Here is a 56823-nt window from a genome sequence, read left to right as displayed (position 1 = left end):
CAAGCCGTGGCGGGAACTTATAAAGTTTTCTCCCTGTTTTGCTGAGTATAAAAACCACCGGGGAATGGAAAACATCCATGTCGGGTGTGGTGGCCAAAGTCGATCCCGTAAAAACCCGTATTGACTGAGAAATACCCCTGGCCGACCATATCGGGCTCCCCGCACCAGCCCAAGGTGAGCTATTCAAGATGCACGAAAGCATAATGGAGCAGTTATGGCAGACTTCCCACCTCCAGGGTGGAAATCTCGCCTATGTTGAACAGCTTTTTGAAACCTACCTGACAGACCCCAACGCCGTTCCTGAAGAGTGGCGCAGCTATTTCGACAAGCTTCCCAGTGTCGATGGCTACAAGGGCCGTGACATTGTCCACTCTTCCATCCGCGAACAGTTTGAACACATTTCCCGCAATCAGCGCTTTCTTGCCAGCGGCGGCGTTCCCGCAAGCGCCACGTCTGATGCGGACAAAAAGCAGATTCGTGTTCTCCAGCTGATTAACGCCTATCGCTTCCGCGGTCATCAGGAAGCGAAGCTGGACCCGCTCGGTGTATGGCAGCGTCCCCGGGTCGAAGACCTCGATCCCGAATTTCATGAGCTATCCGACTCTGACAGGGATCTCGAATTCCAGACCGGCTCCCTGAACCTTGGCTCCGAGACCATGAAGCTCGGAGACATTGTCGATGGCCTGCGCCAGACCTATTGCGAAAGCATCGGTGCCGAATACATGCACGTGGTGGATACCCGCATCAAGCGTTGGTTCCAGCAGCGCATGGAGCCGGTTCGTTCACGCCCGGCCTACGAAGATAACACCCGTAAGCATATCCTTGAGCGCCTGACGGCCGCCGAAGGCCTCGAGAAGTACCTGGGGTCCCGCTACCCCGGCGTAAAACGGTTCGGTCTGGAGGGTGGCGAGAGTCTGATCCCCTGTCTGGACGAGCTGATTCAGCGTGCCGGCTCCTATGGTGCCAAGGAAATCGTCCTGGGTATGGCTCACCGTGGCCGCCTCAACGTTCTGGTAAACACCCTGGGCAAAAATCCGCGGGAGCTTTTCGACGAATTCGAGGGCAAGAAGCTCGCAGATTCTGGCTCCGGTGATGTGAAGTACCACCAGGGCTTCTCATCCAACGTGATGACGCCGGGTGGCGAAGTTCACCTGGCAATGGCGTTTAACCCGTCACACCTTGAAATCGTTTCTCCGGTTGTTGAGGGCTCTGTCCGGGCTCGTCAAACCCGCCGTAACGACAATGAGGGCACCAAGGTCGTTCCGATTATCATGCACGGCGACGCAGCATTCGCCGGTCAGGGCGTGGTGATGGAAACTTTCCAGATGTCCCAGACCCGCGGCTTCGGCGTTGGTGGCACCATTCATATCGTGATCAACAACCAGGTTGGTTTCACCACCAGCAAGCAGGAAGATGCGCGATCCACGGAATACTGTACCGACGTTGCCAAGATGATCCAGGCGCCGATTCTGCATGTGAATGCGGATGACCCTGAAGCGGTCATGTTCGTGACACAGATGGCCATGGATTATCGCAATGAATTCAAGAACGACGTTGTGATCGACCTGGTCTGCTATCGTCGTCGCGGTCACAACGAAGCGGACGAGCCGGCAGCAACCCAGCCGGTCATGTACGAGAAAATCCGCAAGCTCAAGACCACCCGCAACCTGTACGTGGATCAATTGGTGGAAGCCGGTGTTATCACCGAGGAAGAAGCCAAGCAGATGGAGAACGACTACCGTGACGCCCTGGATAATGGCGAGCACGTGGTCAAGTCCCTGGTCAAAGAGCCCAACAAAGAGCTCTACGTTGACTGGACTCCTTACCTCGGCCACGAGTGGACAGCCAAGTGCAAGTCCAGCGTTGCGCTGAAGACGATCCAGAAGCTGGGCAAGAAACTGACCTCGGTCCCTGAAGGTTTCAGTATCCAGCGTCAGGTCTCCAAGATTGTTTCCGACCGCGAAAAAATGACCGCCGGCGCCCTGCCTATCAACTGGGGCTACGGTGAAGTCATGGCGTACGCGACGCTGTTGGACGAAGGTCACCCAATCCGTCTTACGGGGCAGGATATTGGCCGTGGCACGTTCTCTCACCGCCATGCCGTCCTTCACAACCAGAAAGATGGATCGACCCATATTGCTCTGGCGGAATTGTCGGAAGATCAGCCCAAGTTCGAAATTTACGACTCGCTGCTGTCGGAAGAAGCCGTAATGGCGTTCGAGTACGGCTACGCCACTACCGCGCCTGATGGCCTTGTGGTCTGGGAAGCGCAGTTCGGCGATTTTGCCAATGGTGCCCAGGTTGTAATCGATCAGTTCCTGACCAGCGGTGAGCACAAGTGGGGACGCCTTTGTGGTCTGACCCTGTTGCTGCCCCATGGTTACGAAGGGCAAGGGCCGGAGCACAGCTCGGCGCGCCTTGAGCGTTTCCTGCAACTGAGTGCAGAGCATAATATCCAGGTTTGCGTGCCCACCACGCCTTCCCAGGTATTCCACATGCTGCGGCGCCAGGTAAAACGCCCGTTACGCAAGCCGTTGGTAGCCATTACGCCCAAGAGCCTGCTGCGGCACAAGGAAGCGACGTCTGATCTTGATGATCTGACCAGCGGTACTTTCAAGACGGTGCTGCCCGAGAAAGAACCGTCCGATCCGAAGAAGGTCACCCGTCTGATCCTGTGCTCAGGCAAGGTGTATTTCGATCTGCTTGAAAAGAAGAAGTCGGACGAGCGTGATGACGTGGCCATTGTCCGGATCGAACAGCTGTATCCTTTCCCCGGAGACGATCTTGACGAGCTCTTGAGCGAGTACTCCAAGCTCAAGCACGTCGTCTGGTGTCAGGAAGAGCCGATGAACCAGGGTGCCTGGTACTGCAGCCAGCATCACATGCGTAATGCGCTGCACCGCCTGAACCCCAAGCTGTACCTTCAGTATGCCGGTCGTGACGCTTCGGCTGCTCCTGCCTGTGGCCATATGTCGGTCCACATTGAAGAGCAGAAGAAACTGGTTAACGACGCGTTTGAAATTTGACGAGCTACCGAACTAAGGATCTGTAATGTCAACTGAGATTAAAGCCCCCGTTTTCCCGGAGTCGGTCGCGGAAGGTACTGTCGCGACCTGGCACAAACAGCCGGGTGAAGCCTGCTCCCGTGACGAGCTGATTGTCGATATCGAGACCGACAAGGTTGTTCTTGAGGTTGTTGCGCCTGCTGACGGCGTGATTGAAGAAATCATCAAGAACGAAGGCGATACCGTTGAAAGTGGTGAGGTAGTCGGCAAGTTCAAGGAAGGCGCCAAGGGCGAATCCAAGCCTGCCGAGGGTAAGAAAGAAGAAAGCAAGGAAGAGGCTCCGAAGGAAGAAGCCAAGAGTGAGGCATCTTCCGGCGAAGCCATCCTGAGCCCGGCGGCCCGAAAGCTGGCTGAGGAAAATAACGTCGATCCGAACAGCATCAAGGGTACCGGTAAAGATGGCCGCGTAACCAAGGAAGACGTTCAGAACCACGTAGACAGCGCCAAGTCCTCCGGCGGTGCTGCCGCACCCCAGCCTGCGGCTGGTATGCCGGAAGTCAACGTCAGCCAGGGCGAACGTCCCGAGAAGCGCGTACCGATGACCCGCCTGCGTGCGAGCATCGCCAAGCGTCTGGTTAATGCCCAGCAGAGCGCAGCCATGCTTACCACCTTTAACGAGGTGAACATGGGCCCGATCATGGAGATGCGCAAGCAGTACCAGGACAGCTTTGTGAAGCGTCACGGTATCAAGCTTGGCTTCATGTCGTTCTTTACCAAGGCTGCCACCGAAGCCCTGAAGCGCTTCCCGGCGGTGAACGCGTCCATCGATGGTAACGACATGGTGTATCACGGTTACCAGGACATCGGCGTGGCGGTTTCCACCGATCGCGGCCTGGTGGTTCCTGTTCTGCGTGATTCCGACGCCATGGGTCTGGCCGACATCGAGAAGAAGATCGTCGAGTACGGCACCAAGGCGAAAGAAGGCAAACTGGCCATTGAAGATATGACCGGCGGTACCTTCACAATTACCAACGGCGGTATCTTCGGTTCGCTGATTTCCACACCGATCCTGAACCCGCCTCAGACAGCCATCCTGGGCATGCACAAGATCCAGGAGCGTCCGATGGCCGTGAACGGCAAGGTGGAAATTCAGCCGATGATGTACCTGGCGCTTTCTTACGACCACAGAATGATTGATGGTAAGGAAGCGGTGCAGTTCCTCGTTGCCATCAAGGAAATGCTTGAAGACCCGGCACGTATTCTGCTGGACGTCTGAGCCGACATTTAACGAATCGGAAACGGGATAAAAGTATGTCTGATAAGTACGACGTCATTGTCATTGGTGCAGGCCCCGGGGGCTACGTAGCTGCCATCAAAGCGGCACAGCTTGGTCTCAAGACCGCGTGTGTCGAATCCTGGACTTCAGAAGACGGTAAGGCACAGGTGCTCGGTGGTACCTGCCTGAACGTTGGTTGCATCCCCTCCAAGGCGCTGCTGGAGATTTCCCACAAGTTTGAGGAATCCAGCCACGATTTCGAGATGCAGGGCATCATCGCCAAGGATGTCAAAATGGACATCGGCAAGATGATGGAGCGCAAGAGCGGCATCGTTAAGCAGCTGACCGGCGGTATCGCAGGCCTGTTCAAGTCCAACGGCGTGACTTCCATCCATGGCCACGGCAAATTGCTGGCCAACCGTAAGGTGGAAGTAACCGACAAGGACGGCAAGTCGAAGACCTACGAAGCCGAAAACATCATTCTGGCCACCGGTTCCAAGCCGATCCAGATTCCGCCCGCGCCTTTCGACGGCGAATACATCGTGGATTCCGAGGGTGCCCTCGAGTTCACCGAGGTGCCGAAGCGCCTAGGTGTGATTGGTGCCGGCGTTATCGGCCTGGAACTCGGCAGTGTCTGGGCCCGCCTGGGCGCCGAAGTCACCGTTCTGGAAGCCCAGGACACCTTCCTGCCGGCCGTTGACCAGCAGGTAGCAAAAGATGCCCTGAAACAGTTCCAGAAGCAGGGACTGAACATCGTCATGGGTGCGCGTATGACTGGCGCGGAAGTAAAGCGCAAGCTGGTGAACGTGAACTACGAGGATTCCAAGGGCAAGCACGAAGCCAAGTTCGACAAGCTGATCGTGGCTGTTGGTCGTCGACCCTACACCGACAACCTGTTGTCGGAAGATTCCGGCGTCCAGATGGATGAGCGCGGCTTCATCTTTGTTGATGACAACTGTAAAACCGAAGCCCCGGGTGTCTGGGCGATCGGTGACGTGGTTCGTGGACCCATGCTGGCCCACAAGGCGTCTGAAGAAGGCATCATGGTTGCGGAGCGTATTGCCGGGCACAAGCCTCAGGTGAACTACGACTGCATCCCGAACGTTGTCTACACCTTCCCGGAAGTTGCCTGGGTTGGCAAAACCGAAGAGCAGATGAAGGCAGAAGGTGAAGAGTACAACGTAGGTACCTTCCCGTTTGCGGCCAACGGTCGTGCAATGGCTGCAAACTCGGCGTCCGGTCTGGTCAAGATCATTGCTGACGCAAAAACTGACCGCATTGTCGGTTTCCATGTAGTTGGTCCCCAGGCCTCTGAAATCGTTGCCCAGGGCGTAATCGCCATGGAATTCGGTTCCAGCGCCGAAGATCTGGCCCTGACCTGTTTTGCACATCCGACTCTGTCCGAGTCCGTGCATGAAGCAGCTCTGGCCGTCGGTGGTGGCGCGATCCACATCGCCAACCGCCGCAAGAAGAAGTAACGCAAACCAGGAATTTTTTAATTCGGGACATTAACTATGAATTTGCATGAATATCAGGGCAAACAGCTTTTCGCTGAATATGGCCTGCCAGTATCCAAGGGCATTGCCTGTGATACTCCGAAGGAAGCTGTAGACGCAGCTGGTGAAATCGGCGGTGATGCATGGGTTGTGAAAGCCCAGGTTCACGCAGGTGGCCGTGGTAAGGCTGGCGGTGTAAAGCTGGTCAAGAGCAAAGAAGAGATCCGTGAGTTTGCCGAGAAGTGGCTGGGCCAGAACCTGGTAACCTACCAGACAGATGAAAACGGCCAGCCGGTGAGCAAGATCCTGGTTGAATCCCTCACCGACATCGACCAGGAGCTTTACCTGGGCGCGGTTGTTGACCGTGGCACTCGCCGCATCGTGTTCATGGCCTCCACCGAAGGTGGTGTTGAGATCGAGAAGGTTGCCGAGGAAACGCCCGAGAAGATCCTGAAAGCCGAAATCGACCCGCTGGTTGGCGCTCAGCCGTACCAGGGCCGCGAGCTCGCGTTCAAACTGGGCCTGGAAGGCAAGCAGATCGGTCAGTTCACCAAGATCTTCGTTGGTCTGGCCAAGCTGTTCGAAGAGTGCGATCTGGCACTGGTAGAAATCAACCCGCTGGTTATTACCCCGGCTGGTGATCTGCACTGCCTGGACGCCAAAGTCGGCGTCGACGGCAACGCACTATACCGCCAGAAAAAGATCCACGAGATGCACGATCCCTCCCAGGAAGATTCCCGGGAAGCGGAAGCGGCCAAGTGGGAGCTCAACTACGTGGCCCTGGAAGGCAACATCGGCTGCATGGTCAACGGTGCCGGCCTGGCCATGGGTACCATGGACATCATCAAGCTGTCCGGCGGCCAGCCTGCCAACTTCCTGGACGTTGGCGGCGGTGCAACCAAGGAGCGTGTTTCCGAGGCATTCAAGATCATCCTGTCTGACTCCAATGTGAAGGCGGTTCTGGTCAACATCTTCGGTGGTATCGTTCGCTGCGACATGATTGCAGAGGGCATCATCGGTGCCGTGAAGGAAGTCGGCGTCAAGGTTCCTGTTGTGGTTCGCCTTGAAGGCAACAACGCGGAGAAGGGTACTCAGGTACTCGCCGAGAGCGGTCTGAACATCATTGCCGCTACCAGTCTGTCGAATGCGGCAGAGCAAGTTGTTAAAGCCGCAGGGGGTAAATAATGAGCATCCTGATTAACAAAGACACCAAGGTTATCTGTCAGGGCTTTACCGGCGCACAGGGCACCTTCCACTCAGAGCAGGCGATCGCCTACGGCACCAAGATGGTTGGTGGCGTCAGCCCCGGCAAGGGCGGTACCGAGCATCTGGGTCTGCCGGTGTTCAACACCGTGCGTGACGCCGTTGAAGCAACCGGCGCTGAAGCGACCGTTATCTACGTACCTGCGCCGTTCTGTAAGGACGCCATCATCGAAGCGGCGGATGCCGGCATTCAGCTGATCGTATGTATCACTGAAGGTATCCCGACTATCGATATGCTGTACGCCAAAGAATACGTGGATCGCAAAGGCGTTCGCATGATTGGTCCGAACTGCCCGGGTGTTATCACTCCGGACGAGTGCAAGATCGGCATCATGCCTGGCCACATCCACAAGAAGGGCAAGGTTGGCATCGTGTCCCGTTCAGGCACCCTGACTTACGAAGCGGTCAAGCAGACCACTGACTTCGGCTACGGTCAGTCCACCTGTATCGGTATCGGTGGTGACCCGATCCCGGGCTCCAACTTCATCGACATTCTGGCCCTGCTCGAGAAAGATCCCGAGACAGAAGCCATTGTGATGATTGGCGAGATCGGCGGTACCGCCGAGGAAGAAGCTGCGGCCTACATCAAGCAGAACGTCTCCAAGCCGGTGGTTTCCTACATCGCTGGTGTTACTGCGCCTCCGGGCAAGCGCATGGGCCATGCGGGCGCCATCATCTCCGGTGGCAAGGGTACAGCGGACGATAAGTTTGCCGCCCTGGAAGACGCTGGTGTTCGCACCGTACGCAGTCTGGCCGAGATCGGTCAGGCCCTGAAGGAAGTCACTGGCTGGTAAGCTGGCCTTCTTTCAGTAAAAACCCCCGTTTCTGCCCTGCAGAGCGGGGGTTTTTTATTTATAATGCCGGGTCGCCTGAACTATGATGGCGGTTCCAATACCAAATAAGGAGTTCGTGCTTTGAGTTCTGTAGATTCCCAGCAAAGGGTTTTGTCCGGCATGCGTCCGACCGGCAAGCTTCACCTTGGCCACTACCACGGTGTGCTGAAAAACTGGGTTAAACTCCAGCATGAATTCGAATGTTTTTTCTTTGTGGCGGACTGGCACGCGCTCACCACCAACTACGATGACCCCTCCGGCATTGAACAAAGCGTCTGGGATATGGTCATTGATTGGCTGGCGGCCGGTGTGAACCCGGGCTCGTCCACGATGTTTATCCAGTCGCAGGTGCCCGAGCACGCCGAACTGCATCTGCTGCTCTCGATGATCACGCCACTCGGGTGGCTGGAACGCGTGCCGACGTTCAAGGATCAGCAGGAGAAGCTGCGGGAGAAGGATCTGGCGACTTACGGGTTCCTGGGTTACCCGCTGCTTCAGAGTGCAGATATTCTGGTTTACCGGGCAGGAAAAGTGCCTGTTGGTGCAGATCAGGTTTCCCACGTTGAAATCACCCGGGAAATCGCGCGCCGGTTCAACCACATCTATGGTCGCGAGCCAGGGTTTGAAGAGCAGGCGGAAGGTGCCATCGTGAAGATGGGCAAGAAAAACGCCAAGCTCTATCGCAATCTCAAGAGGCGTTACCAGGAAGAGGGCGACATGGACGCCCTGGAAACGGCCCGTGCTCTGTTGAAAGAACAACAGAATATCTCCCTGGGCGATCGTGAGCGTCTTTACGGCTACATTGAAGGTGGCGGCAAGGTGATTCTGCCGGAGCCCCAACCGCTGCTGACGCCGGAATCCAAGTTGCCGGGGCTGGATGGGCAGAAAATGTCCAAGTCCTACAACAACTATATCGGTCTGCGGGAAGAGCCGGACAGCGTAGCCCAGAAGGTTCGCACCATGCAGACCGACCCCCAACGGGTCCGGCGCACCGATGCGGGTGAGCCCGAAAAGTGCCCGGTGTGGGGAATGCACAAGATCTATTCTGACGCCGACACTCAGGAGTGGGTGCAGACCGGTTGTCGCAGTGCCGGCATCGGTTGCCTGGACTGCAAGAAGCCGTTGATTGACGCGATTGTCGAGGAGCAGCGTCCGCTCCACGAACGCGCGCGGGAGTATGAGGGCAATCCGGATCTGGTTCATTCCATTCTCCAGGAAGGTCGCGAGCACGCCCGCGACGCCGCCCGCGACACCCTGGAGGAAGTCCGGGCCGCCATGGGGCTTCATTACCGTTGAATCCGCAGGAGTCGGTGCCACGTGCATACAGCCAGTGCGCCGACCCGGAGTGAAAGGTTATGACTGAAGAATCCACCGATCAGGCCACGCCCGAAGCCCAGGACGCTGCACCGGAGCAGTCGCCCCTGGCGCGGGTGTCCGGCAAGCCGGTGGTGGATCTTCCCAAGGATTTGTACATTCCGCCGGACGCCCTTGCCGTCTTCCTTGAGGCGTTCGAAGGGCCGCTGGATCTTCTGCTGTATCTCATCCGTCGCCAGAACATGAACATTCTGGACATCGACGTCAGCGAAATTACCCGGCAATACATGGATTACATCGGTGCCGTGGAGGCCATGCGGTTCGAGCTGGCTGCGGAGTACCTGGTGATGGCCGCCACATTGGCGGAGATCAAATCGAGGATGCTGTTGCCTCGACAGGAAAGCGACGATGAGGAAGAGGTTGATCCCCGGGCAGAACTGATTCGCCGGCTTCAGCAATACGAGCGGTTCAAGCAGGCAGCCGAGGACATTGATGAATTACCACGCCTGGAACGCGATACCTTTGCCGCCTCCGCCGCGCTGCCGAAGATGCCCTCCAGTCAGCCCCATCCGGATGTAGACTTGCGGGAAATGCTGCTGGCTCTGCAAGGCGTGCTTCAGCGGGCAGACCTGTTTACCAGTCACCATGTTGAACGGGAAAGGCTTTCGACCCGGGAGCGCATGTCCGCAATCCTGTCGGTGCTTCAGGACGATCATTTTGTGACATTCGAAAGCCTGTTTACGATTGAAGAGGGCCGGCTCGGCGTCGTGGTGACCTTCCTGGCCACGCTTGAGCTGGTCAAAGAGCAGCTGATCGAGGTTGTCCAGGCCGAGGTCCTGGGCCCGATTCATGTTCGAGCCAGGGCAGCCAGCTAGGGCCTCCCGACGTTCAAAGCACGGAGATACGGATCAGACACCATGAACGAAGAACACCTGCTGAGAATACAGGCGATTGCCGAAGCGGCCCTGCTGGCGGCGGGCAAACCCTTGTCTCTCGACCAGCTCCGGGACCTGTTCAGTGAAGAGGAGCGCCCCGCACGCCAGGTAATGGAACATGTCATGGTACTTCTGGAAGCGGCCTGCGAAGGGCGCGGTTTTGAATTGAAGAAGGTTGCCAGCGGCTACCGTATTCAGGTACGCGAAGAATTCGCGCCCTGGGTAGGGCGTTTGTTTGAGGAAAAGCCCCAGCGATATTCCCGGGCGTTGCTTGAAACCCTGGCATTGATCGCCTACCGGCAGCCCATCACCCGGGGTGAAATCGAGGATATTCGGGGTGTTACGGTAAGCAGCAATATCATTCGCACTCTGCTTGAGCGAGAGTGGGTTCGCGTCGTTGGGCATCGGGATGTTCCCGGCCGTCCGGCCATGTATGCGACTACGAAACAGTTTCTGGACTACTTTAACCTCACGGGCCTGGATCAGATGCCGCCCCTGAATGAAGTCCGCGATCTTGAAGAGATCGGCCGGGAAATTGAAAAGAACATGCAGGCGGAGATCGAGTTCGAATCAACGACTGCCGAGAACGACGACGAATCTTCGAGCCAGACACTTCACTGACGCCATTCGGGTGTCAGTCAGATACTAAGGATTGATTTCATGGCGGCAGAACGCCCCAACAAACCAGCCAGACCAGCCAAGGACAACGCGAGCCAGGGTGGGCCAGAGCGTATTCAGAAATTGCTCGCCCGCGCGGGCATCGGTTCGCGCCGGGAAATTGAAGGCTGGATGGAAGCCGGCCGCCTGCTGGTCAACGGGCAACCTGTGGCGCCCGGGCAAAAAGCGACTGTTGAGGATCGCTTCGAACTCGACGGCAAGCGACTTGAAGTGTCCGGTGCGGCGGAAGTGATGCGCCGGGTACTGATTTATAACAAGCCGGAGGGTGAGGTTACCACTCGAAAGGATCCTGAGGGGCGGCCGACGGTGTTTGATCGTTTGCCACGTCTCAAGGAGCACCGGTGGATTTCCATCGGACGGCTGGATATCAATACCACGGGTCTGGTGCTATTCACCACAGACGGCGAGTTGGCGAATCGCCTGATGCACCCGTCCAACCAGATTGATCGGGAATACGCGGTACGGATCTTCGGGGAAGTGGACGATGCGATGATCGAGCGCCTGCTTCAGGGCGTTCTCCTGGAAGATGGCATGGCCAAGTTCACCGATATCTCTCCGGCCGGCGGTAGCGGTATAAATCGCTGGTTCCACGTGACCTTGCTGGAAGGGCGCAATCGGGAAGTTCGTCGTCTTTGGGAATCCCAGGGTGTTCGCGTCAGTCGGCTGAAGCGCGTGCGCTACGGGCCGATCTTCCTGCCGAGCAGGCTGACTGTAGGAAAATGGGAAGAGCTGGATCAGCGGGCAGTAGACACCCTGAGTCGCACGGTTGGTCTCGAATCGGTTGAAATTCCTCAGAAAACACCAAATGAGAAAGCGGCCCACGACCGCCAGAGGCGGAAAAGCCCTGGCCGGTCCGGTAAGAAAACCCCCGGCAACAAATGGGCTGTCAGCGACACCAAACCTGCCAAACCAGCCGGGCGTGCTCCCCGGCCAGAGAGAGCCCGAAGCAAGACGCCCCGGGGCTGATCGTTACGAAATGGTGGCAAACACCCGGGTGCAGTTACGGCCCTGGTGTTTGGCACGATAGAGTGCCTCGTCCGCCCTTGCCAGCCAGGCCTGGGGCGCCTCCTTGGGCAGGAAAGTGGCAACACCACAACTCGTTGTGACCTTCAGCTCCTTCTCTCCGCCATCAACCCGGATAGCGGCAATCGCTTCGCGAACGCGCTCTGCTACATCCCTCGCATCCTGCTCCGAGGTATGCGGGAGCAGGATAGCAAACTCCTCGCCGCCAAAGCGGTAGACTGAATCCGAGGTTCGGATCGACTTCTCGATCTCGCACGCGGCCAATTGCAGAAGATGGTCGCCAACCACATGGCCGTGAGTGTCGTTCACCGTCTTGAAGTGGTCCAGATCGCAGAGGACGAGCGAGTAGGGCTCGCCATGACGCTCTGATAACAGGCTGGAGCGCTGCAGAGCATCGTCCAGGGCGCGTTTGTTGGGTATGCCGGTCAGGGAATCTGTCAGGGATGCCTGCTCAATGGCCACGTACTGGCAGGCGTTGCGAATCGGGCAGATCGCCGCACTCAGAACCATCTCTACGCCTTCCAGCTCCTGTTCCGAGAACCTCTGCCGACGTTGCAGTACCAGGGTCCCATAATTGACACCTTCAAGGCTCAGCCGGTACTCGCAGCGGTGTGGGCCCCCCATGCCTGTGGCATAGACGAAATCCTGTTTACCGATCCGGTGGCGGTAGTTGAGCGCACTGAAAGGAACAATGGCGACCAGCTCTTCGGCCAGGATCGCCAGCTGCTGTTCCAGCGACAGGGTGGTGGACAGCCGGCGCGTCAGCCTGGTGAGTACATCCGGCGTGTTGTTCCAGTCCTTGTGTGCCTGACGCAGCGCAGCCAGTTTCTGGGGCTGGGAAGGAGACTGATGGATCGACGGTATGTTTTTCACTACGGTTCACTCTGTCGCAGAAGTTTACAGTGCTTTGCGTGTGCAAAGCAGAAACCGTGCCCAGTCATCAAAAACGAACAAAAACAGCGAGTAACGAGGCTAACATCACTTGGTTTCTGATTTTTCGGCTGTCGTTCCTGATTCGCCGTCAAAAAACCGGCAGTGATTTGCCGCGATGTTCCTGAGCTGTGCAAAATGTCAGACAAGGGGTGGGGCTATAGATTCCCTGTGGTAAACTTCTGCGTTTGAAATCGTGCCGTCTTCAGGAATGAGTGACCAACTTTATGAGGTTTCAGGCCCCGGAAAGTCTGTCTGAACAAATTGCCCAGCATCTGGGGCAACGAATCATCACGCGAGATCTCAAGCCCGGCGAACGCATTCAGGAATTGAAGGTGTCGGGAGAACTGAATGTCAGCCGTGGCTCCGTTCGGGAAGCACTGCTCATTCTGGAGCGCCGCCATCTGATTGAGATTTTCCCCCGGCGGGGTGCGGTGGTCTCCAGCCTGACGCCAGAAAGCGTCAACAGCCTCTACGACATCTATATCGACCTCCTCTGCATGCTGGGGCGCAAGGTACTTGAGCGCTGGTCCGGCAGGGAGCTTGGCGGTGTCATGGGTCAGGTCCGTGAATTGCAGGCAGTCATTGATGCCCTGAACGCCACCAGTGCCGACGCCGCCGAGCAGGTTATTGATGCGGGTTTCGGGGTTATGCGTTACGCCTACGGCCTGGTTGAGAACCCGTTTCTGGAGGAAACCCTCGAGAATTTTCGGCCGGCCATCAGCCGCACCTATTTTGTGGCGCTGGAACACTTCCGGGAAGAAATCGGTGAAACCGCCACCTTCTTTCGGCAGCTGGCGGATGCCGCCGTCAACGACGACACTGAGCGGCTGCAAGCCGTTATCCAGGCCTTTGGGGAGCACCAGCGGCAGCAGGTGTTGACGATCCTCCGGCAGGAAGCGAGCGCCTGATATGCGGCTGAAGTCCATCAAACTGTCCGGCTTCAAATCGTTCGTAGATCCCACCACGGTTCCGTTCCCCTCCAACATGACGGCCGTGGTCGGCCCCAATGGGTGCGGCAAGTCCAACATCATCGATGCGGTGCGTTGGGTCATGGGGGAGAGCTCCGCCAAGTACCTGCGCGGCGAATCCATGACGGACGTTATCTTCAACGGTTCCAGCGCAAGAAAACCTGTGGGACAGGCCTCCATCGAACTGGTGTTTGATAACAGCGATGGGTCCGCGCCCGGTGAATTCGTGAAATTCAACGAAATCTCCGTTCGCCGCCGCGTTTCCCGGGAAGGGCAGTCCGAATATTTCCTGAATGGCTCCAAGTGCCGGCGTCGCGACATTACTGACCTGTTCCTCGGTACCGGTCTCGGCCCGCGGAGCTATGCCATCATCGAACAGGGCATGATCTCGCGGCTGATTGAGGCAAAACCGGAAGAGCTTCGGATCTATATTGAAGAAGCGGCCGGCATTTCAAAATACAAGGAGCGGCGCCGGGAAACGGAGAACCGTATCCGCCGGACCCAGGAAAACCTGGAGCGTCTGACCGATTTGAGGGAAGAGCTGGGCCGCCAACTGCAACACCTGGAGCGTCAGGCAGCCGCAGCCGAGAAGTACAAGGCCTACAAGCAGGAAGAGCGCCAGAAAAAAGCCGAACTGACGGTGCTTCGCTGGCAATCCCTCGACAATGACTTGCAAGCCTGGCGAGGCAAGATCCGGGATACCGAGCTCGAGCTTGAGAAATACCTCACCGAGCGGGTCAGCCTGGAGACCTCCCTGGAATCCCTCCGCGACAATCACCAGGAACGGACCGAGCATTTCAACCGGGCACAGGCACGCTATTACGAAGCCGGGGCCGATATCGCCCGTATTGAGCAGAGCCTCGAACACCAACGTGAACGCAGCCGGCAAATGGCGGCGGAGCTGGACCAGGCCATGGCGAACCAGAGAGAACTGGCCCGCGAGCTGGAGCAGGATGAGGACAAGCTTGCGGGAATCCAGGAAGAACTCGACATGATGGAGCCAGAGCAGGAAGCGCTGGCAATACGCTCCGAGGAGTCTGGTGAGAAGTTGCAGCAGGCCGAAGACGCCATGAGCGACTGGCAGCACCAGTGGGAAGACTTCAGTGCCCGTTCATCGGACGCGCGGCGCCAGGCAGAGCTGGCCCAGTCCAGAATCCGCTCGCTTGAGGACGCCATTGAGCAACTGCTGGTCCGCCAACGCAAGCTTCAGGACGAACAGGAGTTGCTGGAAGGTCAGATGGACCGCGCCGAGCTCGAAGACCTGCTGGAACAGCAGGAAACCCTGGAGCTGAAGCGCGAAGAGGCGGCCGAACGGATTGCATCCGTTCAGGACGAGCTCTACGAAGCCCGGCAGCAACAGCGTGATGCCGAGCAGGCGCTCTCTGAAGAACGCCAACGGGTGCAGAGCCTTCGTGCGTCCCTGGAGTCCCAGCAATCCCTTCTGGATGAGCAGATGGGGGCCGGGGATGACGTTCTGCAATCCTGGCTGTCACAGAACGCCCTCAGCGATATGCCCCGGGTGGCCAGTCAGCTTCAGATTACCGATGGCTGGGAGTTTGCTGTCGAACAGGTTATCGGGCGGTTTACCCAGGGTCTCTGCCTTCCCGATATTGATCAGCTCTCGTCCGCCATGAAAGAAGCGCCAAAGGGGTTGGCGCTGGTGGAGGCAGAAGCCATAGACGGCAGTGAGCGTTCCGGGTTGGCGGCCAAGGTTTCCGGAGTGCCGGGAATTGCCTCGTTGCTTCGCGGCATCGATACCGTCGAAACCGTCTCTGACGCCATGGGTATGCGATCGGGGCTTCGGGACGGTCAAAGCCTGATGACACCCGAGGGCGTCTGGATATCCCGGGAGTGGGTCCTGATGCCGGACTCTGACGCCGGCCAGGTCGGTGTGATTGAGCGGCAGAAGAAGGTGACCGAACTGACCGCGCAGCTGGCCGAGGCGGAGGAGGCGCTGGAAGCGGCTACCGAACGGCTGGAAGAGCTTCAGGAGCGGGCAGAGCGTTCGGAAGCAGCCCGGGATGAGGCGCAGACCCGTCTGAGAGAGGCAGATCGTGAACTGAGCACACTGGCGTCCAGGGTCAGCGGCCTGCGAGCACGTGCCGAGCAGATTGATGCCCGTCTGCAGCGAATCCGGGACGATATCCAGGACGTGTCCGAAAACCTCGAGGGCCAGAAAGAGAGTCTTCAGGATGCCCGGGAAGACTGGCAACTGGCGCTGGCTTCCACCGAAGACAGCGATGAAGAGAAAGAGCGGTTGCTGGAGCAGCGCGATACCTTGCGCGAAAGCCTGGACCGGCTTCGCCAGGAGGCCCGGCACGACCGTGACCACACGCATCAGCTGCAGCTCCAGCTGCAGACCCTGCACAGTCAACGGGACGGCCTCAGGCAGACGATTGATCGGATGCAGTTGCAGAAGGAGCGTATCGACGAGCGCCTGGAGATTCTGAGGGAGTCCCGGGAAAGCGCCGAAGAACCCATCGAAGACCTGCAGATGCAGCTCGAAGGGCTGCTGGACCGGCGATTGGCGGAAGAGGAAAAGCTGGGCGCTGCTCGCGACGCGCTGGAAGAGATTGATCGGGAAGTGCGGGAAAAGGAACAGGGCAGAAGCGGAACCGATCATCGCATTCAGGAAGTCCGGTCCCGACTCGAAAAACTTAAAATGGAGTCCCAGGCCCTGGAAATCCGTTCCGGGAACCATGTCGACCAGCTCAAGGAGCTGGACGTAAAACTTCAGGATATCCTCGCCCAGTTGCCCGAGGGTGCGAACGAAAAAGACTGGGCAGACGAACTGGAGCGGATCGGAAACCGAATTCAGCGCCTGGGTGCGATTAACCTGGCGGCCATCGAGGAATATCAGGTTCAGAGTGAGCGCAAGACCTACCTGGATTCCCAGCATGAAGACCTGATGGAAGCCCTGGAAACACTGGACAACGCCATACGGAAAATAGATCGGGAAACCCGGCAGCGTTTCAAGGAAACCTTTGACCAGGTGAACGGTGGTCTGCAGGCTCTGTTTCCCAAAGTGTTCGGAGGCGGGAACGCCTACCTCGAGCTTACCGGTGAGGATCTTCTGGAAACCGGCGTTGCAATCATGGCGCGGCCGCCGGGCAAGAAGAACAGCACCATTCACCTGCTGTCGGGCGGCGAGAAGGCCCTTACGGCGATCGCACTGGTGTTTTCGATTTTCCAGCTGAACCCGGCACCCTTCTGTATGCTGGACGAGGTGGATGCGCCGCTGGATGACGCCAACGTGGGCCGCTATGCCAACATGGTCAAGGAGATGTCCAAGCAGGTTCAGTTCATCTACATTACCCACAACAAGATTGCCATGGAGATGGCGGATCAGTTGATGGGCGTAACCATGCACGAACCGGGGTGTTCGCGCCTGGTGTCGGTCGATGTCGACGAGGCAGCGGCTCTCGCAGAGGCTTGAGGCTGTTCAGAATTCAGGCGACCATGACAATCACGCCATCTGGCCCGGGTGTGCGTTGTATTCATTACGGGCTTTTCTTAGAGTAGCAACGTTACGGGATCTGCAAACAGGACAGCAGCACTATGTCACTTAGGGAATGGTTAATTGCCATCGGTACCCTGGTTATTATCGGCATTGTCATTGATGGCGTGCGCCGCATGCGGCGTGCCCGGAAGGAATCCATGGCAATCTCATCGGGCATGGGCGCCGATGAGCTCGAGGATTCGCCACTCGATGACGAGTACAACCCGGAGTTGCCCAATGGCGGCGCACGAACCATCTCCCGCGACACACTCGAAGAGCGTGGCTATGTAAAGCGTGAAAAGCCCAGCCGATTTGGTTCTCCGAAACCCAAACCGACCCGCCCGGTGACAGCTGCTGCCAAGGAAGAACATCGGGAGTCGCCAGAACCGGATCTGCATCCGGAGCCGGAAAGCGAACCGGCTGCCGAGTATCACGATGAACCTGTTGAGTCGGATCCCGATTTCGGGTTGTCCAGTCATGAGCCTGAAGAAACCGAGCTCGAATCAGGTTGGGGGGCCATCGAAGATGAGGTGGAAGCAGTCCCGCCTACGGTGACAACCGAAGTAGAGGAAGATACGGCACGGCGTGAACCTTCCCGAGCGGTCAGTGGTCAGCCGCTGGCAGGTGCGAATCGCCCTGAAGCCCGGGAAGTGATTGTGATCAATGTCCTGGCCAAGAGCGGTGAAGACTTCAAGGGGGTGGCCCTGAAGAAGTTGTTCGAAGCCTGTGGTCTGGAGCATGGTGATATGGACATTTATCACCGGCACGAGGAGTCCGATACCACCAGCCCGGTCCAGTTCAGTGTTGCCAATGCCGTGGAACCCGGCACGTTCAAGCCGGGCGATATGCCGACCCTGGCCACGCCCGGTATCAGTTTCTTCATGAGTATGCCCGGGCCCACCAATGCGCTGCAGGCGTTTGACTTCATGCTTGAGACAGCCCAGGCCGTGGTTCGTAACCTTGGCGGCGAGCTTAAGGATGAGCGCCGGAGCGTGATGACTCCTCAGACAATCGAGCACTGCCGCCAGAGGATTCGGGAGTTCGAGCGCAAGCAACGTTCCCAGCGAGTCTGAAACCAGGCGGTAAAAGAAGGCCAGATGCCCGGTTTGTTCCGGGCATTTTTTTGAGAGACGAGAGTGCCAGTCCATGAGCAAAGCCACGCCCGACATCATTCAGCGTGTTGAAGAACTCCGTTCGGCGATTGATGACCATAACTACCGCTATTACGTGCTGGATGACCCGCGTGTTCCCGATGCGGAATACGACCGGTTGTTCCGGGAATTGCAGGGCCTGGAAACCGATTATCCGGAGTTGGCTTCGGACACGTCGCCCACGCGGCGGGTTGGCAGCGCCGCGGAAACCAGCTTTGAGGAGGTAGTGCACAGGCTGCCCATGCTGTCGCTGGATAATGCGTTCAGCGAGGACGAACTTCGTGATTTTGACCGGCGGGTAAAAGATCGGCTCGGTATCACTGAGGACGTGGAGTATGTCTGTGAACCCAAGCTGGACGGGCTGGCGGTGAGCCTGCACTACGAGAATGGCGCCCTGACGACCGCCGCCACCCGGGGGGATGGCTATTCCGGGGAGGACATAACCGCCAATATCCGAACCATTCCCTCGGTACCGCTGAAGCTCCGTGGCGACGACGTGCCCGATCTGGTGGAGGTCCGCGGCGAAGTCTACATGCCGAAGGACGGTTTCGAGCAGCTTAATCGAAGCCTGGCGGAGCGTGGCGAGAAGACCTTCGTTAATCCACGTAATGCGGCGGCCGGCAGCCTCCGGCAGAAAAAGTCGACGGTTACCGCCAGACGCCCTCTCGAAATGTGCGCCTACAGCGTTGCGGTAACCGACGAAAGCCTCTTGCCGGATACCCAGTGGGAGGGGCTCAAGAGAGTCCAGAGCTGGGGGTTTCGCATTAATCCCGAGATGCGCAAGGCCAGGGGCGCGGAGGAATGCCTCGAAGCCTACAGCGAGCTGATGGACAAACGCGACGGTCTCCCCTACGAAATCGACGGTATCGTCTTCAAGGTGAACCGGCTTGACCAGCAAAAGGCCCTGGGTTTTGTATCCCGGGCCCCTCGTTGGGCGATTGCCCAGAAGTTTCCGGCTCAGGAGGAGCTCACGGTTATCGAAGACGTGGAATTCCAGGTCGGCCGTACGGGTGCGGTTACCCCGGTTGCCAGGTTAAAACCCGTGTTTGTAGGCGGTGTGACGGTGAGCAACGCCACCCTCCATAACATGGACGAAATTCGCCGACTGGATGTCCATATCGGCGATACCGTGTTCATTCGCCGCGCCGGTGATGTGATTCCGCAGGTGGTCAAAGTGGTGGCCGAAAAACGCCCCTCAGGCGCCCGGGAAGTGGAATTGCCCCGACAGTGCCCGGTGTGTGACTCGGATGTTATCCAGATCGAGGGTGAAGCCGTTGCCCGATGCTCTGGCGGCCTGTTCTGCCCCGCGCAGCGAAAGGAAGCCATTCGCCACTATGCCTCCCGCAAAGCCCTCGATATTGAGGGCCTGGGAGACAAGTGGATAGACATCATGGTGGATCAGGGCATGGTGGAAACCGTTGCCGATCTGTATCGCCTGACTACCGACGACCTCGTGAAACTTGAGCGAATGGGAGAAAAGTCGGCGGCCAATCTGGTGGCTGCCATTGATCGGGCCAGAAACCCGGTGCTCTGGCGGTTCCTGTATGCCCTTGGCATTCGGGAGGTGGGGGAGGCCACCGCTAAAGCCCTGGCGGGCCATTTCGGAACTCTGGAGGCCATTGCTGCAGCGGATGAAGAGAGCCTTCAGGCGGTTCCGGATGTCGGGCCGATCGTTGCGGGTCATATCCGTAGCTTTTTCGAGCAGACCCACAATCGCGAAACCCTGGATGCCCTGCGTGAAGCCGGTGTGAGGTGGCAGGAAGAGGAAGTCCGGGAGGGAGAGAAGCCTCTGAAAGGCCAGACCTGGGTGCTGACGGGTACGCTTTCCGGAATGACAAGGGACGAAGCCAAAGAGAAGCTTGAATCCCTCGGAGCCAAGGTGGCCGGCAGCGTTTCCAAAAAGACGGCCTGCGTGGTCGCTGGTGAGGCCGCCGGTTCCAAACTGGCCAAGGCTGAACAGTTAGAGGTACCTGTTCTTGATGAAGCCGGGCTGGTGGCGTTGTTGGAAGAGCACGGCCTGGGCGCGGGCTAACCGAATCTGAGAACTCGCGCAGATCCCCTGCGTATCAAATTGGCTACCATGGCGTTGTTCTGTAACGGTGTGTAAACCGCCCGGTGTTCATGTTTCATCCGGGCGGTCGCTGCCATAACAACAACGATTGAAACGGATTTTTTCATGGGCGCCGATTTTCACTCTCGCATTCATCCTGTTCTCCAACTTGCCGTTCTGGCCCTGCTTTCACTGGGGCTTGCTGCGTGCAAGACGGAAAAGGATCCCGACCAGCCCACAATCCTTGGCGTACCCCCGGTGTTCGCCTATCTCGGTGTTGAATACTCCTACAACTTCGGGGCCTACGGTGGCGAAGATATCCTTGATTATTCCCTGACCAATGCGCCGTCCTGGCTGGCGCTCGAGGACACCAGTAACAAGGCCCGCCAGGGCATCATTATGCGCGGTGTCCCCGGTCTCACCGGCGGTAGTCGAGGAGAGGCGGACCTGGGCAAGACCGAAGGCATCAATCTGGTAACAACCGACGGCCGCATGGCCGGCGCCCAGCCGTTCGATATGGATGTGAAGTACAACGTCATGTCTCTGGATGCAGAGCCGTTTACGGAAGGTGAAAGCCCGGAAATCCCTGCCAGTAACCGTGAACAATGCACCTTGCCCGATCTTGAAACCGAGGGTGAGCACAGCGTTACCATCAATCTCTACAACGATGACGGCTCCGTATCGGGCACCAGGGATCTGACACTTCCGACGCGCCGCGTCTTTGTCAAGGTTTCCCTGGATCAACCGTCGGTAACCCGGGTAGCGGTAGCCTTTGAGCTTTTGTCTGACTATGACGCATCCAGCTGCGACGTCGGATTCTCGCCTCCACACCAGAACTGCGATCACAGTGCCTCCAATGCGGGAGATGCCATCCTCGGCACGGACATTGTCGGGTTGGGCAGCAACAGTTCATTGCCTCGCGATGAGACGGGGGAAAGCGAGCTGGACTATATCGACTATGAGCTTGACGAACAGGGCTTCTATACGCGCGGCGTGATCACACTTGAGCCGGGTATTACCGAGTGTTATCTGCCATTGGAGGTGGTCGAGGACAGCTTTGCCGAGCCCGTCGAGTCCCTACGCCTGGCACTGACAGAAGTGCGATCCGGTCTGGCCGGTCTTGGCAGCGGTAACGGTGGTGTCGTTACCAATTTGTCCATTCAGGACAACGAACCGGTTCTGTCGCTGGAAACTGTAAACGGTGGCGGCAGGGATACGCTGAACGTGGGTGCTGTGCGCGAATACGTCGCGAGACTCTCTGGAGACAGAGACCGGGATATTTTTGCGAAGCTGAGCCACACCGAAGACTCCACCGCACGTCTCGAATCCGAGTTCGTTATCGAGCGACTGGAGGACGGAAGCTGGGTTGAGAATGACGAACTGATTTTTCCTGAGGGGACCGATGAAGTGCCTTTTCGGATTCGGGTACCGGAGGCCGGCTATGCCAACCCGGCCTTCAGCGACCGGTTTATCCTGCTGGGCCTCAACGAGAACTTCCAGGCCGGTCGAGAGGATTATGCCCGGGCGGAGGCTGAAAACCTGATCCGGATCAGCCTCAACGAGCTGACGTCTCCGCTTGCTCTGAACCCTGGCGACGGCTTTGTGGCCACAGACATCTCGATGGGCCATGACGGCAGGCTGTTCGTTGCCGGCTACGACACCCAGGATAACGATAGGGTGCTGGTGCGGATTTTTGACCAACGAGGCACTCAGTTGCAGCAGGTTGATATATCCTCTGCGAGCGACAGCCTGAGCGCTCCGGATCCGGTCATAAACGTGGTGCAACGGAAGGTGACCGAGGGTGGGACGAAGGTAGACCGGTTCGAATTTGTCGTGGCCTACAGCACCGATCAGTCTGTGGCGGGAACGTCCGGTCTGGGCGGCCTGGATTCAGTGACATCGCTTTACTGGTTTGATTCCGCCACCAACGGTGGCGAATACGTTCCCACCTGGACCATCCGGACCGGAACGGATGCTGATGATCAGGTTCGCTGGGCCGGAATCAACCGTGACACCGGCTATGTCATCCTGGCCGGGGAAACGGAAGGTGTGTTTGATCAGCAGCAGGGATCGGGCGGCAGGGACAGCTTCCTGCAGCGAATTGATACTGAACTGGACGGCAACACGCAGCAGCCTGCGGTTGCCTGGACCCGCCAGGCCGGCTCAGCAGCCGATGACCGTGTTGCCGGCGGCAGCACAGAATCTGTGAACCCCGGGTTGTTTGGTTCGGCCGCGGGATCTGTGGAAGGCGCTTCAGTCATCGGCGGCATTGACGCCTTCTTCTTTAACGCCTCCAGTGCCACCAGCGAACTTGATGTCAAACAGGTTGGCACCACTGGCGATGAACCGGTTTCCAACGGACTGTATACCGGTAGCACGCTCTGGCTGATTGGTGCCAGTGATGGATCCTATTCTGTGCTGGAGCAGGAAGAGGAAGACCCCGTTCTGGAGAGGGAGGCGCTTTCCAGTGCTGCCGGGTTCCTGCTGGGATATTCAGCCGCCGGGAATGTCAGTCGGGCCTTCACCCTGAATGACGAAGACGATCAGTCCAGCGAGGCATTTCTTGGGTTGGCTGATTTCGATGGCGACATGGTTGTGGCGGGTACCACGAACGGCGACTTCGCCAGCGGCGGTGTGGTGTCCGGAATGGAGCAGGGCATCGCTGCCCGGGTATCGCTGGTTCCAGAACCGGAGACGGAAGAGGAAGAGTCGGAATTCAGAAACAACTGGCGATACCAGCTTGCGGCCGATGACTCTGCCATAGTGGATCTCGAAAACTACCGCGATGACGAAATACCTGCATTAACCCGAGTCGGCAACAACTGGTATGTGCTTCTCTTCAGTCCAGAGGGAGAGCTGTTGACGCCTCTGAATTAGATGACGTTGGAACTACACCGTTCCCTGATGACGGCCGGCGCTGGCGTAAAGTCGCAGGTAGTCCGTGCTGGTAACAATTCCGGAGGCGGCGCCTTTGGCATCTACCACCAGGGCTGCGTTGAGCTGGTGGGCCAGCATGAGCCTGGCGAGCTGGTGGGCATCGGTCTCGGGTGAGGCTGTCAGGAACGCGGGCAACTCGATGTGAACCAGGCTCTGGCTCATGGCATCGGCTTCGTTCTCGTGAAGCCAGCCCAGGAGCCAACGCAGGTCGACAAGGCCGGCAACGTTGTTATCCGCCATGATCACAAGGTGATGCACCTGGTGCTCGTCCATGACGGTTAAAGCCTCAGAAATCGTTGCAGACGCCGGAACGGAATACAGGGTTTGAGACGAGATGCTGGATACCGGCAGATAAGGGCGGTCTTCCCGGCGCTCGCCAGCGGCCGCCGCGCCGTATTCCTCCAGTGCTTTGTAGCGACCGGCATTGGCGGCCTGCTGGAACTCGGCGTCCGTTGCCTCACTTCGGCCAGGATTGATGCTCTGGGTTTCTGCCAGCTCTGTAACATCACCCACGGGCCGTGCCCGGAATGTTTCCGGTAGCCGGGTTCCGACCGGGCGGCCGGGTTCGCTGACAAAAATGGACATGGGTTCTCTCCGTGACTATGCCACCATTTCGATGGTTATCGGCAGTCTGACCGGAAACTTCAGCTGGAGTTTATTACGAAACCACCACATTCGTCTGATAGAGGCGTCGGGTTTCAAGGCGTTTGGCCAGGTTCGCGGGAAGGCAGGGAGGTTGTCCAGTAAGCAAGTCAGCCAGATATTCGGCCAGGAGCGGTGCGTAGGTCAGTCCTTTGCTGCCAAGGCCAGTAAGGAGGTAAAGGCTATCGAGATCGCCGCTCTCGCCGTCGAAAACGGGGCCGGCCACCGGCTGGTAGTCATGGGTGGTGCATCGGAAGGCAACCCGGCCACTGAGTTCCTCGGCGCGAAGCGCATCGCTTTCATCGGAAAACACCGCAGGCAGCATCGAGCCGAGTTCATCGATGTTCTCGTTATGACTTTCCACGGTGGGCGATGGGTTGTTGTCGCGTAGATCGAAGGTTGCGCCGGTTACGGCAAACTCGCCCAGTGCAGGGTTCAGATACCGGTTCCCACAGATAACGGCCGTTGGGCCTCTGAGAGCTGTCGCTGGCAGGTGGCTAACCTGGCCACGAATGGCTTTCAGCCGGAAACGACCCTTTGTCGGGATAAGCTCCGGGCTGAGATGGCCCGAGCAGATGGCCACCCGGTCAGCAGTGATCGATCTGTTGTTTTCCGTCGAAATGCTCCATGTTCCGTCCAAACGCCGAAGATTGTTGACCTCGCTATGGAACAGCGTGGATATCAGCGGGTGGTTCGCCAGTTCCTTGCAAAGGTTTGCGGGTTCGAGCCAGCCACTGCCGGGGAACCAGAGCCCGCCGGATTCCGTGGGCACGCCTGTCAGGGCGCTGGCCTGTTCCCGGGTCACCGGGTAAAAGATACTCCGGGGGTAGTCGTTCCTTTGGAGAAACCTCCGCTGCCGGTCCGCTTCCTGGGGATTGTGGGCCAGCTGTAGCAGGCCGGTCGGATGCCAGTGCTGGTCGCGCCAGTTGTGGTAGAAACGCTGCGCGAACGTGAGGGATGTGAGCGCCAACTCGGTCTGGTCGTTGAACTCTACGCCCAGCTTCACATACAGGGCGCCCTGAGCGTTGCCGGACGCTGCTGCACCCGGGCCATGGGCGTCGATCAGTGTTACCGGGTACCCCCGGTCTGCCAGGTTTCTTGCCAGTGCGCAGCCGGCAACACCTGCGCCGATGATTAAGATCGATTCCTGTTGTTCCGTGGGAGCCGTTTTGATGGGTGCCGGGTTCTCCGCGACAAGAACGCCTTTCAGCATATCCCGTTTGCGACCGTATCCGGCGGTTTTTTCCATCCGGAATCCGGCCTCCATCAAGGCCCGACGAATCCGGCCAACGGAGGTAAAGGTCGCCAGAGTTGTGCCCGGCCTGCTGTGTGCACGGATCTTGTTGATGATGTTTTCCAGCCACATATCCGGGTTGCGGGACGGGGCGAACCCGTCCAGAAACCAGGCGTCGGCTTGAAAATCCAGGGATTGCCAGGCGTCGGTAATGTCGCCGAAAAACAGCGTCAGTCGAACCTGCCCGCCGGCCAGGACCAGCCTGTGTACCCCGCGCACCAGGGGTGGGTAATGCAGAAGCAGTTCGTCGGCCAGCGCCGCCAGTTCGGGCCACTGTGCCAGGGCCCGGGCCAGGTCCTCGTGGGTGAGGGGGAAACGTTCAACGGAAACGAAGTGCAGCGTCGCCGCATGGGCCGGAGCGTGTCGCTGCCAGGCTTGCCAGGCAGCGAGAAAGTTCAGGCCGGTTCCAAAGCCGTTTTCGGCAATAACGAAATTGCCGCCTTCGGGAATCTGTGCGAAACGTTCGGGCAACTGGTTGTGTTGCAGGAAAACGTAGCGTGTTTCCTCGAGACCATTGTCGCGGCTGAAATAGACATCGCCGAACCGGATGGACTCCGGGACGCCGTCGTGCCAAGCCAGTTCAGCGGGCTCTATTCCGGGCGGCAGGGGAGCATGGTCCACGGTGTCAGCCTTTGGGGTCGACCACGGTGACGGTTTCGATGATCACAGGTTCAACCGGCACATCGGCCATCCCCTGTTTGCGGGTGGTCTGTTTGCGGGCAATGGCGTCGACAACGCCCATGCCCTCGATCACCTTGCCAAAAACCGCATAACCCGGGCCGCGAACTCCGGCGTTCAGGAACCCGTTGTCGGAAAGGTTTATAAAGAACTGGGACGTGGCGGAATCAGGCGCACTGGTGCGAGCCATCGCAATGGTTCCACGAAGGTTCGGCAGTGTCTCTTTCGCTTCGTTGCGGATAGGGGCCCGAGTGGACTTGCGGGAGAGATCCCGGGTGAAACCGCCGCCCTGGATCATGAACCCGGGTATAACCCGATGGAAGATGGTGCCGTCGAAAAAACCGTCTTCGGCGTACTGCAGGAAATTGTCGACCGTTTCGGGCGCAACATCCGGGCGAAGCTGAAGCTCGATAGCGCCTTCACTGGTCACCATGCGGACCTTTGGAAGTGGATCACTGGCCGGCTGCTCATTGGTTTGCGCCTGCACCGCGGCAGTCGGCATGAGCAGGGCGAACGCCATAAGCAATACGGGAGTCACAGTTTTCAGGGGTTTTACCATGTTTGTCATTTGCAGCCGTTCTCCGTGTTATTAGCAGGTGTGTTTCCTGCGACAATTCGGCGAATTCTGTTATCAGGTGCCAGATCTTACCAGATGGTGATGGTAAAACGGGCACTGCATCCACGCACATCGTTGTGTGATCGGCTAACCTTCCCGATATCGGAAGTCATGGATCACACTGGCCGGGCCGGGTTGTACGGTTTTCACTGTTTAAAAGGAGACACTGGGTGAGAATCCGTCAGGGATTTGAAGAGAAATCACGCCTCGGGCGATTGCTTATCAATCGTGGGTATCTGTCTGAGGGGCAGGTTAACGAAGGCCTCAGGCTTCAGCGCGAAACGGGACAGCGCCTGGGTGAGGTATTTATCCAGGCGGGCTGGATCAGCGAGAAGGAGCTGCATCGTGTCCTCAAGCACCAGTCCCGCTATCGCAACGCTGCCGCCCTGGTAACAGCGGTCACGCTGCCATTCCAGCCCCTGGTAACCTTTGCGGCCAGCAATTCGGCCGAGGCGTCACAGGCAACGCTGGAAGCTGGCGAACTTTATGAGAGAGGCAATCTTGCCCTCATGAGTGAAGCCGAGCTGGCGGCGATTTCGGGTCAGGGCGATCCGACCCTGCTGCAGCGCATTGGTATTGTCAGCAATATGGCGGAGAACCCCGCAGGAAATGGGGAGCAAGGCACCGAGGCATCCGCAGATGTTATTGAAGGTCTCAAGCTTTCCGCCAATATCTTCGTGCCGGTTCTGAACTTCCTGGATTCAGATCTCAGCATTTCCGGTGTGCACTATCGTGAAGGGGAGCCGCGTTATCGGGTAAGAGAAGATGGCGCCTTGATGCTGGCGTTCCCTGAGCGCATCGAGGAAATCCGGATGGACAATATACGGGTTACGGGAGGCCAGGGAGCTTCAATGGGCAACGTGAGCATTCACGACATCCGGTTTCATCCCGACTCCCAGATGACCATCTACACCCGATAAAGTGGAAAGCATGGCTCGGCAGAGCCATGCGTCCGGGCTCAGGCGCTGGCGAGCACCGTGCTGCTTGATACCGTGGTCTGCTGACCCTGTGCACCGTACAGCTTTTGCTGGCCGGTGGCGCCGCGGAAAATATCTGTGAGCCTCGACAAACGCTTTTGCAAGTGGCTGATTACGCGACCGTTGGTCTGGTTCAGCGTCTGACAGGTTCGCAGCTTCTGGTCCGCTTCCTGCCAGAGTTCGAAGAGATCCGAGAATCCGGCGCTGCGAATAAAGCGGGAAGGCTCGCCACTTTCGGGGCGATATCCCATTTGTACGAGCGTTCGGATTTTCTGTTTGGCGCGTTCGCGGACTGCACCGAGGAGATCGTTCTTCTCTCTGGTCAGGGCGTCCAGCTGGCGGAGGTCGGAATTCGCAAGGCAGGTCTTTTCCTTGCCGAGAACGTCAGCCAGTGTTTCAAGCTGGCTGATATCCTGGGAAAGAAGGGTCTTCAAATCATCAATTGCGGCCATGGTCTACTCACCCGAAAATGCTTTCATCCATCTCAAGCATTTTCTGGGCCAGCTTCTCGGCGTCAATCTTGTACGTGCCATTTTCGAGGGCGGAACGGATCTGCTCGATGCGGTCGTCATCCATTTCCGGATAATCGCCCAGCTTTTGTTCGAGCTGCTTCAGATTCTTTGCCTGATTGCTCAGGCTAACGTTCTCACCACGGGCCCCCTGGGCCTGTGTCTTCGCCTGTTCGTTGGATGCCGGCTGGGTATTCTGTGCGCCGGAGCTTTTGTCGGCCGTGGTTCTCTGGGTGTTGACCTGGCCGGGGCCAATTCCATTTAAGTCAACTGACATATCTGTACCTGCTTGCCTGTCGCGCCACGAATGCGGCGCTTACTCGAGTTTATGTCTTCTTAACGGCGGCGCCGCGAAAACCTTTAGTACTTTTAGCACTTTTTTTCATCTGCTTTTACGACCGGTTTTGCGGCATTCACTTGCCGCTCCGGCAAGCCTCTGCCGCACGCGGCTCACATCGGAATCTCCACGTGGCCCGGCGCGACAACGCTGGCTCTTATCGTGCGCGATGAGCGCAGATTCTCAACCAGAACCTGTTCGCCAACGCTGGCGCTTGCCAGGGCTTTGCCCCGGGAACGTACTGAAAATCCACCGGTTTTGGCGGTGATGATAACATGATCGCCTCGTTCGACCGCATTCGGGGCCGAAAGCATGCCTGGTGTAACGAGCGATCCGGCATTCACTGCGCGCCGCACTTCCATGCCAATCGCCTGCTTCGAGTCGGTAATCACGCCACGTCTGGATGAATTGATTTCAACAGACTGCTTCGCAAGCAGCCCTTCGGTTATTCGCTCTCCACGTGTGAGTGGCCTCGCTGCCACCAGGGCTGGCCCATGGATAGAGACTGAAGCGGTAACAAACATGCGCCATGGGCGGGTTCCTTCGCAGGCTACCTGCAACGACGGGCTGGTGCTTTTCCATGGATCCCCGCTGAACTCTACACTCAAAGGCTTTTCGCACTCGGCGAGAGCGAGGCGGCTGTCGATGGAACCGGGTTCGAAGGAAACGGTGTAGCCATGCTCGGCCTGTTCAGACGCAAAGCTGTCCAGAAACGCCAGGGTTGCTTTCTGAATCTGTTCAGCCGTCGTTCCAGCAAGGAGCGGCGTGCTCAGGCCAGACATTAGCAGTAGTAGGGCGAAATTCGTGATGCGCATACGTATCAGTTTGTCCTATGCTGTCAACAACAGGGCAGAAAAGCCCGAATCAGGCTAAGGATTCGGTAAAAGTGGCCGTTAAATGGGCTGACCCACCCCTGATATGACGGGTTTCCGTCGATCAGGCTATTATTCAGTGAACAGCAAGATATATGCCGTTGTAATTCCGGCAAGCCAGGAGAATCGAAATGGCAGGGGTTTTGGACAGTGTCAACCAGCGCACTCAGATGGTCGGAAAGAACCGCCTAGAGCTGCTTCTTTTCCGTCTCAGGGGGCGTCAGATCTACGGGATCAACGTGTTCAAGGTGAAAGAGGTTCTGCAGTGTCCGAAGCTGTTCTCCCTACCCAACAGCCGCCCGGTCGTTCGAGGCGTCGCTCATAGCCGGGGTGAGACTATCCCCATTATCGATCTGAGCATGGCAATCGGTCTGCCCGGTATCCCGCAAGAAGAGCTCTCCACCAGCTTCGTCATCATCACTGAATACAATCGCAAAACGCAGGGTTTCCTGGTGAGCGGCGTCGAGCGAATCATGAACATGAACTGGGAAGAAATCCTGCCTCCACCCAAAGGAGCCGGCAAGGATGTCTATCTTACCGCTGTCACGAAAATTGATGATAAGCTTATTGAAATCATTGATGTAGAGAAGATTCTTTCAGAAGTTTCTCCGCTTGGGGAGGACGTAACCGAAGCCGTTCTGAGCAAGAGCGCGGACCGGGTGCCGGGGCATCTGCCCGTGCTGGTGGTCGATGATTCGTCCGTGGCCCGGCGCCAGATACAGCGGTGTCTCACCGCGATTGGCATGGAAGTGGTGCTGAAAAACGACGGCAAGCAGGCTATTGAACATCTGAAGGAAATCACTGCGGACGGTTCCCGGGCCAAGGATCACTTCTCTCTGATCATCTCGGACGTGGAGATGCCTGAAATGGATGGCTACACCCTCGTCACCAAGGTGAAAGAGGACCCGGCGCTTTCGGATATGTTTGTTATGCTTCACACCTCACTCAGCGGTGTGTTCAACCAGGCCATGGTAAAGAAGGTCGGGGCCGACGACTTTATGGCAAAGTTCAGTCCGGACGAGCTGGCAGAGCGGGTGATGGAAATCATCGACCAGGGTTGATGGAGCCGCTCAAAGATTCACTCAGAACAGAGACCCAATGAAAGCGGAAATAACGCCACAGGAATATGAAGCCTTCAAATCGTTCCTGCAGGATGCCTGTGGGATTTTACTGGGCGATAATAAACAGTACCTGGTCAAAAGCCGGTTGCGCAGGATTCTTGAAGAGAACAGCCTGAATACCCTGGGTGAACTGCTTGAGCGCCTTAAGCGCCCCGGGCGGGGCGGTCTGAAAGAGACTGTCATCGATGCGATGACAACCAATGAAACCCTGTGGTTCCGTGACAATCACCCTTTCCGGATTCTTCAGGAGAAGCTGCTTCCCGAATTCGCAGAGCGCAACTCGATGCAGCCTTTGCGTATCTGGTCTGCGGCCTGCTCAACCGGCCAGGAGCCGTATTCGATTGCCATGATCGTCGAGGAGTTTCGGCGGGCGAGGCCCGGGAAGCTCCGGGATGTAAAGATCACCGCGACGGATATCTCCAAAAGCGTTCTTGATGTGGCTCGCAAGGGCGAGTATGAAATGCTTGCTATTGGTCGGGGGCTCTCGCCAGAGCGCCAGAAGCAGTTTTTCACGCCGTCCCTGAACGGTGGCTGGCAGATCAAACCCCAGATCAAGAGCATGGTGGAGTTCAAGGAGTTGAACCTGCTTGAGCGTTATATGCTGGGCAAGTTCGATATTGTGATGTGCCGGAACGTTCTGATCTATTTTTCGGCGGACCTGAAAAAGGACATTCTCACCCGGATGCACGCCACCCTGAACCCGGGCGGCTACCTGGTTCTTGGTGCCTCGGAATCGCTCAACGGCTTGCCCCATCTCTATGAGATGGTTCAGTGCCACCCCGGAATCATCTACAGGAAAAAATAATCCATGCCCCTCAATGTCTGGGTCCTGGTTGCCGCTCAGGCGCTGGCCATGTGCACAGCGCCTTTTATCGTTTTTATAGGCAGCATTCAGGGCAGAATGCTCGCCCCGGCGCCCGAGTACGCAACACTTCCCGTCGGTCTGGTGGTCGTAGGCACCGTTCTGGCTATCAAACCGGCAACCTGGTTAATGGAGCGCATTGGGCGCAAGCGCGTGATGCTGCTGGGTGCCATCATGGGCATTGTTGCAGGTCTTATTGGAGGCCTCGCGTCCTGGACTGGTCTGTTTTCCCTTCTTTGTCTTGCGGCCGTGGTCGGTGGTACGGGGCTTGCGGTGGTTCACCAATATCGGTTTGCGGCCATGGAATCCGTGGCGCCGGGTATGGCGGGTTCTGCTGCCGCTCGCGTGTTGCTGGGTGGTCTGGTCGCAGCCTGGCTCGGGCCGGAAGTTGCGGGTCTGGGTAGCGGCGCGGCGGAGCAATACCCGTTTCTGGTCAGCTGGATCGCTCTGGCGGCCGTCCAGGGTGCGGCTTTGTTGATTCTTGCTATCGGTTACCGGGCAGGGGCCGAGCGCGTCCAGGAATCCAGGCCGGGAGGAGGGCGCCCCCTACGGGAGATTATGGTGAACCCTTTAATATGGGCTGCCATGAGTGCCGCGGCCATTGGCTATGCGGTGATGAGTTTCATCATGACGGCGACGCCGCTGAGCATGACCGAAATGGCCGGCCACGACCTCGACGATGCCAAGCGGGTGATCCAGCTCCACATAATGGCCATGTATCTTCCGTCGCTGATCAGCGGTTGGCTGACACGCGTGGTAGGCATTCCCCTGATGATGGCAGCGGGCCTGCTGGCCTACCTGGGCTGTATTGCCCTTGCCGCGAGTGGTGTCAGCTTCCACCACTATCTGTCAGCGCTGTTGTTGCTCGGCGTTGGCTGGAATTTCCTGTTCGTTGGTGGCACAACGCTGCTGCCCCGGGGGTATCGGGATGCCGAACGCTTCCGCGTCCAGGGCCTGAACGACATAATGGTTTTTGGCTCCCAGGCGACCGCGGCGCTGTCTGCCGGCGCAATTCTGAGCTGGCTGGGCTGGGGCGGTCTGGTCATGGTTGCCGTACCCTTCCTGATACTTCACGGGTTATTGATGACTTTGTGGCTGTTGCGCGAACGAACGCCCGAAGCTGCAGTTAACGGGAGAGAGTGATGCTTATAGATTTCGAGGGTATGGATCCGAAAGATGCCTACCACATCCTTACCCAGACAGTAATTCCGAGGCCAGTTGCCTGGGTGCTGAGTGAAAATCCGGATGGGGATTACAATCTGGCGCCTTTCTCGTTTTTTACGCCGATCACCAGCAATCCTCCGTTGCTGATGATTTCCGTTGGTAAAAAACCGGCTGAGGGCGTGTCGAAAGACACCCGGGTAAACATTGAAGAGAGAAAGAATTTTGTCGTTCATATCGCCCACCGGGATCTCGCCGCGGCGGTCACAGAATCCTCGCGAACCTTGCCCCATGGCGAATCCGAACTGAAAAATCTTGATCTGGAGCTGGTGGATTTCGAAGGCTCGAGCCTGCCTCGGCTCAAGGACTGCAACGTGGCTTTTGCCTGCGAGCTCTACGACATCAAGGAAATCGGTGCCGGGCCCCAGTCACTGGTATTCGGAAAAGTCACCCGGGTATGGGTATCTGATGATGCAGCCCGTTACGATGACAAGAATCGCCTGACCTTCAATGGCGCTGCGATTGATCCGATCGGCCGTCTCGGCGGAAGCGAATACGTCACCTTCGGTGAAATCCTCAAAATTCCGCGGCCATCCTGAACCGGGGGCAGGGCAAAGGAATGGAACAGCTTAACCTCCGCCATCTCTACTATTTCTGGGTGATCAGCCGGGAAGGTTCGATCGCCCGAGCCAGTGAAGTCCTGGAACTGGCGCCGCAGACCCTCAGTGGCCAGCTTGCCACGTTTGAAGCCTCAGTGGGTGGGCGCCTGTTCTCCCGGGAAAGGCGCAAGCTCATCCTCACAGACTACGGACGGCTGATCCTCGGCTACGCCGACGACATATTCGCCCTCACCGGTGAGCTTGCCGAAACCCTGCGGCTTGATCCTTCCGAGCGTCCGCTGACCCTGCGAGCCGGCGTCTCCGCTTCCATTCACAAACTGATTGCCTACTACCTGCTGCAGCCGGCGATGGCGGGCGAGCGGTCCATCCAGCTTGAATGCCAGACCGGGCGCACCGAAGATCTTGTGCTTAGCCTGAAACGCAAGGAGCTGGATCTGGTTCTGACCGACCGGGTGCCACGGTTGCAGGAGGACGGCAATCTCACGGTACATCCTCTGGCGGGATCCAGCATGAGCCTGTTCGCCGCACCAGAGTTGGCTAGAAAGCTCAAAAAGGGGTTTCCGGAATCCCTGAATGGCCAACCGTTGCTGGCCAACGCCACGGATGCACCTTATTTCGAGCGACTGATGAACTGGTTTTCCCTGAATGGGGTTCGCATGAAACTTGTCGCCCGGGTAGATGACAGCGCCCTGATCAAGGTATTTGGCAGCCAGGGCTATGGCGTGTTCGCTGCTCCAACCTCAATCCGCGAGGAGGTCTGCCGCCAGTATGAGGTAGAGCAGATTGCCTCAATTGAAGACGTCATGGATGAATTGTTCGCCATCACTCGTGGCCGAAAAACCGCCCATGAGGGCGTCCGTGCCATTGTCGATGCCCACACGGGTGATCGTGACGCCTGATTGCATCGAAAATAACGATCTTAAAAGCTCACAAAAGCTTATTTTATCGAACTCTGTTCCTGTCCATCATGGAGTTGCGAAAGGCAGCAACCCGAAGAGGAGCAGTAGCTATGAAGACCATCCACAAATTCCGTCTGGAACCGGGCAAAGAGCCGACCACGCTCACGCTCAAAGAGGGTTACAGGGTGGTGCGCAGCGAATACATCGTGCCCCATAAGGCCGTCTACCTCTGGGTGGAGCAGCCCCTGAACGTAACCACACCAACCCTTGAGCGGCAGTTCCGAGTCGCTTATTCGGGCGAACCAGTGCCTGACAGCTTCGAATACCTCGATACCGCACTGGATCCATTTGGCCCTGAGGCGTACCACGTGTTTGCAATACCTGCCGGTGAAGAAGAGCTCTTCAATACGGCATCTAACGGTGCAAGCAACGACGCGTTCAGCAGGCAGAACTGGCAACACACAGCGATCTCTTGACCACTTCAGGGCCCTTCGGGGCCCTTTTTTATGGCGTCTCGATCGGCAGGTGGCCGGTTTTTACCCAGATGATTGTTTCCTTGTCCACGAACGGGTGATGCTGGCTCAGGTGGGGGCTCCGAATCCAGGTGCCCGCCGGGTAGCGACCATGTTCATCGCAAAACTCACCGGACAGCACGAATATCTCCTCGCCGCCGAAGTGCCTATGGGGTTGGAAAACCTCATTGGCCGGCCACTTCACCAGGGCCACATGCTCGTGCTCGAATTCGTGCAGCGGCATCACCTCAAGCCCGCCCATACCGGGCCGCCACGGCGCAGTGCGCGTATCGATGCGCACTGTGGATCCATCGCGTTCGTCGAACTGATGCAGCTTGACCAGCAGCGTGCAGCCTTCCTTACTGAAAGGGGCGTGTCCACTGCCTGGCGGGTTCCGCAGATAAGTACCGGCCGGGTAGTCGCCGGTCTCGTCGGAAAACACCCCATCCAGAACGAGGATTTCTTCGCCCAGTGGGTGCTCATGCCGGTTGAAGGAGGCACCAGGCTCGTACCGGACCACACTGGTCGCATGACCACGCTCTGCTTCCTCGCGGGCAAGAGGCTTTCTCAAAACACCACCGGCAGGGCTGGGCACCCAATCCTGTTCTTCGGTGCGGATGATGACTTTTTTGGAAAAGTCCATGTTGAGCATTGCGAACCTCGAAACCACCTGAAATTGAAGTGACTAGTTACGTGGGCGCCAGCCTTCCGGATGCCTCTATTTGATCAGGGCCTGAATGTTCCGGAACTGCGGATGTTTGCAATGACGCATCCATTCAAACGCCACCATCTCAAGCGTTACAATCCTGGCGCCGCTCTCGTTCAGGCGGTCCAGAGCGACGTCCCGGTCAAACTCGTTGCGTGAGCCGGTAGCATCGGCTACCACCCATACCTTGTAACCAGCATCCAGCAGGCTAAGGGCGGTTTGCATCATACACACATGGGTCTCGCAGCCACCGATTACAATGTGCTGCCGGCCCTCCGGCAACTGGTCAACGAGCCCATCGGGGCAGGCATCAAAATGGTGCTTGGCCAGGGTCTGGTTGCAGAGCTCCCGGACCGCTTCAACATTATGTCCCAGCTTGTCCGGCAGCTGCTCGGTGCCCAGCACAGGAACTTCCATGAGTCCGGCAATGGTGGCCAGCACGATGCAGCGGTCCACCACCTCGTCGCCATGGCTAATGGCCGGCATCAGCTTTTCCTGGACATCGATGAGCAACAGCGTCGATTGCTCGGCTTTCATCAGCATGAATAGTCTCTCCCCACAAACTGGATGATTATACTTGGCGTTGTACTAACGATAGTCCTGAATCTGCTCAACCGGTAAAGAGAAAACCCGTCTCGCCCGAATTTTTTTGACGATTTTCCCCGGGGGAGTTGCCAAGCGCCCGTAAAACCATTAAAGTTTGCGCCCTCAAATGAGCGACGACGTTGCTGATTTGAAACAGTTTATTGGAGAGGTGGCCGAGTGGCTGAAGGCGCACGCCTGGAAAGTGTGTAAACGTTAATAGCGTTTCGAGGGTTCGAATCCCTCCCTCTCCGCCAATACAAAACCCCAGCAGAAATGCTGGGGTTTTTTATTGCCCGATATACCCCCACGCTGTTCCAGAAAACTCCCCCGTTTTAGTTCTTGATGCTAACCATTTTAAGAGCTACCGTTTCGTTGTCAGATACCTTGAATTACCGATTGGTCAATATGCAAAGGACAGCAATTGGGGCTAGTAGGGTGTCTCCACGCCTTATCTGATGATTATCGAGGGAGAGACAATGAGCCACTACCATGGTATGCAAGATCTTAGCGGGCTGCCCGAGCATTGCAGGGTAGATTACCAGCCTTCCAGGGAAGATCGTTTTGGATGGATGTTTCCTCATCTGGCGCATTCCTACGTTTCACCAACCGTTCTGCAGAACATTGGCAAGGCCGGTGGCCCGATGGACAATGGCGGAGCCAGCGACCGGACGTCATCGGTGGCTGTCGGAATGGTGATTTTTGGGCAGTTTATTGATCACGATATAACGCTCGACACCAGTTCCAGCTTCGCTTCAGTGAATCACCCCAATGAAATTCCCAATGTGCGAACACCGACCCTGGATCTTGACTCGATCTACGGCAACGGTCCCGAAGCACAGCCATACCTGTACAACCAAACGCCTCCGTTCAGAAACGCCAAGCTGCTCACGGGTGCCGATGAAGCCGGCGCTGATGACCGGCGTAAAAACGACCTGTTAAGGGTTCCAACTGGAAGCGCCATTATTGGCGACCCCCGGAACGATGAGAACCGAATCATCAGCCAGATGCAGTTGGGCTTCATCAAGTTTCACAACGCCATCTGCGACAAGCTCCGTGCCGAGGCCGCTGCTGATGGTCGTGACCTGAAAAATGATGAGCTTTTTGAAGAAGCCCACCGGGAGGTCATCTGGCACTACCAATGGGTGGTTGTGAATGATTTTCTCGTTTCCATGTGCGGTCAGGCGGTCGTGGATGATGTGTTGAGCCAGGGGCGCCGGTTCTATAAATGCAGCGTACCGTTTATTCCAATTGAGTTTGCCGTTGCCGCGTATCGCTTTGGCCACTCTATGGTGCCTATGAAAATACAGGTACAGAAGGGAGATACGGCCTTCGAATTCTTTGGACAGATTCTCGGCCGCGGGTTTTCCCCGGTGGGCGACACCCGGGCTGTCGTTGATTGGCACGAGCTGTTTTTTACGGATGAAAATCGCGTTGTTCAGAGAGCTGAAAAGCTCGACACGTTAATGGCAGGCGATCTTCTGGAGCTTCCTTTCGTGCCTGATGGCGGTGAAAAATCCCTGGCGACGCGGAATCTTCTCAGGGGTAACAGCTTCAGGCTTCCCGGGGGTGACACGATCGCTCGGGAAATGGGTCGGGCGGACGCTGAAATCAACGCCGTCATGGCCAGGATCAGCGCCATATCGAACGGCGAAGTAACGTCTGGAGCGCCCCTCTGGCTATACATATTGGCCGAGGCAGAGGTTGTTGGCAGGGAATCCTCACCCGGAAACTTCGAGCCGGGCGAAGGGCTCGGCCCAGTCGGCGCCAGGATCGTTGCTGAGGTCCTGATTGGACTTCTGGAGCTTGATCCGGAAAGCTACCTGGGCTCGAATCGTAACTGGATGCCCTCCAGTGCCTACGATACCGTCGGGAAGATACTGTCTTCTGTCAATTCTGACCTGCTGTAGCCGGCATCCGTAAGGAAAACTGGTCCGTCGCTGCGCCCTGTAAATGGATGGGACCGGTGGCGGACCAGTTGCGCAATTGCGCTCTGGTATCAAGTTCGTCGCCAAACCAACAACCGATTATTAGCCGGCATTCCGAAATCCTTTTCAAGCTTCAGACCGGTTGCTTCACCCAGAGCCTCGAGATCCTCCATATCCCGAATTCCCATATGCGGCGCCTGTGTTCTCAGCGACAGGTCGAACCGTACATTGTTTTCACTGGTGTGCCGACCGCCATAGCTGAAAGGCCCATAGAGGCAGAAGATTGCGCCCCTGCGTAGGGCCTCCGCCAGGCCGCGAAACATTGCCTGCACTTCTTCCCAGGCCATGATATGCGCCGTATTGGCGGAGAACGCGCCGTCGATGGCGGGCAGGCTGGACCAATCTCCGTTCAATACCTCCAGGGCAATGGGCGGGTTGATATTCGTAAGGTGGGCGCCGTCGATCCACGCCCGGGAAAGCTGGGCGTTCTGAGGGTGATCGGTGGGCTGCCAAACCACGTGGGGTAGTTGAGCGGCAAAGTGAACGGCGTGCTGGCCCGTGCCCGTGCCGATTTCCAGAATGGTGCCCGGCTGTTTGAAAAGCTCGACAAGTTTTTCCAGAATCGGCGCTTTGTTATTCTCGCAGGCTTGAGAAAACGGCTTGTCTTTTTGCATGCTCCGACCTTTCGACAGGGGGTAGTTTATGGCGGTTTCAATACGCCGGCTCAGCGGTGACCAGATTAAACCATACCTGGATGATCTCGCGCGCCTGAGGATCGAGGTGTTTCGCCATTTTCCCTACCTGTACGACGGTGATATGGACTACGAGCGCAAGTACCTCGATACCTACGCCCGCTCGCCAGAGAGCCTCTTCGTGCTCGCCCTGGATGGCGAATCGGTTATTGGCGCCGCCACGGGCATCCCGATGGACCACGAAACGGACGAGTTCAAAGGGCCGTTCATCGAGCAGGGTTATGAGCCAGACAAGATCTTCTATTTCGGTGAGTCGGTGCTGCTGCCGAATTACCGGGGGCAGGGCATCGGGGTGGCCTTCTTCGACCACCGGGAAGGCCATGCCCGGGAACAGGGCCGTTTCACGCACTCCTGTTTCTGCGCGGTCGAGCGGCCTCAAGATCATCCCCTGAGACCCGCCGATTATCAGCCGCTGGACTCGTTCTGGCACAACCGCGGCTACCGAAAGGTACCGGAGCTGACCACCACCTATTCATGGAAAGATGTGGATCAGGCGGCGGAAACCGCCAAGCCCATGACGTTCTGGCTGAGGCGTATTGCCTAACGAACGCTGAAGTTGCTGAATTCCCCGGTTGGCGATTCCGGCGCAATATCCACCGCATCCACACGCGCATCCGGTGGGCCTTCGGCGCACCAGGTTCTGAGTTCGTCCAGGCGTTCCTCCGGGCCTTCGGCCACAATCTCAACTCGTCCATCGGGCAGATTGCGAGCGAACCCCGTCAAGCCCAGGGAAGAGGCCTTCTGTTCCGTGGAGGCGCGATAGTAGACCCCCTGTACCCGGCCGGATATCAGAAGTTGCCAGCGTTTGGTATCCATGGTTTGCTCCCGCTCGTTCTGTCGTGTCAGGCTTTATTTCAATCTACCGGTTCCGGCACGACCACTTCAAGGAGAGAGAACGCCGATGGCCTCCACCCACATGAAACACAATGCGACTGGTTATGCCGACGCCCTGGTCTGCGAAGCGGAGGGATTGGAACGCCTTGCCAGCGCGCTTGATGAGGCCGGGGTGACTGACGTCGGTGTGCCGCACGTCTATCGGGTGAACGAAACGGAACTCGAAATCACCGCCATCCGGTCTTCAGGTGGCTCAGATCGGGCGCGCGAGGTGCTTGGTGAAGGGCTGGCCAGAATGCATGCCCTGCGTCAGGAGGCGTACGGCTGGGGCAGGGACAATTACATTGGCCTGGCACCGCAACCCAATCGCTGGTGCGACAACTGGGGTGAATTTTTTGTCCACGACCGCCTTGGCTACCAGGTCTCACGTATTCGTGACGCCAGCCAGAGGACTCGCTTCGAACAGGTATTGGACCAGCACGGGGGCTTGCTGATGGACTGGCTGAACGCCCACTGTGAGCACCCGAGCCTGCTCCATGGTGATCTCTGGAACGGTAACGTGCTCTATGGCTCTGACCGCCCCTGGCTGATTGATCCTGCCGTCTACTGCGGTGATCGTGAAGCGGATATCGCCATGACACAGATGTTTGGTGGTTTCGGCGAAGCATTCTACCGGGCCTACAACTCGTGTTACCCACGAACACCGGTTTATGGCATCAAGCGTGAGGTCTACAACCTCTACCATTACCTGAACCACTACAACCTGTTTGGAGGTGGTTACCTGGAGGGTTGCCAGGTGGGTTTTGCCGCGATTGAAACAATAGGTCGGGGCAGGGCCTAGATCAGGCCGGTACTGCGAAGCACGAAGACTCCCAGAGTGACAGTAATGCTTGCCAGAAGGGTCGTCAGGGCGATGATATTGGCCGCCAACCGGTCATTACCGCCTAGCGCCTTCACCATCACGAAACTGGCGGCCGCCGTCGGGCTGGCGAAGAACAGGAACATCAGGCCCAGCTCCGAACCCCGAAAACCGGCTAGCCACGCTGCAGCGGTGCAAAGCGCCGGCAGTATCACCATCTTGAACAGGCTGGAACCCAAGGCTGTTTTGCTGTCACTCCGGATGGCGCTCAGGGATACGGTTGCGCCGATGCAAAGCAGCGCAAGGGGCAGCGTGAGTGAGGCAAAGTAATCGCCGCTAGTCATGACCCAGCCCGGCAGAGAGATATCCAGGGCGGCGAAGGGAATCGCCACGAAGACTGCCAGGATGAGCGGATTTCGGATGATGTCGTGGAAGATCTTCGTCCAGTCCGTTGTTTGCCCCGGTTGGTAGGCCACCAGCACGATCACCGAAAGTATGTTGTAGGAGATGATCACCAGGCCAAGCAGGATGCCACCTGCCGACAGGCCGAAGTCTCCGTAGAGATTGGCGGCGAGCGCCAGGCCGACGATACCGCAGTTACCCCTAAACGCGCCCTGCACGTAAACGCCACGATCCTCCCGAACCACACGCCAGCGGGCCCAGAGCCAGGTGATGGCGAAACTCCCCAGAGTCGCGACCAGGTAGAAGACCAGAAGGCCAGGATTGAACGCGGTATCCAGATCGGCCCGGATGATGCTCAAAAATACCAGGGTCGGCAGGGTGGCCTTGAACACCAGCGCCGAAGCAGTATTCACAAACGCGTTGTCGATCCAGCCGATCCGGCGAAGTCCCAGGCCGATAAAGACCATGGCAAACACGGGCAGTGTCGTTTCCATGGTTTGCAGGAACAGATCGATCAGGGTCATCAAGGGTGGCCGTCGGGTCGAGGAGAGTGACTGGGTTAACCTGAATTATAAGCGGGGAGAAAGCTAGGATGCTATGGGAATACCACGAAGGTATGGGGCGGAGAAGGGGAGTGGCGTAAAAAAACAGGGCCCCGAGGGGCCCTGATCACTTTCAGGCTTTCAGTTGGTCGCCAACGGGCAGGCGCCGGATGCGTTTGCCGGTTGCGGCATAGATCGCATTGCACAACGCCGGCGCTACCGGAGGCAGCCCTGGCTCACCAACACCACCCATGGCCTCATCCGGGTTGTCGACCAGGTGAACCCGCAGGGTTTGGGGTGCATCCGGCATGCGCGGGATCAGGTACTTGTCGAAGTTACCCTGCTGCGCCACACCGTCTTCGAATGTCACCTCGCTTTGCAGCGCGATGCCAATGCCCATGACGATGGCGCCTTCCAGCTGGGAGCGAATCCGCTCCGGGTTGGCCTGCGGGCCGCAATCGAAGGCAATGTCTGCCCGGTGGATGGTGAGCTCGCCCTGATCATCGACTTCCACATCAAAGACAATCGCGGTGTACGACACGAAACTGTGGTGGAAGGCGAGGCCCAACCCTCGATTCTTGCCGGTGGATTTACCCCAGTCCGCCTCCCTGGTTACCCGCTCGATTACGTTACGCATGCGCCCGATGTCGATAGGGTAGAGATCCGGGTCTTCGCCATAATTCCAGCCATCGCCCACCGTGAGATTGTGGATCTCCCGGTCCGGGCCGAGCAGGTCCAGCACGTAGTCGCGATGGTCCTTGCCGGCAGCTACAGCCATCTCATGGGCAAAGCTCTGGATCGCCCAGGCATGGGGCAGGTTGTAGACTGAGCGGAACCAGCCGATTCGCACATGGGCGGGTGCAGGTGGATTCTCCAGCCTCAGGGCCGGCACCGAGAACGGCATGGTGTTGAAACCCATGCCCAGCTCGAATTCGCCCTTGTGTTTCGGGTCGGGCGCAAACAGCGAGCCAATACTGGGGGAGAGGGTCCGGTGCAGCCAGCCGGTGGCCTGCCCGTTGTTGTCCAGTCCCGCTTCGAGATAATCCACGGACACGGCGTGATAGTAGGCGTGGTGAATATCATCTTCCCGTGACCACTGCAGCCGGACCGGCCGACCTTTGAAGGCCTCGGCGATACTGGCCGCTTCAATGGCAAAATCCGGTTTGGACTTGCGACCAAAGCCACCGCCAAGCAGGGTAACGTGAACGGTCACGTTCTTCGCATCCAGGCCCAGTCGCCCGGCCACGGTATCGCGGGTCGCCTGCGGATTCTGAACGGGCGCCCATACCTCAGCCTTGCCGTCCTTGATCCGCACGGTCGCCACCGGGGGCTCCATGGGAGCCTGGGCCATGTGGGGCATGTAGTAGGTGGCGGAAACCCGTTTGTCGGCGTTTTCCAGCGCTGTGTACAGATCGCCATGCTGACGGACGACCTTGCCAGGTTGCTGCGCCGCTTTCTCAAGGGATTCCCTGTAAGTGGCCGACGTATAGCTTGCGTTGTCGCCGGCAGGCTTCAGATTCCAGTCGATCTTCAGAGCCTTGCGACCCTCCATGGCGGCCCAGGTATTCGTTGCCACCACGGCAATACCGCCGAGCGGGCTGAAGCCTGCCGGTTGGCCGGTGCCCTCAACCTGGAGTACTTTCTCAACACCGGGCACCTTGAGTGCCTCGGTGTCGTCGAAATCACCAACTGTAGCCCCGTAAACCGGTGGACGGGCGATCACCGCATAGAGCAGATCCTCGAACGGAACATCAGCGCCATACACCGCCTTACCGGTGACAATATCCTCACCGTCGATGGCTTTAGGGTATGCGGACTTCAGCTCGCCGTTAATGAGGCCGGTTTCCTTGCCAACAAACCGCAGCTCGTCGTCGCGCTTGAGTACCAGTGCATTGCGCCCGGGAACGTCGAGCTCCCGAGCCTTGGCTGCGAGTTCCCCAAAGCCGAGTTCCTTGCCGGAAGGCTTGTGAATGATGGTGTGTACACCAGCTTGCACCTCACTGACCGGCACGCCCCACTCATTGGCGGCCGCCTGCTCCAGCATCTGCCTGGCCGCCGCTGCGGCTCGGCGCATGGGCTGGTACCAGTGGCGCATGCTGCGGGAACCGTCGGTGTTCTGGTTGCCGTATTTGTCGTGATCGCCTTCGGCCTGCTCGACCCTTACCTGATCCCAGTCTGCGCCAAGCTCGTCGGCACCGACCATCACCAGGCTGGTCCGGATGCCCTGACCCATTTCGGAGCGGTTGTTCACAATGGTAACCAGGCCATTAGCATCGATATGGATAAACACGTTCGGGTCGTCCACCCAGCCGCCGGGCATGGCTCCGGCACCGAATTGAGCCTTTTCATTGCCAGCCAGGGCTACATCCCAACGGGCTGCAAGCACCAGGGCAGAGCCACCCGCCAGGCCCATCAGGAAGCGCCTGCGGCTCACGTTGGCTATCATCAAGTTGTCATCGGCGCTCATGCTTCACCCTCCTTGCCGGAAGCCCGTTCGATCGCCGCCAGAATGCGGTTGTAGGTGCCGCAGCGACAGAGATTCCCTGCCATGGCATCCACAATCTCCCCGGTCTCGGGATTCGGTGTTCTTTTGAGCAGCGCTGTGGCGTTCATGATCTGGCCACCCTGGCAGTATCCGCACTGGGCCACCCCAAGATCGAGCCAGGCCTGCTGAACTTTGCTGCCAACCGGGTCGTCGGCCATGGCTTCAATGGTGGTGATCTCGCCACTGGCCGCAGAGACCGGTGTGACGCAGGAGCGGATTGCCGTTCCGTTCAGGTGAACTGTGCAGGCGCCGCACTGGGACATCCCGCATCCGAACTTAGTTCCTTTGAGGCCGACAACGTCGCGGATTACCCAGAGCAGGGGCATGTTGTCGGGGACGTCGAGCTCGTAGCGCTCGCCGTTGATCGTGAGGGTAGCCATAACGTCCTCTCGTTTATGAGTTTTGCGTCTCCTTCACTGTAGCCCTACGAACTGGCAGAGTAAAAAGAGCAATCTGGATGAAAGGTAATAAAATCGCTTGCACGCTCGCCTCGGGCCTGGGCTATAGTAGGCCCCGGAAACAAGAGAAGAAGAGGATAAGGATGGACGCCGTTAATCCCACCCCCGAACAGCTGCAAAAAGTCCTGGCGGATACCCCGAAAGACCAGCCCGTTGTCATGCTGAATCTGCTGCGCTTCCGTGATAGGGCCAATTACAAGGAAGAGGCGCCGGAACGAAGCGGCCGCGAAGCCTACAAGCTCTACATGGAAGAGGCTGCCGCCTGCGTAAAATCGGTCGGCGCAGAAGTCATCTGGTCTGGCCGCAGTGTTGGATCGCTGATTGCGCCCCCGGATGAATCCTGGGATCAGGTGCTTCTGGTCAGGTATCCCTCAATCGATGCCTTCATGGCCATGATCGAAAGCCGGGAATACAAAGGCGTGGTCAAACACCGCACCGCTGCCCTTCAGGATTCACGGCTCGTCGCCAATCTTGAAACCAGGATGTAAATAAAACCGGATCAAAGCCCGGCTTGCTGGATGGCCATGTAGCTGATGGTTCCTGCGGCGATAGAGAGCAGGGCATTGCGGCGCCAGAGGTGAATGATCACCACTAGGACGCCGGGAAGCAGGGCATCAAATCCCATCCATGAGCCGGACCAATCCGCCGAGCGCTGCAGAAATACCGTGGCCAGCAACGCCATCACGGCCGCAGGAAGGTAGCGCCCCAGGTGTCGCACCAGTGGATGTTCCGTGTGCCTCTCGAAAAACAGGAAGGGAATCACCCGCGTGGCAAAGGTCGCGACTGCCGCTACCGCAATGAATGCCGCCAGATAGCCGGATTCACCCATGGCTGCTCTCCTCGCCCGGTGCCTGCCCGCGATGCTTCCGGTATTCGAACAGCAGGACGGCAGTGACCAGCGCAATGGCACCGATCAACTGATGTGCCGGTGGCAAAATCAGCATGGCGACGCCCGCGGCCGCTGCTCCGAGCCAGATTGGGAAACCCTCTCCCAGGGCTTTGAATTGCTCCAGAGTCAGAACAATGAACAGAGCCACCAGTGCGAACTCGATGCCGGTGCTGTCAAAGGCGACATTGTCGCCAAGCAATGCACCAATTGCGCACCCCGCCACCCAGTAACACTGGTTAAAGCCGGTAATTCGGAAATCGACCTCCTGTTCGTGGGCCCGGTTGCTTCCTCGTGGGCGGCTGGTGAGCAAGGAATAGGTTTCATCGGTCAAACCGAAAATCAGATAGAGTTTTCGCCAGCCAGCACCCTTGAACTGGCCCAGCAATGAAAGCCCGTAAAACAGATGGCGGGCGTTCAGAACAAACATCGCAATGAAGACTTCCAGCAGGCCCGCGTTAACGGCCAGAAGGCTGACGGCCAGTATCTGGCCGGCTCCGGCGTAAATCACGATTCCCATCAACGGCGCAGCCCACCAGGCATACTCGAGCTGGGTTGAGAACAGCACACCAAAGGCCATGCCCAGCGGAAGATAGCCGAACAAGATGGGCAGCGTGAGTCTGAAGACGGACTGGTTCATTAGCATCCAAACGGTCAGAAAGCGGCGATCATAGAGAATCGGTGGAATTTTTTGAAGTGGTTAACACCATTAACGAGGGCGAGCGATGAAAAGCTGACGCTGAAAGTGCAATAAAAGTGTCACAAAATCGGCATACCATCCGCGGCATAGCCCGCTGTTGGAGTTGTCATGTTCGGCACAGTAAGAACCCGCATCCTTTTTTTCGCCTTTCTCTCGGTCTTTGCCGTCGCAGGACTTTCCGCTCTGTCCTGGAGCATCATCCTGAAAGCGGAAGACGCCTCCAAAACCCTGATCCAGACCAACCTCAACGAAGCCTGGCTACTGGCGGATCTCGAACAGGACCATCGGCACCTCCAGGATCTTGCCTACAAGATCAAGGCCCAGCTTCTGCTGTGGGATGAAATCGAGACCGAGTTCAGCCGTTTGGAGACCGCTTTGCCGGCACATTGGCAGAGTCTGGAAACGGATCCGGGGTTGAGCGAGTGGGCAGAGGCACATCGTGAGGATTTCGAGCGGGTACTGGCGCTTATCGCCCGGATGAAAGAGGGCATTGCAGAGAAAAGCTATTACCGTGTCGGCCAAGTCGTGGATTTCGATCTGTACCCGGCCATGGAGCCGATGCTCGAAGCGATTGCTGGTCGCCAGTTTCAAAGCAGGAAGTCTGTATCTGACGGCGCCGACGAGTTGCTGTCGTTTCTGGCTGGCCAGCAGACCTTTGTGATTGCCGGTTCCGTGTCCTTTCTGGTTATTGTTATCGCCATGACCTGGTGGTTGAGGCAGTCGGTTATTCTGCGCTTGCAGGGTATGCAAAACGATCTGGTTGCCATGGAAAAGAACGCCGATCTTACACGCGTGCCAGTCCTGAAAGGGCGGGACGAGGTAGCCGGTGTTGCCAATGCACTGGGTGGCTTGGTTTCCCGGTTCGAGCATTTCATCGCAGACATCCGGTCGGCTGCCGGTGGTCTGGATGAACGTTCCGGCGCCCTGGATAACGGTGCGGAATCTCTCCAGGCAGCATCAGAGAAGACTCGGTCGCAGATCCACGACGTCAGCCAGTCCATGGCCGCGATTGCCGACCAGGCCTCGGCCATTGAGCGAGCCACAGATGAGTCGGCCAACACCGTGAAATCTGCGGTGGCGGCCAACGAAGAAGTCCAGCATCGACTCACCACCAGCGAGGGCGCTGCGGAACATACGGTAGATGTCATTTCGCGCGTTTCGGGATCTATTCATGCCCTTAACGAATCCACGGGCAAGATTGAGCAGGTCATCGGAGTGATTGCGGATATTGCTGAGCAGACCAACTTGCTGGCTCTGAACGCAGCGATCGAAGCGGCTCGAGCAGGGGAGCACGGTCGTGGATTTGCGGTGGTAGCCGATGAGGTTCGGACCCTGTCCCGTCGCACCTCTGACTCTACCCGGGATATATCCCAGTGGGTGCAGGACCTTGTATCCGGCGTAAGCAGCGTCGATGCGCTTTTGGAAGAAATGCGCGATGCCGGCAGCAGCAACCGAGAGCATCTGGCTGCCCTCAAGGGACACCTTCAATCCCTGCAGGGCCAGTTCGTGGATCTTGAGAACCACAGCGCCGAGATCAGCTCTGCGGTTGCGTTTCAACGGGACGAGATCGGGCGGGTAGGCCGCCGTTCAACAGCGCTGGACGAAAGCGCCGATTTCCTCATTGAAACCGTCGAGCAAACCCGGACCATCAGCGAAGCGCTCAGGCAGGAGTCGGTCTCAATGCGACAATTGATCGCACGTTTCCGAACGGCCGCAGAACCAGCCTGATCAAGGATTGTTTGCCCGGATCCCCCCTCCGGGCTTCTACCTCGCCACCATAACTCGTAACATGGTGGCGTCAAAGGAGGTAGTATGACCGACAGCGCCGAAAACCAGCCCGAGCAAGACCCCAGACAGGAAAAATTCGTTGTCGACACTGAGTTGCTGACCGAAGACCAGCTCCAGGGCCTGGTGGAAGAGTACTGCACCCGATACCACGGATTGAACGACACCGAGAACCCGATGGGCGAGCAGAGCAGGGTCATGTCTGCGGTGCGCCGGGGCGATTTGGTGGTCTGGTTCGATCCCGTGGAAAACACCGCCGGGCTGGGTGTGCCGGCTTAGGCGTCAGGTGTGTCACGGTATTTGTGTTTGCACCTACCCGGGGCAGGAACTAAACGTTACAATCGCGCTGTTTTCCGAAAGCCGTGTGCGAGGTGAATTTTGATCAGGGTACTGGTTGTAGACGACCATGAGCTGGTGAGGTCCGGTATTACCCGGATGCTGGCTGACAACCCGGACATTGAAGTCATTGGGCAGGCGCCATCCGGAGAGGATGCCATCGATTTCGTCCGCCAGGAGCGGCCGGACATCGTGCTCATGGATATCCGCATGCCAGGCATCGGAGGCCTCGAGGCGACCCGTCGCATACTCCGCATTGATGATTCCATTCGCGTGATCGTGGTAACCGCCTGCGCGGACGACCCCTATCCGACGCGCGTCATGCAAAGCGGTGCCACCGCCTACATCACCAAGGGCGCGGATATCAAAGAGATGGTTCGCGCCATTCGTATGGCTCACACAGGCCAGCGCTATATCAGCCCGGAAATTGCCCAGAAGATGGCCCTGAAGCAACTGGGCGGCGGCGATCGCGACGAGGACGGCGAGCTCTCGCTGTTCGATCGGCTTTCCGAGCGGGAAATGCAGATCGCGATGATGGTGGTGGATTGCCAGAAGGTGCAGGACATTTCGGACAAGCTGTGCCTGAGTCCGAAGACCGTGAACAGCTACCGCTACCGGATCTTCGAGAAACTGGAGATTTCCAGTGATGTCGAATTGGCCCTGATGGCAGTGCGGCTCGGGTTGCTTGATGCCGACAAGGTCTGACCCTGAGAGCACCCACATCGGGGAGTTTGACAGCAAGAGCTTCCTGAAACAGTTGACCGAGCGGCCCGGCGTCTACCGAATGTACGACGAGGGTGGCTCGGTCCTTTACGTGGGCAAGGCCCGCAACCTGAAAAAACGGGTTGGCAGCTACTTCCGCAAGACCGGTCTGGCGCCCAAGACCGAAGCCTTGGTTGGCAAGATTGCCTCTATCGAGGTGACGATTACCGGCAGTGAAACCGAGGCGCTGCTGCTCGAACAGAATCTCATCAAATCGTTACGGCCGCCCTATAACATCCTGCTCCGTGACGACAAGTCCTATCCCTATATCTATTTGTCGTCCCACAGCGATTACCCCTCTCTGACGTTTCGTCGTGGGCGCACCAAAAAGGGAGGCGGTACCTGGTTCGGGCCGTTTCCGAGCTCGGGTGCGGTCAAGGAAAGTCTTAATGTATTGCAGAAGATTTTCCGCATAAGAAACTGTAGTGAAAGCTTTTTCAGGAACCGAACAAGGCCTTGCCTGCAGTATCAAATCAACCGGTGCACGGCACCGTGTGTTGAATACATCACGCCCGAGGAGTACCAGCAGGACATCCGTCACGCCACCATGTTCCTGGAAGGTAAGAACCCTGCCATCCTCCACGATCTGATGAATGCCATGGAGGCCGCTTCCAAGAACCTGGAGTTCGAGAAAGCAGCGGCCTATCGCGACCAGATCAATCATCTGCGCCATGTCCAGGAACAGCAGTCGGTAGACGGTGAGGGCGGCGATGCGGATGTCATCGCCATTGCCCAGGACGCGGGTATCGTCTGCATCGTGGTGATCATCGTGCGCGGAGGCCGTGTGCTCGGCACCAAGGACTATTTCCCCCGTTACTCCATCGAGCAGACCGAGGGCGAACTGCTCAGCGCCTTCCTCGGGCAGTATTATTTCGGCGGCAACACCCGGCGGGAAATTCCGCGGGATATTCTGGTGCCGGTAGAAGTGGAAGGTCAGGAACTGCTGGCCCAGGCCCTCAGCGAGTCTGCAAACCGGGAAACCCGGATTCGGGGCAATGTTCGCGGTGAACGCCGCCGGTGGCTGGAACTGGCCATGACCAACGCCCGCCAGACCCTGCTCACTCACCTGGCGAGCAAGGAGACCGTATACCGGCGCCTGCTGGCCCTGAGGGATCTTCTGGAGCTGTCGGAGACGCCGTCACGCATGGAGTGTTTCGATATCAGCCACAGCCACGGGGAAAATACCGTCGCATCCTGTGTGGTTTTCGATGAGAATGGCCCCCTGAAGAGTGATTACCGCCTGTACAATATCGAGGGGGTGACGGCCGGCGATGATTACGCCGCCATGCGCCAGGTGCTTTCCCGCCGTTACAAGCGGATGGTGGCCGGTGAGGGCAAGCGGCCGGATCTGGTCTTCATTGACGGTGGTAAAGGGCAGTTGAACGTTGCCCGGGAAGTATTTGACGAGCTTGAGATTTCCGACATCCCGCTGATTGGCGTCGCCAAGGGCGTAACCCGTCGTGCAGGCATGGAGCAACTGATAGACGCCATGACCGGAGATGTGTTCCGGGTGCCGGCCGATTCGCCTGCGTTGCACCTGATCCAGCACATCCGGGACGAGTCCCACCGGTTTGCGATAACCGGGCACCGGGCGCGCCGTGATAAAAAGCGCCGGCAGTCTACACTGGAAGGCATTGAGGGCGTGGGACCGAAAAAGCGGCGCGACCTGATTCGATATTTTGGCGGGATACAGGAACTCCGCAAGGCCGGGGTCGACGAGATGACCAAGGTTCAGGGCATCAGCAAATCACTGGCCGAAACCATATACGCAGCATTGCACGACGAGTAAGGACAGCATGAATTTACCAAACATCCTCACCCTTTCCCGCATCATCATGATTCCGGTGTTCGTGGTGATTTTTTACCTTCCGGTGGGGTGGAGCTACCTCGTGAGCGCGGCGATTTTCGGATTGGCGGCGGCCACGGACTGGCTGGACGGTTACCTGGCCCGCAAGCTCGACCAGAGCACGCCGTTCGGCGCCTTCCTCGATCCGGTTGCTGACAAGTTGATGGTGGCTGTTGCGCTGGCGGTGTTGATTGAGGAGCACTCGGCGATTCTGCTGACGATCCCGGCCACTGTGATCATCGGTCGTGAAATTGTCATTTCCGCATTGCGGGAGTGGATGGCAGAGATTGGCAGCCGCGCCAGCGTAGCGGTTTCCTACATCGGCAAAATCAAGACCACTGCGCAGATGTGTGCGATTGTGGGTTTGCTGGCATTTCCTCCCGGCGTGCTCTGGGCTAATGTCGCCCTGGGTCTGCTCTATATTGCTGCAATTCTCACGCTCTGGTCCATGGGGCTTTATCTCAAGGCTGCGTGGGCTGATCTTTTCCCTGAGAAGGCGTCAGGTCAGACGGATAGTCACACGTCCTAGCCCAGTCAATCACCCGGGTGGCCAGATCGCTGCCCGCGGTACCGAATGCCTCGACAATCTGGTCAACGGATGTGCCTGAGGCCGGCTCTACGATCCGGATGCTGCGAGTACACAGGGTGGTCCTGGAGCGGTCGTGAATCATCTGCAGGTGCAGCTCAATGACCACCTCCGGTCCGGATTCCGGGATTTGCGAATGAAACCCTGAGAGTTCGGTGACGAGGGTCAACTCAGCCTGTGCCGGGTTGGTGTCGGTAATGACGTTTGTGTAGGCACCACTTTGACGAAGGCTATTGACCAGTGTGTCCCGAACCACCACTGGCCCGGTGTCCCTCCAGCGTGTCCCCTCATAGGCCCGGAACTCACTGGGTGTGGGCTTGGCCAGAATCCGCGACCCGGCTAAAGGCTCAGAGGCGTAGGGCGTGTCCACGCGAAGCGATGCCATAACGGGTTGCCCGGCCGCCGGTACCGCCCGAACCACAGCCAGGTCCATAACCCTGGGTGGCTCCGGGTTTGGAAACACCGTGCAGCCACTGGTGAGGGCAGCACCGAGGAGAAGCGTCAGGTTTCTGATTGACCTCAATGTCACTGTGCCATCTCCTTCATGGTTTCATTGCCGAACAGCGTGCCCGTGGGATCCTGCTCCAGCCGGTGCGTAAACTGATTCAGGCTGCGCAGGGTTGCCCTTAGCTCCCGTAGCGCGGGCGCCAACTCGCCCATACCCTGCAGCCCGGCATCCATCGCCCCCTGGTTGTTTCGGGTCAACTCGTCAATTCGCTCCATGGTGGTGGTCATTACCGCGAGTGCTTTGTCCATGGATTGCAGAACCCGCTGGCCATCGTTTTGCAGCAGTTCGTTGGCGTTATCCGAAACGTTGGAGACTTTGATTGCGGCTTCTTCGGCGCGAATGGCGGCGGCATCGAATTGTTCGAGCAGGGCGATCAGCTGTTCCCGGCGGTCGAGCAGGGCGTCTGTGGCTTCCCGAGTGTTTTCCAGGATGGCCGATGCGTTGTCGATGTTGTCAGCCGATAACAGCGCCGTCGCGCTGGTAAGCAGCTGGTCGGCCTTGGCCAGGAGTTGCTCGCCGTTGGAAAGCAGGCTGGTGAACGCCGAGGGCTCGGCAATGATTACCGGCGGGTTGTCCTCGTCACCTTGCAACGCGGGTTTGTCCGGGCTTCCACCACTGAACTGGACGCTCATGCTGCCGGTGATATTGGCGAGCACCAGGCCGGCTTTCGTGTTCTCCCGAATGGGAACCGACTGATCCACCCGAACCAAAACCCGCACATGGCCGGGATTGTCCGGGTCCAGCTTCATCTCCACCACATCACCAACCTGAACACCGCTGTAAAGCACAGGGTTACCTTCGGACAGGCCGCCGACGGCGTGATCGAACACAATCTCGTAGTAGCCCCATTCCCGATCGGCGGAGGATTTCGCCAGCCACAGAGAAAAGATCAAGGCGGCGGCAAAGGCCAGGATGGTAAACAGGCCAATGATCAGGTGGTGGGCCCTTGGCTCCATGGTTACTGCTCCTGATTCCGTTTTTCCAGATAATCCCTGAATGCGTAACTCGCTGCCCGGCCACGGGGCCCGTTAAAGTAGTCCTGGACCCAATCGTCCTCCGTGGCTGCAACCTTTTCCAGCGTATCAGCTACCAGCACCTTGCGCTGTGACAGTACCGCAACCCTGTCACAGGTTGAGTACAGGGTGTCCAGATCATGGGTGACCAGAAACACCGTCAGCCCCAGCGCATCCCGCAGCGTCACGATGAGTCTGTCGAAGGCGGCAGCGCCAATCGGATCCAGCCCCGCGGTGGGCTCATCCAGGAACAGTATCTCAGGATCAAGGGCCAGGGCCCGTGCCAGGCTTGCGCGTTTCACCATACCGCCGGAAAGCTCGGACGGATACCGAACCGCTGCGTCAGGTGATAACCCGGTCAGCGCCAGCTTCATGCGCGCCAGCTTTTCCGCTTCTGGCCGTTTCAGGCCCGCGTGCTCGATCAGCGGAACGGCGATATTCTCCTGCAGGTTCAGGGACGTAAACAGGGCGCCACCCTGGAACAGCACACCGAAGCGCTGCTCTATGCGCGAACGCGCCCGTGCCGAAAGCTGGATAAGATCCTCGCCAAATACCCGGATGTGGCCAGAGGCTGGCGTATTCAGGCCGACGATGCTGCGCAAAAGTACCGTCTTGCCAGTACCGGAACCGCCGACCACGCCCAGAATTTCACCCCGCAGCAGATCCAGGTCCAGATCCTCGTGCACAATGTGATCGCCAAAGCGGTTGCACAGGTCCCGCACCTCAATGACCGGCTCATTGCTTGTTTGAGGATTTGGAGACGCTGCCATATCTGCCATGATCACCAGCCCATTTCCATAAAGAATAGTGCAGCGATGGAATCCAGCAGAATAACCATGAAGATCGACTGGACCACGCTGGAGGTGGTGTGCTCACCTACCGATTGGGCACTGCCAGCCACCTTGAAGCCTTCCAGGCAGCCAATCACTGCAATCAGGAAGGCAAAGATCGGCGCCTTAACAATGCCCACAACGAAATGCTGAAGGGCGATGTCCCGCTCAACGATGGCCATGAACTGCGTCGGCGTTATATCCAGCACCAGCGCGCAGACCATGGCGCCGCCCACCATACCCGAGATCATCCCCACAAAGGTGAGAATGGGCAGGCTCACCATCATGGCCATCACCCTGGGCAGCACGAGCAGTTCAATGGGGTTCAGGCCCAGGGTGCGGATGGCATCCAGCTCCTCGTTAACCTTCATGGCGCCAATGTGGGCGGTAAACGCGCTGGCGGTTCGACCGGCCAGAAGGATCGCGGCCAGCAGCACCCCGAATTCCCGCAGGAAGGAAAACGCCACCAGGTTCACCGTGTAAATGGTTGCGCCGAAATCGTCCAGCACGGTTGCACCCAGAAAAGCCACCACAGCGCCCACCAGAAAAGTCAGCAGTGCCACGATAGGCAGGGCATTCAGGCCGGTGTCATGAACCGCAGCCACAAAGGGCGTCATCCGCCAGCGCCAGGGCCGGGGAAGGTTCCAGGCCAGGGTGCCGAGGGTCTGGCCAATAAAGCCCACAAGAATCCAAAGCAGCCGGAAGATGCTTTCCACCTTCTGGCCGGTTCCGGTCACAAAGCTCCAAACGAGGGAGGGCGCGCGCCGATCCGCCTCAGGCTGATTTTTCATGGCCTCGCAAACAGCAGCAATCAGGGCCGATGTTTCCCGGGGCAATTCGCTATCGGCCGTAGCGGCTTCGAGCAAACGCTCCGGGCCGATCAGGGAGGCCAGTTGTGAGGCTCCGGCGGTATCAATTCGCGTCAGCCCCGAGAGGTCGATCGACAGTTTATTCATATCCCCGGAGGACATGGATGACGCCAGGGACGCCAGAGACCGGTAATGGCTCAACAGCCAGTCGCCGTTAACACTCAGCGTGCCGGCTTCAACGGTGACGGATCCGGGGCTGGATGTCTGTTGTTGTGGATCGGTCTGCTCGGATGAATCAGGACTGGGCACGTTCTGTCGAATCCCTGAGTGATGTTGCCTGCCAATCCCTAGCTTAAAGACTGCAGGGGATCTCTGCCAGTGACGAAGGTGCATGTTTGCATGCTGCCACGCAATTGGCCAAACTTTGCCCACAATCTCCAGTAAAACAAAAACTTGATAAAAAACTATTGACGCCCGAACGGTAATCCGTAGAATACGCAGCCGTTGACGAGGCAATGCCCCGGAAACAAAGAGCGGGAATAGCTCAGTTGGTAGAGCACAACCTTGCCAAGGTTGGGGTCGCGAGTTCGAATCTCGTTTCCCGCTCCAATTTCAAGTCTCTCATTGCCCACCTGAGAGCACAAAGATCCGATCCCTTCGATCTTTTCCGGCGCGGTGGCAGAGTGGTTATGCAGCGGACTGCAACTCCGTGTACGCCGGTTCGATTCCGACCCGCGCCTCCATTATTTTCTCTTCTTTCTTTGATTGCAGCTTCAGGCCAGATTAGTCTCGCTATGCAGCAAATTTGCGATCATCTGGCGCCTCAACACCCTGATATGCTTCAATGACTTGTATCTTGTCAGACCAGCCACCACGGCTGTCTGCTGTATCTCGGTGCGTGGTCGAAAATAATGAAAACAGACGAACAGAAGGTCAAACGCCCTCGTTCCGGCCTTCGTGGCCGACAGCTGGAACCCGCTGTGCTGTCGGGGCTTCGGGAACTGATCGGTGACGAACGCGTTGATTCGTCATTGCGGCATCGCGATCGACTGATCGAGCACCTGCATTTGATCCAGGATGCCGATGGCTACCTCTCCATGCCCCGTCTCCGGGCCCTGGCGACTTTCATGAACCTGCCCATGGCCGCTATTTATGAAACGGCCACCTTCTACGCCCATTTCGACATTGTTCACGACGAACAAACACCTCCACCGGCAATAACCCTGAGAGTGTGCGATTCGCTTTCGTGCCAGCTGGCGGGCGCAGGCGCGCTGCACGACGCTTTGGCTGATGGTGCTGACCCCAATCAGGTGCGTGTGGTTCAGGCGCCTTGCATGGGGCGCTGCGATACGGCGCCCGTGGTCGCCGTGGGTCAGCATCATGTAGGCAACGCCACTGTCCAGACGGTTGGCGCCGCAGTGGAACAACAGCAGGTTCAACCCGACGAGATCCATTGGCAAAAGCTGTCGGATTATCGCTCCGCAGGTGGTTACGACTTACTGAAAGATTGCCGCGAGGGCCGGGTTACCGTCGAGTCCCTTGCCGAGGAACTTGAGCAGGCCGGCTTGCGGGGCCTCGGCGGTGCCGGATTCCCCACCTATCGCAAATGGCAGGCCGTGCGAGCCGAAACCGGGCCACGTTACGCGGTGATTAACGCGGACGAAGGAGAGCCTGGAACGTTCAAGGATCGCTATTACCTTGAACGCGAGCCCCACGGATTTCTGGAGGGTGCCCTGGTCAGTGCCTGGGCGGTGGAGGCGCGGGCTCTCTACATCTACCTGCGGGATGAGTATCCCGGCCTCCTCGTTGTGCTGAAAGACGCCATTGCCGAATTGGAAGCTGCCGGCATCGTAGAACCTGGTTTTGTGATCCTGCGCCGAGGTGCCGGTGCCTACATTTGCGGCGAGGAATCGGCCCTGATCGAGTCTCTTGAGGGCAAACCCGGCAAGCCCCGCCACCGCCCGCCGTTCGTTGCCCAGAAAGGGCTGTTTGGTCAGCCCACTCTGGTCAACAACGTCGAGACGGTTTACTGGATCCCCCGCATTCACGCCCAGGGCCCTGATTGGTATGCAAACCAGGGGCGGCATGGTCGCAAGGGGCTTCGCAGTTTCTCGGTCTCCGGGCGGGTCGCCAGGGCTGGCGTTCATGTGGCGCCTGCGGGCATTACGCTTAATGAGCTCATTGAGGAATACTGCGGCGGCATGGCAGAAGGGCACCGCCTCCTGGCTTATCTGCCCGGCGGCGCTTCCGGCGGCATACTGCCGGCCAGCAAAGCCGATATTCCGCTGGATTTTGACACGCTTCAGGAGCACGGTTGCTTCATCGGTTCTGCCGCTGTGATTGTTCTGTCTGATCAGGACGATCTGCAAGCCGCGGCCGCCAACCTTTTGGGCTTCTTTGCGGATGAGTCCTGCGGCCAGTGCACACCCTGCCGTGTGGGTACTGAAAAAATGCTGACGTTGCTTGAGCGGGATACCTGGGATGAACAGACGCTAAAGCAACTCGCCGCCGTGATGGCCGATGCGTCCATCTGTGGTCTTGGCCAGGCCGCGCCCAATCCGGTGCTGAGCCTGCTGCGGGATTTCCGCGGCGAACTGGCCAGCCACAACCTCATCGCTAAAGGGTAGGGAGGCAGCCATGAGCGAATCGAAAAAAGCCATGAGCCATTCCAGCAAAAGCTTTATCCTGACCCT

52 protein-coding genes and 3 tRNA genes (1 of these 55 running past the window's edge) are annotated in these 56823 nt (G+C 58.0%); 35 read left to right on the top strand and 20 right to left on the bottom strand.

Features of this window, described 5'->3' with window-relative positions; translation table 11 throughout:
- Positions 1-188 precede the first annotated feature (188 nt).
- From EDB94_RS13410 to rluB, 9 genes are all read left to right on the top strand, one after another.
- Positions 189-3026: a 2-oxoglutarate dehydrogenase E1 component gene (locus tag EDB94_RS13410; RefSeq protein WP_008174385.1), complete on the top strand. Its 2838-nt coding sequence runs from the start codon at positions 189-191 to the stop codon at positions 3024-3026.
- Between the two features lie 25 nt (positions 3027-3051).
- On the top strand, positions 3052-4281 hold the full coding sequence (odhB, locus tag EDB94_RS13405; protein WP_014576927.1) for a 2-oxoglutarate dehydrogenase complex dihydrolipoyllysine-residue succinyltransferase: 1230 nt from the start codon (positions 3052-3054) through the stop codon (positions 4279-4281).
- A 35-nt stretch (positions 4282-4316) separates the two neighbouring features.
- Positions 4317-5759 carry a dihydrolipoyl dehydrogenase gene (gene lpdA / locus EDB94_RS13400; protein WP_008174390.1) on the top strand — a complete coding sequence of 481 codons (1443 nt, stop codon included), beginning with the start codon at positions 4317-4319 and terminating at the stop codon, positions 5757-5759.
- A gap of 36 nt (positions 5760-5795) precedes the next feature.
- Positions 5796-6962, top strand: coding sequence for an ADP-forming succinate--CoA ligase subunit beta (gene sucC / locus EDB94_RS13395; protein ID WP_008174392.1), 1167 nt, complete (start codon positions 5796-5798; stop codon positions 6960-6962).
- Positions 6962-7834, top strand: coding sequence for a succinate--CoA ligase subunit alpha (gene sucD / locus EDB94_RS13390; protein ID WP_008174394.1), 873 nt, complete (start codon positions 6962-6964; stop codon positions 7832-7834). Before sucC ends, sucD begins: the two co-directional genes overlap by 1 nt.
- 120 nt (positions 7835-7954) lie before the next feature.
- Positions 7955-9169: a tryptophan--tRNA ligase gene (locus tag EDB94_RS13385; protein ID WP_075267709.1), complete on the top strand. Its 1215-nt coding sequence runs from the start codon at positions 7955-7957 to the stop codon at positions 9167-9169.
- 59 nt (positions 9170-9228) lie between these two features.
- The gene (locus tag EDB94_RS13380) at positions 9229-10062 is read left to right on the top strand and encodes a ScpA family protein (protein WP_008174399.1); all 834 of its coding nucleotides are present in this window, start codon (positions 9229-9231) and stop codon (positions 10060-10062) included.
- Positions 10063-10104: 42 nt separating this feature from the next.
- On the top strand, positions 10105-10743 hold the full coding sequence (gene scpB, locus EDB94_RS13375; protein WP_008174401.1) for an SMC-Scp complex subunit ScpB: 639 nt from the start codon (positions 10105-10107) through the stop codon (positions 10741-10743).
- A gap of 39 nt (positions 10744-10782) precedes the next feature.
- Positions 10783-11766: a 23S rRNA pseudouridine(2605) synthase RluB gene (rluB, locus tag EDB94_RS13370; RefSeq protein ID WP_108018889.1), complete on the top strand. Its 984-nt coding sequence runs from the start codon at positions 10783-10785 to the stop codon at positions 11764-11766.
- 3 nt (positions 11767-11769) lie between these two features.
- Here rluB and EDB94_RS13365 read toward each other — a convergent pair whose 3' ends face one another.
- Positions 11770-12696: a GGDEF domain-containing protein gene (locus EDB94_RS13365; RefSeq protein ID WP_014576931.1), complete on the bottom strand. Its 927-nt coding sequence runs from the start codon at positions 12694-12696 to the stop codon at positions 11770-11772.
- Positions 12697-12980: 284 nt separating this feature from the next.
- Here EDB94_RS13365 and EDB94_RS13360 point away from each other — a divergent pair, with 284 nt between their 5' ends.
- The 5 genes from EDB94_RS13360 (at position 12981) to EDB94_RS13340 (ending at position 23301) form a co-directional block, all read left to right on the top strand.
- A complete protein-coding gene (locus EDB94_RS13360; protein ID WP_008174408.1) occupies positions 12981-13664 on the top strand; it encodes a GntR family transcriptional regulator in 684 nt (227 codons plus the stop codon).
- Between the two features lies 1 nt (position 13665).
- Positions 13666-17160, top strand: coding sequence for a chromosome segregation protein SMC (gene smc, locus EDB94_RS13355; protein WP_108018890.1), 3495 nt, complete (start codon positions 13666-13668; stop codon positions 17158-17160).
- A 122-nt stretch (positions 17161-17282) separates the two neighbouring features.
- Positions 17283-18296, top strand: a complete 1014-nt coding sequence (gene zipA / locus EDB94_RS13350) for a cell division protein ZipA (RefSeq protein ID WP_008174413.1) — start codon at positions 17283-17285, stop codon at positions 18294-18296.
- 73 nt (positions 18297-18369) lie between these two features.
- Positions 18370-20406, top strand: a complete 2037-nt coding sequence (gene ligA, locus EDB94_RS13345; protein ID WP_108018891.1) for an NAD-dependent DNA ligase LigA — start codon at positions 18370-18372, stop codon at positions 20404-20406.
- A 144-nt stretch (positions 20407-20550) separates the two neighbouring features.
- Positions 20551-23301 carry a hypothetical protein gene (locus EDB94_RS13340; protein ID WP_108018892.1) on the top strand — a complete coding sequence of 917 codons (2751 nt, stop codon included), beginning with the start codon at positions 20551-20553 and terminating at the stop codon, positions 23299-23301.
- 12 nt (positions 23302-23313) lie between these two features.
- On the opposite strand, the gene EDB94_RS13335 is transcribed toward EDB94_RS13340, so the two are convergent.
- From EDB94_RS13335 to EDB94_RS13325, 3 genes are all read right to left on the bottom strand, one after another.
- Positions 23314-23946 (bottom strand): CBS domain-containing protein, encoded by a 633-nt coding sequence (locus EDB94_RS13335; RefSeq protein ID WP_014576938.1) that lies wholly within the window; start codon positions 23944-23946, stop codon positions 23314-23316.
- A 73-nt stretch (positions 23947-24019) separates the two neighbouring features.
- Positions 24020-25918 (bottom strand): bifunctional tRNA (5-methylaminomethyl-2-thiouridine)(34)-methyltransferase MnmD/FAD-dependent 5-carboxymethylaminomethyl-2-thiouridine(34) oxidoreductase MnmC, encoded by a 1899-nt coding sequence (gene mnmC / locus EDB94_RS13330; RefSeq protein ID WP_108018893.1) that lies wholly within the window; start codon positions 25916-25918, stop codon positions 24020-24022.
- A 4-nt stretch (positions 25919-25922) separates the two neighbouring features.
- Positions 25923-26543 (bottom strand): peptidylprolyl isomerase, encoded by a 621-nt coding sequence (locus EDB94_RS13325; RefSeq protein WP_108018894.1) that lies wholly within the window; start codon positions 26541-26543, stop codon positions 25923-25925.
- Between the two features lie 218 nt (positions 26544-26761).
- On the opposite strand from EDB94_RS13325, the gene EDB94_RS13320 reads away from it, so the two are divergent.
- A complete protein-coding gene (locus EDB94_RS13320; RefSeq protein ID WP_014576942.1) occupies positions 26762-27511 on the top strand; it encodes a hypothetical protein in 750 nt (249 codons plus the stop codon).
- A 38-nt stretch (positions 27512-27549) separates the two neighbouring features.
- On the opposite strand, the gene EDB94_RS13315 is transcribed toward EDB94_RS13320, so the two are convergent.
- From EDB94_RS13315 to flgA, 3 genes are all read right to left on the bottom strand, one after another.
- Complete coding sequence (locus EDB94_RS13315) at positions 27550-28020, bottom strand: flagella synthesis protein FlgN (protein WP_008174427.1); 471 nt, start codon at positions 28018-28020, stop codon at positions 27550-27552.
- A gap of 7 nt (positions 28021-28027) precedes the next feature.
- Complete coding sequence (gene flgM / locus EDB94_RS13310) at positions 28028-28354, bottom strand: flagellar biosynthesis anti-sigma factor FlgM (RefSeq protein ID WP_008174429.1); 327 nt, start codon at positions 28352-28354, stop codon at positions 28028-28030.
- Between the two features lie 173 nt (positions 28355-28527).
- Positions 28528-29229 carry a flagellar basal body P-ring formation chaperone FlgA gene (gene flgA, locus EDB94_RS13305; RefSeq protein WP_108018895.1) on the bottom strand — a complete coding sequence of 234 codons (702 nt, stop codon included), beginning with the start codon at positions 29227-29229 and terminating at the stop codon, positions 28528-28530.
- Positions 29230-29417: 188 nt separating this feature from the next.
- On the opposite strand from flgA, the gene EDB94_RS13300 reads away from it, so the two are divergent.
- The 6 genes from EDB94_RS13300 (at position 29418) to EDB94_RS13275 (ending at position 34425) form a co-directional block, all read left to right on the top strand.
- The gene (locus EDB94_RS13300; RefSeq protein ID WP_008174434.1) at positions 29418-30347 is read left to right on the top strand and encodes a chemotaxis protein CheV; all 930 of its coding nucleotides are present in this window, start codon (positions 29418-29420) and stop codon (positions 30345-30347) included.
- Between the two features lie 37 nt (positions 30348-30384).
- Entirely contained in the window at positions 30385-31212 is an 828-nt protein-coding gene (locus EDB94_RS13295) for a protein-glutamate O-methyltransferase CheR (protein WP_008174436.1), read from the top strand.
- 3 nt (positions 31213-31215) lie between these two features.
- Positions 31216-32412: an MFS transporter gene (locus tag EDB94_RS13290; protein WP_108018896.1), complete on the top strand. Its 1197-nt coding sequence runs from the start codon at positions 31216-31218 to the stop codon at positions 32410-32412.
- On the top strand, positions 32412-33029 hold the full coding sequence (locus EDB94_RS13285; protein ID WP_108018897.1) for a flavin reductase family protein: 618 nt from the start codon (positions 32412-32414) through the stop codon (positions 33027-33029). Before EDB94_RS13290 ends, EDB94_RS13285 begins: the two co-directional genes overlap by 1 nt.
- 20 nt (positions 33030-33049) lie before the next feature.
- Positions 33050-33949, top strand: a complete 900-nt coding sequence (locus EDB94_RS13280; protein WP_014576947.1) for a LysR family transcriptional regulator — start codon at positions 33050-33052, stop codon at positions 33947-33949.
- A 110-nt stretch (positions 33950-34059) separates the two neighbouring features.
- The gene (locus EDB94_RS13275; protein ID WP_104271048.1) at positions 34060-34425 is read left to right on the top strand and encodes a hypothetical protein; all 366 of its coding nucleotides are present in this window, start codon (positions 34060-34062) and stop codon (positions 34423-34425) included.
- A 28-nt stretch (positions 34426-34453) separates the two neighbouring features.
- On the opposite strand, the gene EDB94_RS13270 is transcribed toward EDB94_RS13275, so the two are convergent.
- Both EDB94_RS13270 and EDB94_RS13265 read right to left on the bottom strand, forming a co-directional pair.
- Complete coding sequence (locus EDB94_RS13270) at positions 34454-35113, bottom strand: cupin domain-containing protein (RefSeq protein WP_014576949.1); 660 nt, start codon at positions 35111-35113, stop codon at positions 34454-34456.
- A 66-nt stretch (positions 35114-35179) separates the two neighbouring features.
- Positions 35180-35710 carry an isochorismatase family protein gene (locus EDB94_RS13265; RefSeq protein WP_008174446.1) on the bottom strand — a complete coding sequence of 177 codons (531 nt, stop codon included), beginning with the start codon at positions 35708-35710 and terminating at the stop codon, positions 35180-35182.
- Positions 35711-35915: 205 nt separating this feature from the next.
- Between EDB94_RS13265 and EDB94_RS13260 the strand changes: the two genes are divergently transcribed.
- A tRNA-Ser gene (locus EDB94_RS13260) sits at positions 35916-36006 on the top strand.
- A gap of 222 nt (positions 36007-36228) precedes the next feature.
- On the top strand, positions 36229-37659 hold the full coding sequence (locus tag EDB94_RS13255) for a heme peroxidase family protein (protein WP_219908263.1): 1431 nt from the start codon (positions 36229-36231) through the stop codon (positions 37657-37659).
- An 89-nt stretch (positions 37660-37748) separates the two neighbouring features.
- Here the strand turns inward: EDB94_RS13255 and EDB94_RS13250 are convergent, their stop codons facing one another.
- On the bottom strand, positions 37749-38351 hold the full coding sequence (locus EDB94_RS13250) for a DUF938 domain-containing protein (protein ID WP_108018898.1): 603 nt from the start codon (positions 38349-38351) through the stop codon (positions 37749-37751).
- A 28-nt stretch (positions 38352-38379) separates the two neighbouring features.
- Between EDB94_RS13250 and EDB94_RS13245 the strand changes: the two genes are divergently transcribed.
- Entirely contained in the window at positions 38380-38973 is a 594-nt protein-coding gene (locus EDB94_RS13245) for a GNAT family N-acetyltransferase (protein WP_108018899.1), read from the top strand.
- On the opposite strand, the gene EDB94_RS13240 is transcribed toward EDB94_RS13245, so the two are convergent.
- A complete protein-coding gene (locus tag EDB94_RS13240; protein WP_008174451.1) occupies positions 38970-39245 on the bottom strand; it encodes an acylphosphatase in 276 nt (91 codons plus the stop codon). The two genes, EDB94_RS13245 and EDB94_RS13240, sit on opposite strands and share 4 nt — an antisense overlap.
- A gap of 85 nt (positions 39246-39330) precedes the next feature.
- Here EDB94_RS13240 and EDB94_RS13235 point away from each other — a divergent pair, with 85 nt between their 5' ends.
- Complete coding sequence (locus EDB94_RS13235; protein ID WP_108018900.1) at positions 39331-40104, top strand: fructosamine kinase family protein; 774 nt, start codon at positions 39331-39333, stop codon at positions 40102-40104.
- Here the strand turns inward: EDB94_RS13235 and EDB94_RS13230 are convergent.
- The 3 genes from EDB94_RS13230 to EDB94_RS13220 form a co-directional block, all read right to left on the bottom strand.
- A complete protein-coding gene (locus tag EDB94_RS13230) occupies positions 40101-41048 on the bottom strand; it encodes an AEC family transporter (protein WP_108018901.1) in 948 nt (315 codons plus the stop codon). The two genes, EDB94_RS13235 and EDB94_RS13230, sit on opposite strands and share 4 nt — an antisense overlap.
- 151 nt (positions 41049-41199) lie before the next feature.
- Positions 41200-43533, bottom strand: coding sequence for a molybdopterin cofactor-binding domain-containing protein (locus EDB94_RS13225; protein ID WP_108018902.1), 2334 nt, complete (start codon positions 43531-43533; stop codon positions 41200-41202).
- A complete protein-coding gene (locus EDB94_RS13220) occupies positions 43530-43991 on the bottom strand; it encodes a (2Fe-2S)-binding protein (protein WP_008174459.1) in 462 nt (153 codons plus the stop codon). Before EDB94_RS13220 ends, EDB94_RS13225 begins: the two co-directional genes overlap by 4 nt.
- A gap of 161 nt (positions 43992-44152) precedes the next feature.
- On the opposite strand from EDB94_RS13220, the gene EDB94_RS13215 reads away from it, so the two are divergent.
- Positions 44153-44557, top strand: coding sequence for a DUF1330 domain-containing protein (locus EDB94_RS13215; protein WP_014576954.1), 405 nt, complete (start codon positions 44153-44155; stop codon positions 44555-44557).
- An 11-nt stretch (positions 44558-44568) separates the two neighbouring features.
- On the opposite strand, the gene EDB94_RS13210 is transcribed toward EDB94_RS13215, so the two are convergent.
- Positions 44569-44898 carry a branched-chain amino acid transporter permease gene (locus EDB94_RS13210; protein ID WP_008174462.1) on the bottom strand — a complete coding sequence of 110 codons (330 nt, stop codon included), beginning with the start codon at positions 44896-44898 and terminating at the stop codon, positions 44569-44571.
- Positions 44891-45595 carry an AzlC family ABC transporter permease gene (locus tag EDB94_RS13205; protein ID WP_108018903.1) on the bottom strand — a complete coding sequence of 235 codons (705 nt, stop codon included), beginning with the start codon at positions 45593-45595 and terminating at the stop codon, positions 44891-44893. The genes EDB94_RS13210 and EDB94_RS13205 overlap by 8 nt, the downstream gene beginning before the upstream one ends.
- Before the next feature lie 168 nt (positions 45596-45763).
- Between EDB94_RS13205 and EDB94_RS13200 the strand changes: the two genes are divergently transcribed.
- The 5 genes from EDB94_RS13200 to pgsA all read left to right on the top strand — a co-directional run bounded on the left by EDB94_RS13200 (position 45764) and on the right by pgsA (position 50913).
- Positions 45764-47383, top strand: a complete 1620-nt coding sequence (locus tag EDB94_RS13200; RefSeq protein WP_108018904.1) for a methyl-accepting chemotaxis protein — start codon at positions 45764-45766, stop codon at positions 47381-47383.
- 84 nt (positions 47384-47467) lie between these two features.
- Positions 47468-47719, top strand: coding sequence for a hypothetical protein (locus EDB94_RS13195; protein ID WP_008174466.1), 252 nt, complete (start codon positions 47468-47470; stop codon positions 47717-47719).
- Between the two features lie 99 nt (positions 47720-47818).
- Positions 47819-48481 carry a UvrY/SirA/GacA family response regulator transcription factor gene (gene uvrY / locus EDB94_RS13190; RefSeq protein ID WP_008174467.1) on the top strand — a complete coding sequence of 221 codons (663 nt, stop codon included), beginning with the start codon at positions 47819-47821 and terminating at the stop codon, positions 48479-48481.
- On the top strand, positions 48465-50327 hold the full coding sequence (gene uvrC / locus EDB94_RS13185; RefSeq protein ID WP_108018905.1) for an excinuclease ABC subunit UvrC: 1863 nt from the start codon (positions 48465-48467) through the stop codon (positions 50325-50327). The genes uvrY and uvrC overlap by 17 nt, the downstream gene beginning before the upstream one ends.
- Positions 50328-50334: 7 nt before the next feature.
- Positions 50335-50913 carry a CDP-diacylglycerol--glycerol-3-phosphate 3-phosphatidyltransferase gene (gene pgsA / locus EDB94_RS13180; RefSeq protein WP_108018906.1) on the top strand — a complete coding sequence of 193 codons (579 nt, stop codon included), beginning with the start codon at positions 50335-50337 and terminating at the stop codon, positions 50911-50913.
- Here the strand turns inward: pgsA and EDB94_RS13175 are convergent.
- Genes EDB94_RS13175 through EDB94_RS13160 form a run of 4 tightly spaced genes read right to left on the bottom strand, consistent with a single transcriptional unit; the run spans position 50846 to position 54439 of the window.
- Positions 50846-51499, bottom strand: a complete 654-nt coding sequence (locus EDB94_RS13175; protein WP_146162216.1) for an ABC-type transport auxiliary lipoprotein family protein — start codon at positions 51497-51499, stop codon at positions 50846-50848. The two genes, pgsA and EDB94_RS13175, sit on opposite strands and share 68 nt — an antisense overlap.
- Entirely contained in the window at positions 51496-52434 is a 939-nt protein-coding gene (locus EDB94_RS13170; protein ID WP_108018908.1) for an MlaD family protein, read from the bottom strand. Before EDB94_RS13170 ends, EDB94_RS13175 begins: the two co-directional genes overlap by 4 nt.
- Before the next feature lie 2 nt (positions 52435-52436).
- On the bottom strand, positions 52437-53270 hold the full coding sequence (locus tag EDB94_RS13165; protein ID WP_260312599.1) for an ABC transporter ATP-binding protein: 834 nt from the start codon (positions 53268-53270) through the stop codon (positions 52437-52439).
- 2 nt (positions 53271-53272) lie between these two features.
- On the bottom strand, positions 53273-54439 hold the full coding sequence (locus EDB94_RS13160) for an ABC transporter permease (protein ID WP_181259058.1): 1167 nt from the start codon (positions 54437-54439) through the stop codon (positions 53273-53275).
- Between the two features lie 224 nt (positions 54440-54663).
- Here EDB94_RS13160 and EDB94_RS13155 point away from each other — a divergent pair.
- The 4 genes from EDB94_RS13155 to fdhF all read left to right on the top strand — a co-directional run.
- Positions 54664-54739, top strand: a tRNA-Gly gene (locus tag EDB94_RS13155).
- Positions 54740-54799: 60 nt separating this feature from the next.
- Positions 54800-54873: transfer RNA gene (locus EDB94_RS13150), tRNA-Cys, on the top strand.
- A gap of 168 nt (positions 54874-55041) precedes the next feature.
- A complete protein-coding gene (locus tag EDB94_RS13145) occupies positions 55042-56757 on the top strand; it encodes an NADH-ubiquinone oxidoreductase-F iron-sulfur binding region domain-containing protein (protein ID WP_108018911.1) in 1716 nt (571 codons plus the stop codon).
- Between the two features lie 10 nt (positions 56758-56767).
- Positions 56768-56823 carry the 5' portion of a formate dehydrogenase subunit alpha gene (gene fdhF, locus EDB94_RS13140; protein ID WP_108018912.1) on the top strand. Its footprint extends 2836 nt past the window's final position, so the window shows 56 of its 2892 coding nt (coding positions 1-56); its start codon is at positions 56768-56770; its stop codon lies off the right edge, out of view.

Source organism: Marinobacter sp. 3-2 (assembly GCF_003751355.1).
In the GTDB taxonomy this organism is placed as follows: domain Bacteria; phylum Pseudomonadota; class Gammaproteobacteria; order Pseudomonadales; family Oleiphilaceae; genus Marinobacter; species Marinobacter adhaerens.
This window is presented reverse-complemented; position numbering and strand designations above follow the sequence as displayed.

Excerpts from the sequence above, each read along its gene's own strand:
- ligA (WP_108018891.1), top strand. The coding sequence starts at position 18,370 with ATGAGCAAAGCCACGCCCGACATCATTCAGCGTGTTGAAGAACTCCGT.
- EDB94_RS13240 (WP_008174451.1), bottom strand. The coding sequence starts at position 39,245 with ATGGATACCAAACGCTGGCAACTTCTGATATCCGGCCGGGTACAGGGG.
- EDB94_RS13295 (WP_008174436.1), top strand. The coding sequence starts at position 30,385 with ATGAAAGCGGAAATAACGCCACAGGAATATGAAGCCTTCAAATCGTTC.
- EDB94_RS13215 (WP_014576954.1), top strand. The coding sequence starts at position 44,153 with ATGGACGCCGTTAATCCCACCCCCGAACAGCTGCAAAAAGTCCTGGCG.
- EDB94_RS13340 (WP_108018892.1), top strand. The coding sequence starts at position 20,551 with ATGGGCGCCGATTTTCACTCTCGCATTCATCCTGTTCTCCAACTTGCC.
- EDB94_RS13275 (WP_104271048.1), top strand. The coding sequence starts at position 34,060 with ATGAAGACCATCCACAAATTCCGTCTGGAACCGGGCAAAGAGCCGACC.
- odhB (WP_014576927.1), top strand. The coding sequence starts at position 3,052 with ATGTCAACTGAGATTAAAGCCCCCGTTTTCCCGGAGTCGGTCGCGGAA.
- uvrC (WP_108018905.1), top strand. The coding sequence starts at position 48,465 with ATGCCGACAAGGTCTGACCCTGAGAGCACCCACATCGGGGAGTTTGAC.
- lpdA (WP_008174390.1), top strand. The coding sequence starts at position 4,317 with ATGTCTGATAAGTACGACGTCATTGTCATTGGTGCAGGCCCCGGGGGC.
- EDB94_RS13335 (WP_014576938.1), bottom strand. The coding sequence starts at position 23,946 with ATGTCCATTTTTGTCAGCGAACCCGGCCGCCCGGTCGGAACCCGGCTA.
- zipA (WP_008174413.1), top strand. The coding sequence starts at position 17,283 with ATGTCACTTAGGGAATGGTTAATTGCCATCGGTACCCTGGTTATTATC.
- EDB94_RS13245 (WP_108018899.1), top strand. The coding sequence starts at position 38,380 with ATGGCGGTTTCAATACGCCGGCTCAGCGGTGACCAGATTAAACCATAC.
- EDB94_RS13300 (WP_008174434.1), top strand. The coding sequence starts at position 29,418 with ATGGCAGGGGTTTTGGACAGTGTCAACCAGCGCACTCAGATGGTCGGA.
- EDB94_RS13165 (WP_260312599.1), bottom strand. The coding sequence starts at position 53,270 with ATGGCAGATATGGCAGCGTCTCCAAATCCTCAAACAAGCAATGAGCCG.
- smc (WP_108018890.1), top strand. The coding sequence starts at position 13,666 with ATGCGGCTGAAGTCCATCAAACTGTCCGGCTTCAAATCGTTCGTAGAT.
- EDB94_RS13280 (WP_014576947.1), top strand. The coding sequence starts at position 33,050 with ATGGAACAGCTTAACCTCCGCCATCTCTACTATTTCTGGGTGATCAGC.
- rluB (WP_108018889.1), top strand. The coding sequence starts at position 10,783 with ATGGCGGCAGAACGCCCCAACAAACCAGCCAGACCAGCCAAGGACAAC.
- EDB94_RS13380 (WP_008174399.1), top strand. The coding sequence starts at position 9,229 with ATGACTGAAGAATCCACCGATCAGGCCACGCCCGAAGCCCAGGACGCT.
- EDB94_RS13235 (WP_108018900.1), top strand. The coding sequence starts at position 39,331 with ATGGCCTCCACCCACATGAAACACAATGCGACTGGTTATGCCGACGCC.
- EDB94_RS13285 (WP_108018897.1), top strand. The coding sequence starts at position 32,412 with ATGCTTATAGATTTCGAGGGTATGGATCCGAAAGATGCCTACCACATC.
- EDB94_RS13170 (WP_108018908.1), bottom strand. The coding sequence starts at position 52,434 with ATGGAGCCAAGGGCCCACCACCTGATCATTGGCCTGTTTACCATCCTG.
- scpB (WP_008174401.1), top strand. The coding sequence starts at position 10,105 with ATGAACGAAGAACACCTGCTGAGAATACAGGCGATTGCCGAAGCGGCC.
- EDB94_RS13265 (WP_008174446.1), bottom strand. The coding sequence starts at position 35,710 with ATGCTGATGAAAGCCGAGCAATCGACGCTGTTGCTCATCGATGTCCAG.
- EDB94_RS13230 (WP_108018901.1), bottom strand. The coding sequence starts at position 41,048 with ATGACCCTGATCGATCTGTTCCTGCAAACCATGGAAACGACACTGCCC.
- EDB94_RS13220 (WP_008174459.1), bottom strand. The coding sequence starts at position 43,991 with ATGGCTACCCTCACGATCAACGGCGAGCGCTACGAGCTCGACGTCCCC.
- EDB94_RS13315 (WP_008174427.1), bottom strand. The coding sequence starts at position 28,020 with ATGGCCGCAATTGATGATTTGAAGACCCTTCTTTCCCAGGATATCAGC.
- EDB94_RS13195 (WP_008174466.1), top strand. The coding sequence starts at position 47,468 with ATGACCGACAGCGCCGAAAACCAGCCCGAGCAAGACCCCAGACAGGAA.
- EDB94_RS13255 (WP_219908263.1), top strand. The coding sequence starts at position 36,229 with ATGAGCCACTACCATGGTATGCAAGATCTTAGCGGGCTGCCCGAGCAT.
- EDB94_RS13200 (WP_108018904.1), top strand. The coding sequence starts at position 45,764 with ATGTTCGGCACAGTAAGAACCCGCATCCTTTTTTTCGCCTTTCTCTCG.
- EDB94_RS13360 (WP_008174408.1), top strand. The coding sequence starts at position 12,981 with ATGAGGTTTCAGGCCCCGGAAAGTCTGTCTGAACAAATTGCCCAGCAT.
- EDB94_RS13270 (WP_014576949.1), bottom strand. The coding sequence starts at position 35,113 with ATGCTCAACATGGACTTTTCCAAAAAAGTCATCATCCGCACCGAAGAA.
- flgA (WP_108018895.1), bottom strand. The coding sequence starts at position 29,229 with ATGCGCATCACGAATTTCGCCCTACTACTGCTAATGTCTGGCCTGAGC.
- flgM (WP_008174429.1), bottom strand. The coding sequence starts at position 28,354 with ATGTCAGTTGACTTAAATGGAATTGGCCCCGGCCAGGTCAACACCCAG.
- EDB94_RS13210 (WP_008174462.1), bottom strand. The coding sequence starts at position 44,898 with ATGGGTGAATCCGGCTATCTGGCGGCATTCATTGCGGTAGCGGCAGTC.
- sucD (WP_008174394.1), top strand. The coding sequence starts at position 6,962 with ATGAGCATCCTGATTAACAAAGACACCAAGGTTATCTGTCAGGGCTTT.
- EDB94_RS13225 (WP_108018902.1), bottom strand. The coding sequence starts at position 43,533 with ATGAGCGCCGATGACAACTTGATGATAGCCAACGTGAGCCGCAGGCGC.
- pgsA (WP_108018906.1), top strand. The coding sequence starts at position 50,335 with ATGAATTTACCAAACATCCTCACCCTTTCCCGCATCATCATGATTCCG.
- EDB94_RS13205 (WP_108018903.1), bottom strand. The coding sequence starts at position 45,595 with ATGAACCAGTCCGTCTTCAGACTCACGCTGCCCATCTTGTTCGGCTAT.
- EDB94_RS13410 (WP_008174385.1), top strand. The coding sequence starts at position 189 with ATGCACGAAAGCATAATGGAGCAGTTATGGCAGACTTCCCACCTCCAG.
- EDB94_RS13145 (WP_108018911.1), top strand. The coding sequence starts at position 55,042 with ATGAAAACAGACGAACAGAAGGTCAAACGCCCTCGTTCCGGCCTTCGT.
- sucC (WP_008174392.1), top strand. The coding sequence starts at position 5,796 with ATGAATTTGCATGAATATCAGGGCAAACAGCTTTTCGCTGAATATGGC.
- EDB94_RS13290 (WP_108018896.1), top strand. The coding sequence starts at position 31,216 with ATGCCCCTCAATGTCTGGGTCCTGGTTGCCGCTCAGGCGCTGGCCATG.
- EDB94_RS13250 (WP_108018898.1), bottom strand. The coding sequence starts at position 38,351 with ATGCAAAAAGACAAGCCGTTTTCTCAAGCCTGCGAGAATAACAAAGCG.
- EDB94_RS13325 (WP_108018894.1), bottom strand. The coding sequence starts at position 26,543 with ATGACAAACATGGTAAAACCCCTGAAAACTGTGACTCCCGTATTGCTT.